The organism is Sulfoacidibacillus ferrooxidans, assembly GCF_022606465.1.
Lineage (GTDB): Bacteria > Bacillota > Bacilli > Alicyclobacillales > SLC66 > Sulfoacidibacillus > Sulfoacidibacillus ferrooxidans.
This window is the reverse complement of record NZ_JALBUF010000013.1, coordinates 1-51,642: the sequence shown is the minus strand read 5'-3', so window position 1 is coordinate 51,642 and position 51,642 is coordinate 1. Positions and strand designations below refer to the sequence as shown.

Annotated in this window: 68 protein-coding genes and 5 pseudogenes; 10 read left to right on the top strand and 63 right to left on the bottom strand. The window is 43.4% G+C overall.

The features are described from left to right. The 14 genes and pseudogenes from MM817_RS13555 to MM817_RS13500 all read right to left on the bottom strand — a co-directional run. Positions 1–262 (bottom strand): annotated as a pseudogene (locus tag MM817_RS13555) (single-stranded-DNA-specific exonuclease RecJ); the annotation flags it as partial. Between the two features lie 388 nt (positions 263–650). Then, positions 651–1,433, bottom strand: a complete 783-nt coding sequence (locus MM817_RS17025; protein WP_272879994.1) for an MFS transporter — start codon at positions 1,431–1,433, stop codon at positions 651–653. Beyond that, entirely contained in the window at positions 1,397–1,900 is a 504-nt protein-coding gene (locus tag MM817_RS17020; protein WP_272879993.1) for an MFS transporter, read from the bottom strand. Before MM817_RS17020 ends, MM817_RS17025 begins: the two co-directional genes overlap by 37 nt. Further along, complete coding sequence (locus MM817_RS13545; protein ID WP_241716096.1) at positions 1,900–2,388, bottom strand: GNAT family N-acetyltransferase; 489 nt, start codon at positions 2,386–2,388, stop codon at positions 1,900–1,902. Before MM817_RS13545 ends, MM817_RS17020 begins: the two co-directional genes overlap by 1 nt. Positions 2,389–2,731: 343 nt before the next feature. Further along, entirely contained in the window at positions 2,732–3,049 is a 318-nt protein-coding gene (locus tag MM817_RS13540) for a VOC family protein (RefSeq protein WP_241716094.1), read from the bottom strand. Positions 3,050–3,250: 201 nt separating this feature from the next. After that, a complete protein-coding gene (locus MM817_RS13535; protein ID WP_241716092.1) occupies positions 3,251–3,652 on the bottom strand; it encodes a type II toxin-antitoxin system VapC family toxin in 402 nt (133 codons plus the stop codon). Continuing rightward, complete coding sequence (locus MM817_RS13530) at positions 3,649–3,882, bottom strand: hypothetical protein (protein ID WP_241716090.1); 234 nt, start codon at positions 3,880–3,882, stop codon at positions 3,649–3,651. Before MM817_RS13530 ends, MM817_RS13535 begins: the two co-directional genes overlap by 4 nt. Before the next feature lie 220 nt (positions 3,883–4,102). Continuing rightward, on the bottom strand, positions 4,103–4,567 hold the full coding sequence (locus tag MM817_RS13525; protein WP_241716088.1) for a phage tail protein: 465 nt from the start codon (positions 4,565–4,567) through the stop codon (positions 4,103–4,105). A gap of 236 nt (positions 4,568–4,803) precedes the next feature. Next, positions 4,804–5,187, bottom strand: a complete 384-nt coding sequence (locus MM817_RS13520) for a hypothetical protein (protein WP_241716086.1) — start codon at positions 5,185–5,187, stop codon at positions 4,804–4,806. 304 nt (positions 5,188–5,491) lie between these two features. Next, positions 5,492–5,962: a GNAT family N-acetyltransferase gene (locus tag MM817_RS13515; RefSeq protein ID WP_241716083.1), complete on the bottom strand. Its 471-nt coding sequence runs from the start codon at positions 5,960–5,962 to the stop codon at positions 5,492–5,494. A 236-nt stretch (positions 5,963–6,198) separates the two neighbouring features. Continuing rightward, positions 6,199–6,609, bottom strand: a complete 411-nt coding sequence (locus MM817_RS13510) for a type II toxin-antitoxin system HicB family antitoxin (protein ID WP_241716081.1) — start codon at positions 6,607–6,609, stop codon at positions 6,199–6,201. Beyond that, the gene (locus MM817_RS17460; RefSeq protein WP_419723400.1) at positions 6,609–6,851 is read right to left on the bottom strand and encodes a type II toxin-antitoxin system HicA family toxin; all 243 of its coding nucleotides are present in this window, start codon (positions 6,849–6,851) and stop codon (positions 6,609–6,611) included. Before MM817_RS17460 ends, MM817_RS13510 begins: the two co-directional genes overlap by 1 nt. 291 nt (positions 6,852–7,142) lie before the next feature. Then, on the bottom strand, positions 7,143–7,472 hold the full coding sequence (gene mazF / locus MM817_RS13505; protein WP_241716079.1) for an endoribonuclease MazF: 330 nt from the start codon (positions 7,470–7,472) through the stop codon (positions 7,143–7,145). Further along, on the bottom strand, positions 7,469–7,699 hold the full coding sequence (locus MM817_RS13500; protein ID WP_241716077.1) for an AbrB/MazE/SpoVT family DNA-binding domain-containing protein: 231 nt from the start codon (positions 7,697–7,699) through the stop codon (positions 7,469–7,471). Before MM817_RS13500 ends, mazF begins: the two co-directional genes overlap by 4 nt. Before the next feature lie 597 nt (positions 7,700–8,296). On the opposite strand from MM817_RS13500, the gene MM817_RS13495 reads away from it, so the two are divergent. Further along, complete coding sequence (locus MM817_RS13495) at positions 8,297–9,109, top strand: methyltransferase domain-containing protein (protein WP_241716075.1); 813 nt, start codon at positions 8,297–8,299, stop codon at positions 9,107–9,109. Between the two features lie 194 nt (positions 9,110–9,303). Here MM817_RS13495 and MM817_RS13490 read toward each other — a convergent pair whose 3' ends face one another. The 6 genes from MM817_RS13490 to MM817_RS13465 form a co-directional block, all read right to left on the bottom strand. Continuing rightward, positions 9,304–9,897: a kinase gene (locus MM817_RS13490; RefSeq protein ID WP_241716073.1), complete on the bottom strand. Its 594-nt coding sequence runs from the start codon at positions 9,895–9,897 to the stop codon at positions 9,304–9,306. Positions 9,898–10,116: 219 nt separating this feature from the next. After that, on the bottom strand, positions 10,117–10,899 hold the full coding sequence (locus MM817_RS13485; RefSeq protein WP_241716071.1) for an alpha/beta hydrolase: 783 nt from the start codon (positions 10,897–10,899) through the stop codon (positions 10,117–10,119). Positions 10,900–11,056: 157 nt separating this feature from the next. Next, positions 11,057–11,503 (bottom strand): GNAT family N-acetyltransferase, encoded by a 447-nt coding sequence (locus MM817_RS13480; protein WP_241716069.1) that lies wholly within the window; start codon positions 11,501–11,503, stop codon positions 11,057–11,059. A gap of 163 nt (positions 11,504–11,666) precedes the next feature. After that, positions 11,667–12,524, bottom strand: a complete 858-nt coding sequence (locus MM817_RS13475; protein ID WP_241716067.1) for a GNAT family N-acetyltransferase — start codon at positions 12,522–12,524, stop codon at positions 11,667–11,669. Positions 12,525–12,717: 193 nt separating this feature from the next. After that, complete coding sequence (locus MM817_RS13470; RefSeq protein ID WP_241716064.1) at positions 12,718–12,966, bottom strand: RpnC/YadD family protein; 249 nt, start codon at positions 12,964–12,966, stop codon at positions 12,718–12,720. Between the two features lie 273 nt (positions 12,967–13,239). Further along, positions 13,240–13,404 (bottom strand): hypothetical protein, encoded by a 165-nt coding sequence (locus tag MM817_RS13465; RefSeq protein ID WP_241716062.1) that lies wholly within the window; start codon positions 13,402–13,404, stop codon positions 13,240–13,242. A gap of 459 nt (positions 13,405–13,863) precedes the next feature. Here MM817_RS13465 and MM817_RS13460 point away from each other — a divergent pair, with 459 nt between their 5' ends. Continuing rightward, positions 13,864–14,046 (top strand): AbrB/MazE/SpoVT family DNA-binding domain-containing protein, encoded by a 183-nt coding sequence (locus tag MM817_RS13460; protein ID WP_241716061.1) that lies wholly within the window; start codon positions 13,864–13,866, stop codon positions 14,044–14,046. A 738-nt stretch (positions 14,047–14,784) separates the two neighbouring features. On the opposite strand, the gene MM817_RS13455 is transcribed toward MM817_RS13460, so the two are convergent. Next, positions 14,785–15,117 (bottom strand): hypothetical protein, encoded by a 333-nt coding sequence (locus MM817_RS13455; protein ID WP_241716059.1) that lies wholly within the window; start codon positions 15,115–15,117, stop codon positions 14,785–14,787. A gap of 252 nt (positions 15,118–15,369) precedes the next feature. After that, positions 15,370–15,537: a hypothetical protein gene (locus MM817_RS13450; RefSeq protein ID WP_241716057.1), complete on the bottom strand. Its 168-nt coding sequence runs from the start codon at positions 15,535–15,537 to the stop codon at positions 15,370–15,372. Positions 15,538–16,042: 505 nt separating this feature from the next. On the opposite strand from MM817_RS13450, the gene MM817_RS13445 reads away from it, so the two are divergent. Further along, a complete protein-coding gene (locus MM817_RS13445) occupies positions 16,043–16,792 on the top strand; it encodes an SDR family NAD(P)-dependent oxidoreductase (RefSeq protein WP_241716055.1) in 750 nt (249 codons plus the stop codon). A 151-nt stretch (positions 16,793–16,943) separates the two neighbouring features. On the opposite strand, the gene MM817_RS13440 is transcribed toward MM817_RS13445, so the two are convergent. Further along, complete coding sequence (locus MM817_RS13440) at positions 16,944–17,282, bottom strand: Rpn family recombination-promoting nuclease/putative transposase (RefSeq protein ID WP_272879992.1); 339 nt, start codon at positions 17,280–17,282, stop codon at positions 16,944–16,946. A gap of 228 nt (positions 17,283–17,510) precedes the next feature. On the opposite strand from MM817_RS13440, the gene MM817_RS13435 reads away from it, so the two are divergent. Next, a complete protein-coding gene (locus MM817_RS13435; protein WP_241716053.1) occupies positions 17,511–18,443 on the top strand; it encodes a hypothetical protein in 933 nt (310 codons plus the stop codon). A 441-nt stretch (positions 18,444–18,884) separates the two neighbouring features. Beyond that, entirely contained in the window at positions 18,885–19,436 is a 552-nt protein-coding gene (locus MM817_RS13430) for a hypothetical protein (protein WP_241716051.1), read from the top strand. Positions 19,437–19,475: 39 nt separating this feature from the next. On the opposite strand, the gene MM817_RS13425 is transcribed toward MM817_RS13430, so the two are convergent. Next, a complete protein-coding gene (locus MM817_RS13425; protein ID WP_241716049.1) occupies positions 19,476–19,766 on the bottom strand; it encodes a hypothetical protein in 291 nt (96 codons plus the stop codon). Positions 19,767–19,878: 112 nt separating this feature from the next. Beyond that, positions 19,879–20,136, bottom strand: a complete 258-nt coding sequence (locus MM817_RS13420) for a hypothetical protein (protein ID WP_241716047.1) — start codon at positions 20,134–20,136, stop codon at positions 19,879–19,881. Positions 20,137–20,231: 95 nt separating this feature from the next. On the opposite strand from MM817_RS13420, the gene MM817_RS13415 reads away from it, so the two are divergent. From MM817_RS13415 to MM817_RS13400, 4 genes are all read left to right on the top strand, one after another. Then, positions 20,232–20,696 carry a hypothetical protein gene (locus MM817_RS13415; protein WP_241716046.1) on the top strand — a complete coding sequence of 155 codons (465 nt, stop codon included), beginning with the start codon at positions 20,232–20,234 and terminating at the stop codon, positions 20,694–20,696. 439 nt (positions 20,697–21,135) lie between these two features. Then, the gene (locus MM817_RS13410; protein ID WP_241716044.1) at positions 21,136–21,393 is read left to right on the top strand and encodes a hypothetical protein; all 258 of its coding nucleotides are present in this window, start codon (positions 21,136–21,138) and stop codon (positions 21,391–21,393) included. A 96-nt stretch (positions 21,394–21,489) separates the two neighbouring features. Continuing rightward, entirely contained in the window at positions 21,490–22,116 is a 627-nt protein-coding gene (locus MM817_RS13405; protein ID WP_241716042.1) for a hypothetical protein, read from the top strand. Between the two features lie 113 nt (positions 22,117–22,229). After that, positions 22,230–22,646, top strand: a complete 417-nt coding sequence (locus MM817_RS13400; RefSeq protein ID WP_241716040.1) for a hypothetical protein — start codon at positions 22,230–22,232, stop codon at positions 22,644–22,646. Between the two features lie 235 nt (positions 22,647–22,881). Here the strand turns inward: MM817_RS13400 and MM817_RS17455 are convergent, their stop codons facing one another. The 38 genes and pseudogenes from MM817_RS17455 to MM817_RS13230 form a co-directional block, all read right to left on the bottom strand. Continuing rightward, positions 22,882–23,058, bottom strand: coding sequence for a transposase (locus MM817_RS17455; RefSeq protein ID WP_419723402.1), 177 nt, complete (start codon positions 23,056–23,058; stop codon positions 22,882–22,884). Between the two features lie 124 nt (positions 23,059–23,182). After that, on the bottom strand, positions 23,183–23,620 hold the full coding sequence (locus MM817_RS13395; RefSeq protein ID WP_241716038.1) for an IS110 family transposase: 438 nt from the start codon (positions 23,618–23,620) through the stop codon (positions 23,183–23,185). 248 nt (positions 23,621–23,868) lie between these two features. After that, on the bottom strand, positions 23,869–24,792 hold the full coding sequence (locus MM817_RS13390) for a phosphotransferase enzyme family protein (protein WP_241716036.1): 924 nt from the start codon (positions 24,790–24,792) through the stop codon (positions 23,869–23,871). Between the two features lie 123 nt (positions 24,793–24,915). Further along, on the bottom strand, positions 24,916–25,434 hold the full coding sequence (locus MM817_RS13385) for a GNAT family N-acetyltransferase (protein WP_272879991.1): 519 nt from the start codon (positions 25,432–25,434) through the stop codon (positions 24,916–24,918). 149 nt (positions 25,435–25,583) lie between these two features. Next, entirely contained in the window at positions 25,584–25,793 is a 210-nt protein-coding gene (locus MM817_RS13380; protein ID WP_241716032.1) for a hypothetical protein, read from the bottom strand. A 15-nt stretch (positions 25,794–25,808) separates the two neighbouring features. Beyond that, positions 25,809–26,165 (bottom strand): annotated as a pseudogene (locus MM817_RS13375) (class I SAM-dependent methyltransferase); the annotation flags it as partial. A gap of 12 nt (positions 26,166–26,177) precedes the next feature. Beyond that, on the bottom strand, positions 26,178–26,315 hold the full coding sequence (locus tag MM817_RS13370; RefSeq protein WP_241716030.1) for a hypothetical protein: 138 nt from the start codon (positions 26,313–26,315) through the stop codon (positions 26,178–26,180). Between the two features lie 209 nt (positions 26,316–26,524). Beyond that, a pseudogene (locus MM817_RS13365) lies at positions 26,525–27,399 on the bottom strand (DMT family transporter). A 287-nt stretch (positions 27,400–27,686) separates the two neighbouring features. Continuing rightward, on the bottom strand, positions 27,687–28,226 hold the full coding sequence (locus MM817_RS13360) for a cysteine hydrolase family protein (RefSeq protein WP_336605177.1): 540 nt from the start codon (positions 28,224–28,226) through the stop codon (positions 27,687–27,689). Between the two features lie 208 nt (positions 28,227–28,434). Continuing rightward, on the bottom strand, positions 28,435–28,782 hold the full coding sequence (locus MM817_RS13355) for a VOC family protein (RefSeq protein ID WP_272879997.1): 348 nt from the start codon (positions 28,780–28,782) through the stop codon (positions 28,435–28,437). Then, positions 28,782–29,252: a GNAT family N-acetyltransferase gene (locus MM817_RS13350; RefSeq protein ID WP_241716026.1), complete on the bottom strand. Its 471-nt coding sequence runs from the start codon at positions 29,250–29,252 to the stop codon at positions 28,782–28,784. The genes MM817_RS13355 and MM817_RS13350 overlap by 1 nt, the downstream gene beginning before the upstream one ends. 475 nt (positions 29,253–29,727) lie before the next feature. Continuing rightward, positions 29,728–29,934 carry a hypothetical protein gene (locus tag MM817_RS13345; RefSeq protein WP_241716025.1) on the bottom strand — a complete coding sequence of 69 codons (207 nt, stop codon included), beginning with the start codon at positions 29,932–29,934 and terminating at the stop codon, positions 29,728–29,730. A 518-nt stretch (positions 29,935–30,452) separates the two neighbouring features. Next, on the bottom strand, positions 30,453–30,974 hold the full coding sequence (locus MM817_RS13340) for a Uma2 family endonuclease (protein ID WP_241716023.1): 522 nt from the start codon (positions 30,972–30,974) through the stop codon (positions 30,453–30,455). Between the two features lie 485 nt (positions 30,975–31,459). After that, positions 31,460–32,446: an MFS transporter gene (locus MM817_RS13335; RefSeq protein WP_241716021.1), complete on the bottom strand. Its 987-nt coding sequence runs from the start codon at positions 32,444–32,446 to the stop codon at positions 31,460–31,462. A 219-nt stretch (positions 32,447–32,665) separates the two neighbouring features. Continuing rightward, the gene (locus MM817_RS17450; protein ID WP_419723401.1) at positions 32,666–32,836 is read right to left on the bottom strand and encodes an N-acetyltransferase; all 171 of its coding nucleotides are present in this window, start codon (positions 32,834–32,836) and stop codon (positions 32,666–32,668) included. A gap of 11 nt (positions 32,837–32,847) precedes the next feature. Further along, positions 32,848–33,102 carry a hypothetical protein gene (locus MM817_RS13330; protein WP_241716019.1) on the bottom strand — a complete coding sequence of 85 codons (255 nt, stop codon included), beginning with the start codon at positions 33,100–33,102 and terminating at the stop codon, positions 32,848–32,850. A gap of 174 nt (positions 33,103–33,276) precedes the next feature. After that, a complete protein-coding gene (locus tag MM817_RS13325) occupies positions 33,277–33,918 on the bottom strand; it encodes a cation efflux transmembrane domain-containing protein (RefSeq protein ID WP_241716017.1) in 642 nt (213 codons plus the stop codon). After that, positions 33,890–34,261 (bottom strand): ArsR/SmtB family transcription factor, encoded by a 372-nt coding sequence (locus tag MM817_RS13320; protein WP_241716015.1) that lies wholly within the window; start codon positions 34,259–34,261, stop codon positions 33,890–33,892. The genes MM817_RS13325 and MM817_RS13320 overlap by 29 nt, the downstream gene beginning before the upstream one ends. A 222-nt stretch (positions 34,262–34,483) precedes the next feature. After that, complete coding sequence (locus MM817_RS13315) at positions 34,484–35,077, bottom strand: hypothetical protein (RefSeq protein WP_241716013.1); 594 nt, start codon at positions 35,075–35,077, stop codon at positions 34,484–34,486. Between the two features lie 265 nt (positions 35,078–35,342). Continuing rightward, complete coding sequence (locus tag MM817_RS13310) at positions 35,343–36,122, bottom strand: hypothetical protein (RefSeq protein ID WP_241716011.1); 780 nt, start codon at positions 36,120–36,122, stop codon at positions 35,343–35,345. 719 nt (positions 36,123–36,841) lie between these two features. Further along, positions 36,842–37,225: pseudogene (locus MM817_RS13305) on the bottom strand (IS110 family transposase); the annotation flags it as partial. A gap of 172 nt (positions 37,226–37,397) precedes the next feature. After that, on the bottom strand, positions 37,398–37,775 hold the full coding sequence (locus MM817_RS13300; protein WP_241716009.1) for a hypothetical protein: 378 nt from the start codon (positions 37,773–37,775) through the stop codon (positions 37,398–37,400). A 120-nt stretch (positions 37,776–37,895) separates the two neighbouring features. Continuing rightward, positions 37,896–38,663, bottom strand: a complete 768-nt coding sequence (locus MM817_RS13295; RefSeq protein WP_241716008.1) for a GNAT family N-acetyltransferase — start codon at positions 38,661–38,663, stop codon at positions 37,896–37,898. A 152-nt stretch (positions 38,664–38,815) separates the two neighbouring features. Continuing rightward, entirely contained in the window at positions 38,816–39,280 is a 465-nt protein-coding gene (locus MM817_RS13290) for an NUDIX hydrolase (RefSeq protein WP_241716006.1), read from the bottom strand. 160 nt (positions 39,281–39,440) lie between these two features. Further along, positions 39,441–39,902, bottom strand: a complete 462-nt coding sequence (locus tag MM817_RS13285; protein WP_241716004.1) for a GNAT family N-acetyltransferase — start codon at positions 39,900–39,902, stop codon at positions 39,441–39,443. A gap of 327 nt (positions 39,903–40,229) precedes the next feature. Further along, entirely contained in the window at positions 40,230–41,066 is an 837-nt protein-coding gene (locus tag MM817_RS13280) for an alpha/beta hydrolase (protein ID WP_241716002.1), read from the bottom strand. Positions 41,067–41,318: 252 nt separating this feature from the next. Continuing rightward, on the bottom strand, positions 41,319–41,804 hold the full coding sequence (locus MM817_RS13275) for a DinB family protein (protein WP_241716000.1): 486 nt from the start codon (positions 41,802–41,804) through the stop codon (positions 41,319–41,321). A gap of 385 nt (positions 41,805–42,189) precedes the next feature. Continuing rightward, positions 42,190–42,912, bottom strand: coding sequence for a hypothetical protein (locus MM817_RS13270; RefSeq protein ID WP_241715998.1), 723 nt, complete (start codon positions 42,910–42,912; stop codon positions 42,190–42,192). Between the two features lie 312 nt (positions 42,913–43,224). Next, entirely contained in the window at positions 43,225–43,572 is a 348-nt protein-coding gene (locus MM817_RS13265; RefSeq protein ID WP_241715995.1) for an SDR family NAD(P)-dependent oxidoreductase, read from the bottom strand. A gap of 469 nt (positions 43,573–44,041) precedes the next feature. Then, positions 44,042–44,497, bottom strand: coding sequence for a VOC family protein (locus MM817_RS13260; RefSeq protein WP_241715993.1), 456 nt, complete (start codon positions 44,495–44,497; stop codon positions 44,042–44,044). Positions 44,498–44,523: 26 nt separating this feature from the next. Continuing rightward, positions 44,524–44,721: a GNAT family N-acetyltransferase gene (locus MM817_RS13255; RefSeq protein ID WP_241715991.1), complete on the bottom strand. Its 198-nt coding sequence runs from the start codon at positions 44,719–44,721 to the stop codon at positions 44,524–44,526. Between the two features lie 203 nt (positions 44,722–44,924). Then, positions 44,925–45,137, bottom strand: coding sequence for a GNAT family N-acetyltransferase (locus tag MM817_RS17445; RefSeq protein ID WP_419723399.1), 213 nt, complete (start codon positions 45,135–45,137; stop codon positions 44,925–44,927). Between the two features lie 155 nt (positions 45,138–45,292). Next, positions 45,293–45,475, bottom strand: coding sequence for a hypothetical protein (locus MM817_RS17690; protein ID WP_473828220.1), 183 nt, complete (start codon positions 45,473–45,475; stop codon positions 45,293–45,295). Positions 45,476–45,630: 155 nt separating this feature from the next. Next, positions 45,631–47,811 (bottom strand): S53 family peptidase, encoded by a 2,181-nt coding sequence (locus MM817_RS13250; protein ID WP_241715989.1) that lies wholly within the window; start codon positions 47,809–47,811, stop codon positions 45,631–45,633. A 392-nt stretch (positions 47,812–48,203) separates the two neighbouring features. Next, positions 48,204–48,911, bottom strand: coding sequence for a nucleotidyltransferase domain-containing protein (locus MM817_RS13245; RefSeq protein WP_241715987.1), 708 nt, complete (start codon positions 48,909–48,911; stop codon positions 48,204–48,206). After that, the gene (locus MM817_RS13240) at positions 48,892–49,224 is read right to left on the bottom strand and encodes a hypothetical protein (protein WP_241715985.1); all 333 of its coding nucleotides are present in this window, start codon (positions 49,222–49,224) and stop codon (positions 48,892–48,894) included. Before MM817_RS13240 ends, MM817_RS13245 begins: the two co-directional genes overlap by 20 nt. Before the next feature lie 157 nt (positions 49,225–49,381). Further along, a complete protein-coding gene (locus MM817_RS13235; RefSeq protein ID WP_241715983.1) occupies positions 49,382–49,864 on the bottom strand; it encodes a GNAT family N-acetyltransferase in 483 nt (160 codons plus the stop codon). A gap of 119 nt (positions 49,865–49,983) precedes the next feature. Beyond that, the gene (locus tag MM817_RS13230; protein ID WP_241715980.1) at positions 49,984–50,733 is read right to left on the bottom strand and encodes a DNA alkylation repair protein; all 750 of its coding nucleotides are present in this window, start codon (positions 50,731–50,733) and stop codon (positions 49,984–49,986) included. 644 nt (positions 50,734–51,377) lie between these two features. Here MM817_RS13230 and MM817_RS13225 point away from each other — a divergent pair. Continuing rightward, a pseudogene (locus tag MM817_RS13225) lies at positions 51,378–51,515 on the top strand (MarR family transcriptional regulator); the annotation flags it as partial. Positions 51,516–51,642: the final 127 nt, after the last annotated feature.

Sequence of the window (51,642 nt, the reverse complement as noted above, 5' to 3'; positions counted from 1 at the left end):
CATCGACGTCGTAGTCACCAAAGATCATCACGGTTTCCTTGCGCACAATCGCATCCTGTATACGCGCTACTGCCTTGTGCATGTCGTGCATGAGAAAGGGGTCATGAAGTTGTGCACGTGATGGAGATAGAAACTCTTGTGTCGATGCTACGTCATAGCCACGCGCTGCTACAATGCGTGCAACGAGTGGGTGGAGTTGATAAGTCTGTGCGATGTGTTGAGCAAGTTCGATAGCTGCTTGCCTACCTATCCAACGTTTCATGAAAAGATCCCTCACTAAGTCTGTGTCTACTCAAGAATACACGAAAACAACGCTATCTGTTTTGTATTCTGATAGAGTTTACAGAAGTCATCTATGAAGATGAAGGATGGGTAGTCTGGGGTTTTATGTTCAAAGTGAATTGCAGAATAGACGTGCAGATTTTCGCAAGAAGTTTCTCTATAGACGCTTGGTCATAGACGCATCCTTTTACAAAAAAGGAACGAGGAGTTTGTCTTTTTTCTTGCACCTATTACGGCATAGCATGCACACACAAGATACAGACTCAGTTAGGTTCTTATGCGCTATTCATGCAATAAATATGTATAAATAGCGCATAAGAACAGGAGGGTCTTCTTGCACATTCGCCCCCTTAGGCGACAGAAGAGGGTCACACAGAATCAGACGCTGAACTATCCGAAGTACCGTTTTTATAATTCCTGATCCGTGGTGTCATGTAGGTTGCACATCCGACGACTACGGTTGCGCCTCCGGACGCCAACGTTAAACCCACCGTTCCAATATGCGTTGCCAGTAAGCCACTTAGCCAACTACCAGTAGGTTGTCCAAGCCCCGTGATGGGTCGAATTGTGCTGGATACTTTCGCTTGCATACGAAGGGGAACGATCTGTTGAATAATGGTCTTATAAAGTGGCTCGTATGGCGTATACACAAGACCATTTACCAACATGATGGCTAGTACCATCCAATACTGATGAGCAAACGCCAACACGACCGTAAGTATCCCCCATAGAACGATCACAGTCGCCATGGATGGTCCCATAGCCCATTTCCATGACTTCCTCGAAAACATAATTCCTCCAAGGAAAGAACCGACCGCAAATGCCGACCAAAGGAACCCGTACGCTTTTGCTCCCCCAAAGTGATTCTGAGCCATGAACGGCAACACGATGGAATACACGCCAAAGAAGAAATTGAAGAAGAAAGTCAGTCCCGCCAGTTGTAAAAGCAACTGACCATCTCTCAGCATTTTCACTCCATCTAGCAAATTCTTCGCGAGTTGCGCGAACGGAGTGCCGGGCGTATGTAGCGATGATGGGATGAGCGACATAAAAAGTGCGCAGATTACAAAACTCATCGCGTCAAGTATCAGAACAGGTCCGTAGCCAAGCCAAGCTACGGACAGCCCTGCAATTGCTGGTCCGACGACCAAGTAATGTGGAGATAGACATCATCGAAGAAATTAGCGGCTGTTCGTTCTTCAACCGGTAGCAGTTCGGCAATCAACTGGGAGCGTCCTGTGGAGGTCAGGGGCGAGACAACAGAACTGCATGCCAACAACACAAAACTCATCCAAATCCAGTGAGCGCCCACATGACTCATCCCAGCAATCCCGCCGTAAATCAATGCAAGCAATACATTTCCCACAACCATCAATCTGGGGCGTGAAAAGCGATCGCCTAAAACCCCCGCAAATGGATTTACAATAGCCGCTGGAACTCCCTTACAGAGAGAAATCAAGCCGACTGCGTCAAGAGAATGAGTAGTATCCAGTACCATCCACAAAACTGCGGCGGCTCCAAGTTCGCTACCAAAACCAGAAATGACAGAGCCCAACCACAAGTTTCGAAAGTGTTTGCGTCGAAGAAAAATTGAAATGCCCTCGTGTTCGACGCGCATCAGATCGCTCTCCAGTACCTGAGTGAGAAAAAGTCTTCATTTTTGTTAGATGCATATGCCTTTCTTGCTTTCGCAAATTTGAATCCTCTTGACTCATAAAACGGTATTCCTTTCAGATTCCCCTTGGCTACCGACACCCACTGATCTCGGACACCCAACCGCCTCAACTCGTCTGTAATTGCATTCAACAGCAATGTACCAATCCCCTGATATTTGCGTGATGGCTCAACGTATAGCACGAATAACTCACCGACTGATTCACTGATGATTCCTCCGCTACCAGCTCCAACTACTGTGTCTCCATCAACGGCAACCCACCATTCCCCACCGCGAACTTCATTCGAAACTCGTTCGGCATTATAAAATTCATCAACTATTCGTTGTATGTATTCGGAAGGGCGGAGTTCGGTGTACGTATCCCAATACCCACGAGTACATACACCACAAATCCCCTTCACGTGCTCGATGTCCGCATGCCGAACTTGCATAATGGCCCCCTTTACAAACATGTTGACTGGAAGAGTTACCTGTAATCATCTAGGTCACTTTCCGAATGTTCAATCCCCGTGATATACCACAAGAACCCAAAACACTTTTTTGTTGTATCAACAGCTTATCCACTTACCTTAAAGGCACTTCACGGAACTCGTCAACTAAGTCAGTCATCATAAGCCATCTATTTGAGTTCAGATACTATATAATGATGCAGTTGATATCCGTGTCCATGACGGCGTGTGTACCGCCTAGCCAATAGGAAATAACCTCGCGTTTAATTTTCAACCCAGAAACATGGTGTGCTCGTCGACGAAGCAGATTGGATTTCCAAACGGGTCATTGGCATAAAAACACCGTCTTCCCAAGGCTGAGTTTTGATACCTCCATCGACGGGGCACACCCCGTCTCCTTTATACGGTCATACACGTCTTCAAGATTACTTACGGCAAAATAAACGTGGTCTGGATTAGGTGGCAGGGTAAAGGAATCACCATCAGCTTTCGGGTCGAAGCATGCTAAAATCGTGCCGCCACAGTCAACATAGTGCCTCCCTGAAGAAACCCTCGCACCAGGTATACCAAAAATCGAAGCATAGAAATTAGAGGCTTGCTCGATATCCGAAACCGGCAAAATCACTCGGTATAACCGAACCATTTAGTCCCCTCCCGTGAAAATACTTCTTCAGGATAATGCCCGAGAGCGTCGGAACACGCGCCTCAAGCAACTGTATATTTATACATATAGTGCTACCATGGTGTAATTTTTTCAGCACCGATCTGTCAATGTAATCTTTAATAAATCGGAGGAATTGAATCAGTGAAGTGGAGTCAAAGAGGTCACTAAAAATGTGTATTTTTACAACCGAACAACCAAGACGTCCCGTTCATTCTTAATAAACTGCATGTCAGCATCCCGCGACACGAGTCCTAATTGTGCATCCATCGCAGTTGCTATAATTAAAGCATCAGGAGTTTTTAATTTTCTACCTTTATCACGCTGTTCGCGCCTCAAATCCCCTGCAGTTCTGGCTATTGTGGAGGTCACATCTATGCAGCGGCGCTCATTAAAAAGTCGCAAGCCATGTAGCTTCGGTTCTGACGGCATGCCACTAAGAACCTCACACTCGGTGATTACCGAGAAAAATAACGGCATCTTGTCGTTCACAGCCTGCTGAACAAATTCCATGACAATTGGCTCGTTAGCCAGAATGGCGATGGCGATATTCGTGTCGAGTAAATACCCGCGAATGGCGTTCAATTCCAGTCACTCTCACGCATCTGGCGTACAGTCTCCTCTAGTTGCTTAGCCTCTTCTGGAGTAAGAATTCCAGCCGACTCGAGAATGTCATCAACAGCGTACTCATCCTCTGACTCAACGGTTTCATTGTACAAGTTTACTGTGATTTTTCGACTGTCGAGATTAAGTTTGGAGAAAATCGTCCTCAACTGATTCACCGTTTCGTGATCAAGCTTTTTCGAAATGGACATGCCGTCCGCCTCCTTCATGAATGGGTATACTAACATTATAACTGAATTAAGCGACGGAGACTTCACTAATCAATTGATAAGCGGATGCGTCTTATGGAACTATCCTGCTCCGAAAGATAAGCAAACATCAAGATGCTTAACTGCGTAAATATAGAAAAATCGACAGGCAGCTGGAGTGACTACCAAATAGCTGGATTTCACCAACGCGTTCTTACTTGTTTTAATATTCGCCTTTAATTACAAAAAATGATCCACGAATTGTTCCAGCTAGTTTAGACTTCTGCCTAGCAAACTTAAATTTTCCTTCCAACTCTTTTGGTACCTCCATTCCCTCGGAAAGCTTTAAGCCAACAGCCCGTTTTTTAGAGTCATCTACCGTATACAAGACGTTGACCTCAAGACCATCCTCATAAAAAACATAAGTCCATTGGATATTTTCCACTTGAAAACGCGACGTTTCTAAAGGTCTAGCCGCAAACTGTATATCCCGTTCTTCTTTCAAAATTCGGTTCACATAATCAAGTGTTTCTTGGCTCTCACTAGCTGGAATAACCGTAAACTCATGCTTGTATTTGTTCATAAAATAACGGGCCTCGTTGGCACGTAAACCAGCAAGCGCTTCTACTATAGGTGAAGACTCTAAACCAACCGTAGATACATTTTTAAAATCAACGATATAGGACATTGACACAACTCCTCTTACCTTGGACTTCACTCGTATTGGTTGGAACGGCATAGCAATCATCTATTTTTAGTTACCATATCCCATCTCTCACGTTCATTATAGTCCTACTTCCTACGCTCTTCGGCCCATTACCTGAAGATCCGTTAGTCATAGAGCACTCGATAGTTATGCAATTGCGTCGGTAATCGTATCTTCGATTTAAGCGTCCGTTTCGCCCAACAAATCCAACAGACGCATTATTGGTTTCTCCAATCCTCGTCTCGACACAAAGGAACGCCTGTTTCTTTGGAGTAGATGACGTAAACTATTCCTTCTTCCCACTTGAAATATCCGAATCCATATGGCTCTCTCATGAATCGCTGAAGATGTGGTGGAACCTCGGCATCCCATAAACCACCTTTAATATCCACGGGGAAATTGTCTGTGTTTTCATTTGATGTGTGAAGGTATACGGCATTCTGTCCTGCATCATATTCATGGACCTGCACCCAGGTTTGATGAGGACGTTTCCAACCCTTGAGTTGCTTTTGAAAGTTCTCGAACGTCAGAAAGAGTGCTTTTAAGTGTTGGTCAAGTGCCCGTGCGTTTCTGTTTCCAAAGCCATGCCAATCTACATGCATATGCCACATATCATACCAATGGTCATTTTCTAACTCCAATTTGTAAGTAGGTACTTTTGTCAGCAGCTTCCTGTAGTACCTCCGCATTCCACGAAGTTTCTTCAGAATTAGTCCTCCCACCGTTGGTATATTGAGCATTTATGCAATGGCACTGATGTCAGTAAGCTGCCCGCTACTGACATAACCCAGAAAATACCTTAGTGTATATTTATGTACTGACCAATAAAATTCTTCTTGGAGATAGACCCCTGTTTAGGCAGTCGGATGACTTACAATCACAGTAGCGCTCATTCGCATCTTTGGACTAATCTAGACGCTTTACCATCTTGATGCTGGTTGGAATGTACCCCATTTTTGCATATAACTGATAAGCACGTTTGTTGTGCCCGAAAACATGTAAACCGATTGAACTGACATTCATCGAGGCAAGATCAGTTTCAAGAGCCATAAGTGCATGTGTCCCATATCCCTTGCCTTGAAATTCACTATATATCTGAATGATGTAAATAAACGCTGATTTCTCGCCATTCGTTTCTTTGACTGCATACCAAATCGCACCTATGACACCTGCTTCTTCGTGATGCAATGAGCACAGAAAATGCCCATTAGTGTAAATTCCATTAGGCAATAGTTCATTAGTTTCTTTAGCCGCTCGTTCAATCGATTCGGATTGTAACCATCTACCTTCATTTACATTTTCTTCGACATACTCTCTGATTGCCTCTTCGAAGAACTTTTCATATTGTTTTTCGGTCATTTGAACCAGACTTATCATTTATGTTCCTCCAACCAGTAATTACTGAAAATACCAAAAATAGCATTGTGTCGATATTGCGCTAATCTGCCCTTATGCGACATACCTGTGTCGTTGACAAGCGTGTATATTCATGCAAAAGGTGACTTGTTGTTTTGAATTATCGTCTCCTCCAGTAACCAATGGGACAGTCTACTTCAACTGTCCCTTAGAATCTTATCAACGAAAGCAGAGCTTTGCGAAACATTTCGACAATATTAGCCAGTGACGGTTGCAGCCATCTCGTCGTGGGCAGGACCTTGCATTTCTGTTGTACCCACTGAGCGCGCAAGTTGATAAAGCATGTACTGATTTAGACTTACGCCCTCCAATTTGGCTCTTGCGGCCAATTCGCGCTGAAGAGATTTTGGTAACCGCAAAAGGAACTTGCTCGGTTCAACATCATTTAGATTAACAGGTTCAGGAATTTCAATGCCATCCTGCAGAGCGCCATCGATCCAACAGCGTTTAGCGTCTTGAATCCTGTTCATCAGTTCAGCTAACGACTCAGCTTGTGTAATGCATCCAGGTAATTCCGTGATCTTTGCAACGTAGCCCCCAGAATGTGGATCAGGAATCACGGTTATAGCGTAGGGCAGTGCCATGTAGTAATCCAGATCCTTGTTCATTAAATCCACCCCTTTTGGCTGAGGATTTCAATAACTTGTTTCACGTAAACCTCTTTAACGTGGTTGCCATGACGAGGAACAACAATCTGATCTGTACCAAGGACATATCGATAATGACTTGTACCCTTGCCAGACTGTCTTCTCTCAAAGCCCGTGTTACGTAGCACTTTGTCGAGATCTTCGAACCGTACGGATCTCGGATGATTGCGTATGCTCTCCAATAATTTTCCCCACGGGCTCACGCTTTCACCTCGCGCCGAGCGATATCATATACGATATAATATCATGTTAAACTCGGAATTACCATCCTATGTTCTTTCTGTCGCATTCCGGCCCGATTGCGCAAGATTCCGAAAGTGTATGCCACCGTTTAATCATACAACAGGTGGGCGCTAATGACTCCTGAATTTGCGCGCCCGTATGCGCAAGTAGATTTGATGGTAATTTAAGCATAACGCACTCTGGTTTTACAGATTCTCACTTATAGAACGGTTCATCGTGACAGGTCATACGGCATGATTTTTATCCCACAATTAGATAAGCAGAATAAGCTTCTGTCTCACGCTCGACAGTACAGTTTCTGGAGCCGAACCAATATACGACGCTTCCCTCGCAAGCCAATCCACGCTCCGAACGTGATCGGCCAATACCACACCCGAGACAAGACCTTCTTCTGGCAAATTAACTTCAAACGGATATCCCTTTACTCGACTTGTGATTGGACACACAAGTGCCAGTCCGGCCGCCTCGTTGTAAGTTTTAGGAGATAGTACGAGGGCTGGGCGACGACCGGCTTGTTCGTGTCCTGCCTGGGAATAGAACTGAAGCCAGATGAAATCCCCACGATCCGGAGTATAGGTCATAGTAATTCCCGCCCCACCGTTCCAAAATCCGTCTCATCATGCCGATTGTCTCTCGTGATCTGTGTGACCAGATCCTCCAACGTGGATTCTTGCTTTTTGATGATGATCTCCCCATCTCGAAAGATCAATTCCACAACTTCTCCGTCAGAGAGGCTCATTTCCTCAGCAGCCATTACCGGAATTCTAATTCCCAAGCTGTTTCCCCACTTCGATACACGCGCCTGCATAGAAATCTCCCCTTTTCACGTTTACGCAAGGATATACATAATATATCCTTGCGTAAACTGTTTGACCACTGCGGAAGCGGTGGATCTCGCCCTAACCGTGGTTGGAGCTAAGGATTGTAGGAGTGCAGCCCTAGATTGATCACCTGCATCTTTGAACTAATGCGCCCGTTAGCCTAATATCGGAAGTGATTCAATATGTATTTTTGACTACATATGTTATTCATTTGAACAAGGTATTCTTTATGAATCCCTCTAGGAATTATCATTGTTTTCCACTCTGAGTTCCGCGACTGTTTGGCAACATACACAATCCGTTGACTCTTTACTCTGATTTCTATACACTAAAAGGCAACTAAAGGAGAGGAGTGATGTATGCTAATGAGGATGCCACATCGGTTCCCTGTGCTGTTATTTGGACCCGCAGTAATTCAGAATGGGATACGTATGCCCTTTTTCGGTCATCTCGTTAGCGTGCTTGCTCCTGACGGTGAGTAAATTCTCCGTGCAAGCGTTCTACCATAGAGCCGTTAAGGGTTGTTACCTTTAACGGCTCTTTAATTAACACAGAAACACTTGCAATTAAAGGGGATAATCTTGATGAAACAATATATTGACACAAATAGAGCCCGTTGGAACGAACTGGTCAGTATTCACAGCCAATCGGATTTCTATGGTGTGAAAGACTTTCTAATGGGTCGATCGACGCTGAAATCTATAGAACGGCAGGAACTGCCAAATGTCCAGGGCAAGCGATTGCTGCATCTACAATGTCATTTCGGTCTTGATTCTTTATCGTGGGCTCGGCGGGGGGCGAAGGTAACTGGCGTTGATCTTTCAGATAAAGCCATAGAGCTTGCAAAGGAACTTAACACCCAAGCTGGAATGGATGCTCAATTTGTCTGTTCTGATATTTTTTCGTTGCCAACGGTTCTGGACGATGAGTTTGACATTGTGTTCACTTCGTATGGGGTCCTTTGTTGGCTTGAAAACCTTAACGAGTGGGCAAAAATTATATACCGATACTTGAAGCCTGGTGGAACATTCTACATCGTCGAAGAACATCCCTTAACCAATGTATTTGATGTTGCTGAGGATGGCGAACTTAAACAAAGATACAGCTATTTTTCAGATGGCAACCCGCTTTATTGGGAAAGCAAACGTTCCTATACTGGAGATATTCAAGAAGTAAAAAATGCAGGGAGTTATCAATGGGATCACACGTTAGCTGACATTTTTGCGTCCATACTCTCATCTGGCTTGAATGTAGATCAGTTTCATGAGTTTCCGTACTGTATGTATAACAAGTATCCAGGGCTCATGGAAAAGCAGGAAGAGTATTGGTGGCTCAAACAAAACCATCAAATCCCTTTGCTTTTCTCACTAAAAGCCGTTAAACCTCTGTCACGATAGTCCACTGGAGGGTGCTCATTGAGCACCCTCCAGTGTTAAATTTTCTAACCATCTGCCCACTCACTATTTACAAAATAGTTTAGCTCGCTTTAGGATAATCCGGCCAAGATGTTCAATAAGTAGCGGTACTTATTAAATGAATATTCATGCAATTAAGGTTCGATCATGCCTTATTCGGGTCTCGCTCAAATGTATCAAGAACTAATAATCATGTCCGCAGTGGACAACGGACTTACTGTCTCTAAATAGTGGTCCTCCGCTTTCCAATACCTTGTTTTAAACTTCTCAATTTGTTCCCTGGTGCGTGCCGATTCACGTTGGAAACGTGTTTCTCTTTTACAATCCAGATACACAACGAAATCAAAGAACTGCCGCCACTCTTCACGTTGAAGAAATACACCTTCCATGATCACGATGCAATCGCTTGGTATTACAACCATTCTCATGGTTATTTCGTCACGTTCAGAGTCGTAAAACGGGAGATCTATTTCTAATGCGTCTCGTAATTTGCCAAACAAATTCTGCCTCAAATACCCGACATCCCATTGAAAATTGTAATACTCCTGCCACTGGGAAAATCCCGTGTCATATCGCTTCTTGCGTTCCACAATATGATCGTCAATATGGAAGACGCAAACATCTTGCCCCGTCTCGATTATACCTTGCTGCAATAAACTCACAACAGTGGTTTTGCCAGCTCGACTCAACCCATCGACACCGATGATGAGCCGTTCACCGCAATACCGCTCCAGAATGACGCTAACTAACTTGTCATAATTCCCTGTCACAGCTCCACCCCATATGCGGAAACTCAATTAATTTGAAAGAACCGTTATTGCAGACTACGCCCCGATAGCCCCATAACGATGACTTGTCTACACTGAATGTTTACGCAATTCCCGATGCAGCCGCCATCTTTCTTTCCCCCGTTACCTGAGGAAGGGAGCCTACTGCTGCTATTGTATTCACCCGCAGTTAAAGATAGAAAATCACCAATTCAGTGAGCATTAACCAAGTATGTCCGAAAACAAGAATGAAAAAATTTCAGGAACCCTTTTTCTAAAGTCTTCGTAATTATGTTTTGCATCAGAAACGACTTGGAATTTTGTGCGAGGAATTTTGTTTCTCAAGATTTCATATACGGCTTCGTTTGAATTTACAAAGGCAGTACTAATACTGTCTTCTTCGCCTGCTTCTTTTGTTCCGCAATCCAGATAAAATTGTTCGATTGAGGACATATCAGATTGACGAAGCAAGTTCTCAATTTCTTCCTGGTTCCGATAAAAAGCAGAAGACACGCCAGCAACCCTTGTGAAAATATGGGGATAACGGCAGGCAGCAAAAGTAGAAATGAGTCCCCCTAACGAGACTCCACCCATGTAGGTCTTATTTGGGGAAGTGCGGTATTTATGATCCACAATAGGCTTCAATTCATGTACGATAAAGTCAACGTACACTTCACCCTTTCCTCCTAATGCGCTGTCATCACCTAGAACCGCTTTACTGAATGCACCATTTACCCAAGGACAGTATTCGTTCACTCTCTCTTCACGAGACACATTTGCATCAATACCTACCACAATAAGTTTCAAGCCAATTTGCTCCAGATAAGATTCTAATCCTAAACTGACCCCACCGATGGCTACTTTGTCACGAAAAACGTTTTTTCCATCATGCATGTATAGCACTGGATAGTTCTCTTTGCTTGTGTAATAATTTTGTGGCAGATAAACTCGGATAGTTCTCTCTATGTTGAATGGAGTGATGAGAATTGAAAACTCATCTAGCATTGAGACACCTCCCCGTACGTTCATTGACTCAAATAAAGCTATTATACCAGTGCATTTGGTAAAATTGACGGAATTTCCTTCTTAAACTCTTCTGCTCCGAAAGCTTAATAAAGCTTAGGGTTTCACCCATGAATTTTTATGCAAGCGCACGAAGGTATTAAAGTCTCTTCTCCAAAATGATTTTCGGTTCTCCCTTTTCGTCGGTGTACGTCCCAACAACATCAAAACCATGTCTCAAATTTAAAATGAGCATGCTTCGCCATTTGTTTTTCGTTTGTGTGCGTACCACATCGTATCCTTGACTTTCACACCATACATGTTGTCTTCTCATGAGTTCTGATGCTATCCCTTGACCTCGGTATTCTGAATTTACACCACCTAACCAACTGTAAAACCGAGTTCTACGGTCTTGATAACCGATTTTATACCCGACGACGTGTTCGTTGTCTAAGGCAATAAGCACAAGAAAAATGGGCCTGACATACAGTTCTTCCTTTATGGAATCAGGACTTTTTAACTTGAAGATGGTACTATGCAATGAACACATACTCTGATACCAATCAGATTCCACTTCCAAATTCGTAAAAGCCTTGTATTCCATCATATCCTCCTCATGAAGCGCCATTTCAACTGGCTATTCTGGTTTTACCGGTTAAACCGCTATTGCGCAAGATCCCGAAAGCGTACGCAACCGTATAATCATACAACAGGTGGGCCTAATGGCTCCTGAATTTGCGTCCTCTTATGTTCAATAGCAAATATTGCATTTAACCAAATACAGGATCAGCGATTCCGTATAGTTGGTCACGTTTTCCGCCAAGGTCTTGTGCATTAAGAATCATGATTGGAGATACCATTTTTTCTTTAAAACCATACGTTAAAAGGTCTTTCATAAATCCTTCTTGTTGGCTTGGAACGTCAATACGCACTAAACCTGACCAACCCGACACCAAGTTTTTTATAAGCATTAGTGCGATATTATGTGAGTCTGCCACTATTGGACCGACCACGAGTACATTGTTGCGATGAACTGCAAAACCGAATCCTATAATGGTATTTTGCGAATTCCTTACCACATAACCACAATCCATATTTGAAAAGAGAACAGGATACAATCGATCTCGATTCGCACCAATAACGGTCTCATCTAATTCAATGAGTTGACCGAGGTCTCCTTCGTCAACATGGTCTACCTGAAAAGACTCGTTAACTCTGATATCCTCAACCGACTCACTGACTTCAAAACGATGTATATTCCCAATTGCTTGGAATCCAAGCGACTCATATAGAGGAAAGCCTTGTGCTGTTGCAACTAACATAACTGGTGCCCCAACCCGTTCGGCTTCAATTAAGCAATGTTTCACGATGCTTTTACCAAGACCCATTCTTTGGAAATCCGAATGAACAATAACGACACCCAAGGAAGCCAGAGCAGAATCGTAGATGTAAATCCCCGCACTTGTAACTAAGTTCCCTTCAAACCGATAACCAAACATCTTACCAGCAGGAGAAATAAATAAGTTCGTCTGTCCTGTCGTAAAGTTCCATCCAACACTTTGAGCTAAATTCTGAAAAGCAGGACCGTCATCCTTAGTTATCATGTCGATTGCAAAATCTTGATACATCGCTCTGACTTCTTTCTATAGCAGAAATTTCAGTATATTATCACATGTTAAAGTATGGGAATTTATGCTCTTTCGATCATCAATATTTTTAAATGTACCACATTATTCAGTCGGAAGGTACACCTTTTCCCATGAGCATTTTCATGTAAAAACACCGCCTATCCAGGGGTACAAGGTGTTCATCTTGCTTTATCTATTCGTTCTTCATCTGCTCAACCACTTCGACGGAAAGACCTGTGACTTTCGATATTTTCTCCACTGAATCGCCGAGTTTTAGCAACATACGTGCGATATCCCTTTTTTCCTCTTCATGACCTTGTTCAAGTCCTTTCTCACGGCCTTCTTTAATTCCCTTATCTTCAGCCTCTTGGATGATCTCTCTTAAAATATTCGTCATTTTCAACGCCTCTTTCAATCGTTTTTCTTGTTCCTCCGTCATCATTCGACCACTAATCCCAAGCATCACAATGGTTGTCAAACTCTGTTCATAGGAATCAGGAATCAGGAATCAGGAATCAGGAATCAGGAATCGCTTGGATGAGTCGAAAGTACGTTCGAACGCGTCCTCTTTCGTCATTCGCTCATACCGCATATGCAGAGCAAAGGCTAATCGCATCCGATCTTGGTCGGTCCAATCGTCATGTCAAATGTGTTGTTCGATCTCATCCAACATATGATCACCATCGAAGTGGCTTAAAAATACATTTTCTACCTGTTACTGAATCGTGCCCGCATCCACCTGTTCTGGTGCATCCTTCACTCCAGAAGTGTACAAAACAATAGTACGAATAGGTACAGTATAGGTCTCATGAAGTAAGCTATCGCAGAGCAAAAAGTGATGCACATTTGGTTTTTGAATGGATTGAAATTCAAGGTGCAAGATGCCCCATCATCCACTTCAAATACCACGTCTGCAAAACTTTGTTTCATGTCAATTTTGGCACATTCGGTTGAGAGTGCTTGCACCACATGCACGCCTTCGATTTTCAAGGCAGATAACGCATCGTAAGGGAGGACGCGTGAAAGATTCTTTAGTACCAGATCTTGTGTATGTCTTGGCTTGTGCATGATGTCTTATTCCAAGGGTTTCACCCTTCTTTCAGTATAAGCAGCAAAAGCCCCCTTGAGAAGAAGGCTCTGACTGGTTACGATACTTCTACCACGTAATCCAGCACCTCCTCAGACCGCACAAAACCTTTGTGCGCGTCAAAAGTGATTCCCTTGGAGTAATCTTGCGCGAAATTGGATCATGGTTTCAAGTGATGGACATGCATGTTTGAAGAAGATATACTTACAGTATTAAATTCTAATTTTCCGACAACTACAAGAAGTGATGAGCATGAGAGAGACTATACGCTTTAAGAAGAACAGCCAGGTGACGATACCAAAAGCTATGGCTGATGAGCTTGGACTTCAGGAAGATGATCTTCTTGAAGTTCACCTTGAGGATGGAAAGATCGTACTGATTCCGACGGTGGCCATTCCCAAAGATCAGGCCTGGTACTGGAGCGAGGAATGGTAGTCTGAGGAGAGAGAAGTTGACGAGCAGATAGCACGGGACGGGATCACAAAACCATTGAGGGCAGATGAGGCATTGTCAGTTTTGGATCGCCTGATGAAGCACAATGAACAGTGAGTTTCAGCTAAGCTACACAGATATATTTTTTAAAAATTTATAAAATATTGATCGAGAAGCCCAGTTTGTGATTCGCGAAGCAGTGAAGCTGCTGGTGACCGATCCAAGGCATCCGTCACTTAGAACCAAGAGTGTTCAGGGGACACGGGGAGTTTTTGAGGTCAGCGCTAACCTAGACCTTAGGATCACTTCGCAATATGAAAGCAATGGTGTTTTCTATCTCCGCAACTGCGGGCTTCATGATCGTACGTTAAAAAATCCATAGCTTTATCATGTTTTTCCCTTCTCTACAAGTCTCTCAAAAAGGACTGAAACGCAATGAATGATATGATCATCCAATGCGTTCGGGGGGGTTTCTCTATCTATAGCTTTCTTGACAGTCTATCAAATTCCGAGACTAATAGGAGTTTGACAAATTTCAGGGTGTTCCCTCTCGCGCCTGCCTCCGTAGCCCTTGAGCTCTCCAGCCAGTCCTTTTGTTCACGTAAGGATATTGAAATAGAGTTCGTTTTTAGATTTTTTGACGTTGTGTTTCAGCATCCTTTGACCTAAATTTGACAAGTTAAGGTCTTAACGGACGATTTCCTTCGTTTCGTGAGCAGACCCCTAATACCACATTGGCAACTATATGTTTGGCTGAACATACGTGTATTCTCCATTAGGCCACTGTGTTACTGTAACAAAATTAGCTTCATTTGGTGGATAATATCTACCTGAAATATGATAATTAATACTCCAATCTTTGATTCCAAAAAAATTTAAATATCTTTCTGAACCAAGTAGCCGCACTCCTACAATTGAAATAGCTGTTGACGGTAAGTGGTTTTCTTTACCAACATGGATCTGTGCATGAATTGCCACATTATGATATTGAATCGTCCAAAATGTAAAAAATAGTGCTAAAAGTAGAATGAATAATAAACCTGAACCGATAACTTTATTTTTTGTTTTAATCATAATTTTTCATCCTTTTGTTTGCATATCATCTCGAAATTTCATTGTTATCGATGTTTTAAGGTTTTCAGTTTTACATCTTTTTCGTTTGACCCCAAGTCCCTTGCTCCCTATCGGGTAAACATCCAAAAAATGATGTAAAATTCGCTATAAATCGTTTCAAATACTGATAGTAACCGCTTTGTGACACGCTTAAAACGTTGCGCATCTTCTCCATAAGAAACTTGGAGCGATTTTCTTTGATAAAGTGGCACTTTATCTCCGGTTGAATGCGTTGATGCACATGGCCTTTTTTAAAATTGCATCCTCCTCTCGCAAGTCACGGTTTTCTTGCTCCAGTTCACGGAGTGCTTGTGCATCAGGTTTTAAATGGCGAATTCCAACAAATGAAGAGACAAAATCCTCCTTATACTGTTGAACCAATCCGTGTATCGTCTTCGGCTAAATGCCTAAATCAAGTGTGCCTTGGGATCCGACTTGCCTTGCTGTGTCACCATTTGGACCGCATTTAACCTAAAATCTCGATCAAAGGGTTTTCGCACGATCATCACCTCGAATAATTTTATTTTACATTCTCAGTTCGTCCTGTCCACTTTTATAGCCTAACATCAATCTTAATTCAGACTGCAAGAAGAACGTCCAATGATTACCGGGGTAATCACAGATTATCGTCCGAGTTATGGGTCGTAGCATTTTGGGAGTTACATGCCGCCTGAGTTGCCGCTGCATCCCGACACCCATCGTTAGACAGTGGAAATGCGGGTAATCATTCGTGCTACTTACAACCTTGCGCATTGGCCTCAACTGCACCACCTGTAGGTAGTATGAATGCCGTATCCAATCACTCGCATAATATCCATCTCGATGATACTTCAGTTGTTACGTTATACTGTATTTGTATCAAGTAAAATACGAAAAGGGGATCACGATGAAAGCACTCATCACTGGCGCAAATAAAGGAATTGGTTTTGAAATCGCTCGCAATATTGGAAAGCGTGGTTATGACATTCTCGTCGGGGCGCGTGATGTAGCCCGTGGGCAAGCATCGGCCGAAAAACTTGTAGCAGAAGGCATATCAGCGACGTTCATCAAGATCGATTTGAACGAGTTGGATAGCTTGCACACAGCGGCTAACATGATTGATTCGCTCGATATTTTGGTCAATAATGCTGGAATTCCTGATCGTGTGAAGCCTCAACGCGCTGCGCTCGACATGACAAAGAACACATTTGACTATACAACCGAGGATTTACGTACGACGATGGAGACGAATTTTTTCGGCACACACGAACTCACGAAAAATCTGTTGCCATCTCTGACAGACGCTGCGAAAATCGTCAACATCACCATTCCTATTTCGCCTACCGACTTTTGGCACCCACTCGCTTACATCACGAGCAAAGCAGCACTTAACGTGATGACACTAACTTTTGCCTACGAGTTTGAAAAAATAGGAAGTCACCGCCAGATTTTCGGTATCATGCCTGGCGCTGTCGCGACCGACTTGAACGGCATGCAAGCTGGTGCACATGGCGGATTCGTCAAATCTTCCGAAGCCGCTGGCAAGATGAGTACCGACATTATCTTATCTGACAAGAATCAAAACGGCCAAATGATTCAGTATGATGGAAAGATCGTCACAGATTATGAAGTCCAACTGAGAATAAAGCAACATTAAGTGTTGTCAGTGATACGACTTAGGATAGCACCTTTCGTTACGTAGCGAGCATCTCAAGGCGTGGTGCGGTATGTCTCAGTTTTTACGATCTATTACTCTCAACGTTTCCGACATCAAATGCGTAGCTATGCATCTCCAAAAAGTGAACTTCTCATGCATCCGATAACAATTCATGCGTTTGATCCTCAACTACATGATAGCTCGTATGATACCTGTCCATCGAAGGGAATTGCACAAAGTCAATTAGGTGAATCGTGATCACTCGATGTAACTCTTGATAGGAAGCTCCTACTACCATTTGCCGACGATACAACTCCTCCCAGTCATACAAGGTGCGTTTGCGTTTCGCCATACCGTAGTCATGCGCCACTTGCATTTCCATGTTGATGCGCTCCTTTTGATCAGTTTCTACGAACACATCCATGCGAGAGAGCTTATCTTCTTGGTATTCAGGAGACTGCTCTGTGTTGCCAAATTGCACAGTTGTCAACGATTTGTTTCGATTAATGGATCAGTATTTTGATGTAACCATTTTGCGCATGGCGTCGTCAAAGGAAAGAGAGGAGTGTGATTGTACATCCAAAGGGATAAGGCACTCCATAACGTGATGAAATCATACTATACTGTTTTGATCAGATGATCAGGACGCGATATTCTAAGACAAAGGGTGGTTTGTCTGCAAAAACAATTACTTGGAATCGGTGTGGCTGCTCTGGCTATGACGTGCCTAGTAGTGACGGGATGTGGGGTCAGTAACCATCTCACGGGGACATCGGCAAGCGATAGCCCTTCCGCTACCGTGCAGCCGAGTGACCGGACAACGACGCCTTCTACGTCACCTAGTTCTTCCTCCACGATAACACCGTCTGCATCGAATTCAACAAGGCCGGCGCCTACATCGCATCTGAGCTCAACAGGCACGAAAGACTCAACGGTGTCGGTTGATGAAATGAGGGCATCGTCTAATGAACGGTTTTCTTCAATTATAACGAGAGCGATGGCGCATGTAACGAAGACAAAGTTTGCTCTAATGGCTCCCACTCTTCCTGATTATTCACCTAAATCTAGGGTGCCATTATCTATGGGAGCTGTTGTTCAAAGTAGTGCCGACAGTTATTCGGTCAATTTACAGTGGGCGCACAGCCAATTACCAATCAATAGTCCATCGCTATCCATGCCACCTAATACAGGTGACGCAGGAATCATTGGATCATTTGGAGCCACTCAATATCCATCGGCTAAAACGGCACTGGCTCATCTAAATATCCAGCAAATGAATCCACATCTATCGCCGCCAACAAATAGTAAAAATACTACAGTTGATCTTGGACACGGCATTCAGGGACTCTCCTATTCGTCCTTTCCTGGTATGGTCATATGGCATCAAGGGGATTGGACATTGGAGATGAGGGGCTTGGCACTCCCCCCCATTCAGAAAGCGAAGGAAATCGTCACGTATCTTCATACGCACAACTTGCCTCCTACAAACGGAGTGTTCATTGTCGTCATGGCAGCGGATGGTGACCATACATCAGCACAATGGGTGTTTGGCAAGGTGGTGTATTCATGCTCTGATTATCATTCTGCGCTTCAAGCAGCAAAAATGGCGGTATCGATGCGGGTGTATCCACCTGAATCTCCCCATGGCTAAAGGGGTTCTAAAAGCCTATACCGCCGCACTCTCGTCGGCTCTTGCGCAGGCACAAGGTTTACCTTTGTTACAGCATCCGACGCATCATGCATGGGCAAGTTTTTTTCGGACGATCCACTCCTCCTCCGCCATCCGTAGACGCCGAAGATTGATCTTCCGTAGAGTTTCTAAAATGAACCCACCAAAGTAAAGAACTCCAAGTACGTTTTTGCCCTTGTAGAGAGATCCTTACTGCCATCCAGCACTTGCAGCGTCCTGAACGGCGGTCAATAACGGGGATTTGATTCCTCGTTCTGCTGATGATAAACCCTGAGAGGAGATTACAGCTCTTTTTTGTGACCAATCCTGACCACTTTTTCTGATCAATTGAGTAGGACGTTTAGTGCCCGTTCAGTAGTCCCTCAATATACAGCAGTACATCAAAGAGTTGGAGGCGTAAAGATGAGAATCACATTGCAAATTTTTGGGCTATCCCTATGTGCAGTTACATTTCTTTCATTAGGGACGGGGTGTGGAACTACTGTTTCCAGTTTGGATTTAACTAATACAACTGTCTCGCAGAAAACGCAGGCCGTAATCAAAACTAAAAAGTGGACTGAACCTGATTTTACCGTCGTGAGCATTTGGAATAGTCCACCTCAAATCGGATTTATCACGGACTTTAACAAAGCGCAGCCTATGAATCAATTCTTTAGCCTCAATGACTTTCGAGATGTGCATTTTTGGGACCACGGTTACCGATTTTCGTTTACACTTCTGAGTGCCAATATTCTACACCTGTCTACACCAACGGTACCAGGAGAACAGTATGAACCCACGATTAAGCTGAATAGATTAATGCCAATTCCTGGTCCACACAACCCCTGGGTGACCAGCGTAGAGTTTCAGGAAGTCCACGATACGGTGCACGTAACCTGTTTTTTGGCGCAATCTGGAACCCGCTACAGCCTGGGAACGACGCCCGTTGCCTTCTTTTTTCAATTCACTAAGTAACTCAAAAGAATCGAGAAGGAACTCTCACTCTTTTAGATGCTAGGAGTTACATGTATATACCGATCCAACAAACTGAATCGTGTTCATGTTAGCATCCCATTCATCAATGGTGCTAACTTGCGAACCAGCATCTGAACATGTTCCGTCAAAAGCCATATACCCAGCGATATTACTCCCAGTAACCGGTCCCATGAAATCCGCTACATCCACCGCGACAAATAATGGAACCCCGAAAGAGTTAGCATCCCATATGGTAAAATCGGACTGATTGATATATAATGCACCCGTTAATTGGGAAACTAGTCCAGTGATCCATCCCTCAATCAGCATGAGCTTGCCCTGCGCTACTCAGTCGATAAGTGCTTTCAAGATCGAGAACAACATAAGCTGGAACGAATCCATATGTCTTAGCCGCATTTTGAATCGTCGAGGTAGCCACCCCTCAGGCAGCAGTCTCCATTGCAGACTTCCACTCCGCATTTGTCGCGGATGCCGATGGGCCAGATACTGTCCACACGCTGAGCCACCCAAAATTTACTTTGGCATAAGCATTTTCGATCATTTGGTCCACAGTCGTATCCTGTCCAGCAGCCTGCAGCGCATAGGTATACGGAGAAATTGATTGTCCTTCTCCCGCCGTGGCAGCAATTTTGAGCGCGGCATCGTCATAGGAAAGAGAGGCTTGTGATTGTACAACCAAAGATATAAGGCACTCAATAATGTGTCAAATTTCTACTGTGCTGTTTTATCTGATGATCAAGACACCGCGATATTCTAAGACAAAGGGTGGTTTGTGTGCAAAAACGAATACTGGGAATTGGTGTGGTTGCGTTAGCTTTGACATGTATAGCCATGACAGGGTGTAAGACCTATTTCCCTAAACCGAGATCGAATATTTACTCAAAGGATACATCTATAGTCCATGTATTTAGTTCTCATTCGAAAATCCATAATTATAACAAAGAACAAGATTCTATCAAGCAAGGTAAATCATCTAGCGTGATACTGGAACAAATACAACCCGAAACAAATGGAGTGGTTTTTGTCACCACAAGAGAATTAAATTATTCTTTAATGATGAAAAATGAACAATTAAAACATAACCTTTTTATTGCAAATTTATTTGACGTATATCACGGATTATTTCCGCTCAATAAAAATATTACAGTAGGAAGTCCTTGGGTAAAATCTGTTAGACTCGCAGAAAAAACGATCAATTACAAATTACTTGTTTACTCACAAGGTCAGCTACACATGTAATTACTGGTTGGGGAGGATTTATGTTTAGTTTTACTTTCAGATAAAATAGTATACTACTGATTCGTTTTTAAAGGTCTAAAGGAGGATCACGGGCTCAATCTGAATTTGTATGAAAAAACAGTTTCTCGATTGACGATTAAGTCTCTAGTGTTTAATTGAACATTCAGCCCTCACTTCTTGTGCAATCTCTTCATCGACTACGCCATGATTCATCTACACCTTGCGAATGAGTCGGTCAAAACGCAAAAGGATATTTTCCATGACTTTGGCATCTCCAGCTTTTGCGCGTGTGAACACATCTTTGATCCGCACATTCATGCATTCCACCACATTGAACATTAAATTAAAAATGAACTTCATATAATACGACACACTTCACAATTCAAGAAAGGTAAACTAGTTTTAGTTACAAACAATAAATTTTAAAGGAACATTGGAAATGAAAAAAATCACGCAACTTGCTTCTGTACTTGTTCTATCCTTCACTGCCGCATCTATGCCCAATCCTGCTTTTGCCACAAGTCAAAAAAGTATGCCGATCAATAACCCGTCTCCACAATTCAACGCTCCCCCATCGCACTTCAACCCGCTTACGGCCACTGATACACAACGTGCTCAATATGGATTTCCTGCCCGTCAGAATGTTGCCAGCGCCGTTGCAAGATGGAAAATAGCTGTTGAGGGAGTCATTGGATAAAACCGACATTTATTTCAACAGATATAAGTTCTTCATCTCATGGTTCTCGATATAATTATTCGAGCGGAGCGATTGATTATTCTGGTGGAAACAAAGGTGAACAAGTGGTTGGATGGTGGACTTTTCCTTATGCAAGTGGCAATCCAAGTTTTCATCCTGCATAATCGAGTTCATGGGTTGGGGTGGAGGGAAATCGTTCTGATGCCACTCATTCATGGTGGTACAGAACCAAACGATATAACCTCAACTAATTACAATCTTTGTTATCAAATTCTTAATACATGCGTCAATATGCATTATGAATCATCTGTTGGTGGTCTACATGCAGTCCCTGGTGATAATATGTATGTCGATATTTGGTTCACTGTGGATTCCTCAACAGGACAGGGAACAGCACATTTCTATTACCATGACCTCAAAAATGGAAACGCGATATCATTTAATGTCTCTGGTATCACAAGCTACTCCGGATACAATTCAACTTCCGAATGGATCGTAGAACGACCAACAGTTATTAATTCCACAACGGAAAACATGGCAGACTATGGTTCTGTGACATTCACAGGAGAAGATGGAACATCAAGTGGAACTTCGTATCCAACAACCCAGAACGTCGGCTATGCTTACACAATTCAGCCTAGCGACAATCACATCCTTTCTGAAGTTACTACTCCAATGAACTCGACGGGGAATGTGACTGTGCACTGGGTACAGTACAATTAACCGCTTATGAGAGACAGTACGGTGTCTCTCAATCACCCTCGTTCTATTTTTACAATAAGCGTATTTTCAATTCCCGTAATCTTTATACCCTGTGAAACAAGGTGGACGAGTACATGATCATCAAAGCAAAGAGAAAACTGCTTAATGTAGGTATTATTGTTACCATACTGATCGCAACAAGCATTTTCATTCATAGTTTACAACCACCAGGATACGCATCTCAATCGCTTCCACCCAATCCAAAATTAGTGATTATTAACAGCGTGTACGCAGATTCGAGTGTACAGCCACGCCTCTATAATGCCCACCAATCAGGGCAAATTAAGAATTTGATGTACCTCTTCAACAAAGAGTATGGGGTCATACCGGAGGGTGCAATTTATAGTGGGCTTCCACTCCCACCAATTAACTATTACGTAAGTCTTCGCTATCAGAATGCATCTGAGGATCAACTCATAATCGTCAATCTCCCTGGCCATTCCATGGAAAACGTTAAAACCGGGATTATTTATAATATATCTTCATTTTAGAATAAAAGTACAAGCGGAACCATTATCAATTTCCTTGGCGAACTATTCAATAAAAGATAAAAAACCGATTCATCACTGGACCTAATATAAAGTGGCGGACACAAAAAGAAGGACTGATAGACTACTATCGAAAGGGTGTCTTGAACAAAATGGGAGCAAAACAAACCATGTCCTGAATTTGTGGATTCTGCCCTTCTTGCCGTTTTCTAATCGCCCCCTTGATAGTCAGTTTATATCAGTACCTCCACGCTGCCTCTCCCAGAACGCGGCGCAAATGGGCATTCCCACATTTCGTGATACCCCCTTGCTTTCTCGATGACCCACTCGAATATTCTCTAGGCACAAGTCCTGCATACGCCATCAGTTGGTCCGGATTTCGAAACCGACGAAACTCTCCAACCTCTGCCACCAGCCACGTCGCGATTACTTATGCAACGCCCCTCAGTGTTTGCAATGCCCGAATGACGGGTTCCTGCTAACTTTCTGTCGCCTCCAGATGAATCGCTGCCTCTAGACAACTGAGTCGACCATCGATTTCATCGAGGTGGTGCAAGTACTCTTGAAATACAACTTGTTCTGGCCGATCTTCCCATTTCAGCCCGTCGAGCCAACGTCTGTGCATGGACCCCCCACGGAAGTAGACGTGACTTTGGTCGACGATCATGTCGCACAAGAAACTTCGACAAACGATGTCTTGCCCGTAGTCGATCTTCGATCCCATCCTCTCGCGCCCACACCAAGTCTCGCAGAGATGCATTGTCTTCGCTAGGAACAAACACCGGCACTAGCTCTCCAGCTCGAAACAACTGCGCCAATCTCAAGGCGTCCAGCCGATCTGTTTTCACGCGATCACCCTGACGAACTGGAATTAGTGAGGGAGCAACCACCATACACGGCAATTCATGGCCCGCAATAGCCGGTATAACCCGTATCCCGTTGGGCCTACTTCGTAAGCGGACCTCCTCTTCAGTCAACTATGCTTCCATGTTCCTCACGGATTCTACTGTGTGGGGAAACATGCCCACAAACTTCGGCTGACCGCGTCCATCATCTGCCACGGCTACAGCAATGCTCTCTTTCGACACGTCTAAACCTACGTATTTTGTGCTATCCTTCATACGATCGAAACCTTTCGTATGGTAGCTCTGCATTGGCTACCATTCTCAGTATGGCCAACGCAACCTACGATTTTACGAAACGGGACCGTTGTCGTTCATTATGACTAGGTCAGGAAGATTTCGGATTCAATGTAGCCTAAGTATCGTCGAATATAATCTGCTGATTTCAAACGCAGCTCTTTAATATCCTGACGCTTTGGGATTTTTCCTGCCATATAAAATATCCGAAGTGCTGTACCAAAGCGAACTTCCTCATCAACAAAACCAACTCCATATCCTTCTTCGAATTTTTTCCACGCCACCTCTGGATTCGCTGTTCGTCGAAGATGCAGGCGGGCAACACCGATATCAATTGACCTGTGTCCGAATCCGCACTCATCAAAATCCAGATAGTAAAAGCCTGACGGAGTTGATAAGAGATTTCCGAAATGTAAATCTGCATGAATGAATTTTTTCTCAAACTTGACATATTTCCAGTGTTCAGTCAGGTTTCTAGCAATCATAATGCATCGCTCTTTGTCTTCGCTCGTAAGGACATTACAATCCAAAAGACACTGTAGACCGTCTTGCACGATGTAATTCAAATTGTACTCGGGTCTGTCCCAACCTCCCCAATCCTTTGTCTCTTTTTTCATAATTTTATCTGAATTTACATGTAGTGCACACACTAAGCGCCCCAGTTCGTGATAATCATCTTCTGTTGGGTTTAGAATCAAATCTGATTCAATGAATTCTGATACAGTATAAATGTCTCCGTGATCATCATCTGAAACAGATACGAGATCTCCGAAGCGATTTTTAATCAATCGAGGCACTTTAATAAACTCTGAAAGCCTGTCTATCCATGCAACCTCTGCACGAACTTGGTTCAACGTAAACCTCCCCGGTCTGTACCTACGAATTGCGTATTTGCTAGTTTCAGTTTTTGCCACGTACGTGTTGTTCTCTCCAGAGTGCAGAACCACAAAATTGGTGTCAGAATTCCATTGGTATGATTCAGTGAGAAACTTTCGTTTTGACTCTTCCATTCTGCAGCCACATTTCAATTATTTTTGTCACTCCTGTCTGATTGCACAAGATTCCGAAAGCGTATGCCACCGTATCATCATACAACAGGTGGGCCCCTCAGGGAACTTGCATTTTTGCGCCCGTTAGTTCAATTTTGCTAATCTTAAAACCATTAAGTCCTCATCGAAATAATGTCCATCAAACTTCAAAGCATGTGGTTCTACACCGTAAACTGCAAATCCCAGCGAGGCATATAACCGTTTAGCTGATTCGTTATTAGACACTACCGTTAGATGAATCTGTTCCAACCCATCGCATTCTTTAGTCGCCCTCTCAATGAGGGCTAACAGTAGGGTTTTACCTAAACCACGTCCTCGAAATTGAGGCTCTATGTACATACCGTAGATATTTCCTTTATGTGTCGTCTTAAGCCTGTTTTCACGTGCAAAATTGACAATGCCAACTAATATGTTGCTGTCGTCAAAACATCCCAACGTAAATTGGTCTTTTGTATGCTGTATCCTCTCTGCAAAATTCTCCAAAGGTCTAGTGGCTTCTTGCTCATATGTTGATCCAAATGAACCAGGATCATTTTTCAATGAACGCAACCTAACCTCCCTATATACTTGGGCGTCAAAAGTGTCCAACAGTCTAATATACATACGGCACTTCCAATCCATTATCAGATGTGTTTTCAAATAACCTTCCAAATTTAATTAAACGACCCTTAAGCGCCACGAGCGTCCGCAGAGATATAGGTATAATTATCCATATCGACAGACGTTTCTTCAGCTAATGCGCCACTCTTGAGTTATGCAGTCGGGCGACGGGCAATAAAAACTAACTCCCTTCCTGGACGGTCAGGTGCATCTCTTACCTCTTCCAAAGTCAGTCCGACATCTTTAAGAGAATTAGAAATTTCCTCATAACTACTGAAACGCAACGTCGAGTCTGATGTGATAATGGCACCATCACTTTCGAACACATAAGTCCATCGGAAGGAAACCAATGAATCTTGCACGTTAGTAACATCAACTCAGCTCTCAACAATGCCATAGCTGGGTACATCAACCCGTTCAAAAGTACTGTCCTTATTCCAGTTTGTCCATGCCTGTGATTCGGGTTTCCGTGTTTCAAATATCAATCGTCCGCCTGGACGTAATGCACCCCGAACGGCTACCAGGGTCTCTTTCCACTCCTCATCGGTCAGGAAAACCTGGGCGACGTTAGCAGTCATGGTTGCAATGTCAACCGTCAATGGCGGGAGGTCTAGTACAGTACTGTGAATCCATTCAACACGTTCAGATCCAGGTTTTATTCGAGCCACCTTGAGTGAAGCTTGAGCTGGCTCCAGTCCAATAACTTCGATACCTTTGGCGGCAAGCCGACATGCAAAGGTTCCTGTTCAGCAACCAATATCAAGCACTGAACGGGCACCAAATTCATTTACCACGGACTCGTATGCGTCGAGGTCAGAACGGTCAGGGTCAAATGGATCATAAATTGCAGCCAGTCGTGGATTCTCGAAGATTTCATCCGCCATTCGCTTACCCCCAATTCAATCAAATATGAAAATTACATACATTGAGTCGCTATGGCACTATCCTGCCCTGATGTGCAGTAACGTTCACTATTTAGACCTGAATATTCATGCAATTATTGCTACAATGCCTTCTTCGAGATCAGCACCCTTTAATTCAACAACTTAGTGCAAACAAGGAGCGACAGGGTTTCTGTCGCTCTCTATATACATCATTGAGAATCGCGTAGAACCATAAAAACGCTGATGACAATCAGTGCGGCCCCTAACCAAAACGACGTTCCAACTATTTCTCCAAGAATTAACCAACCGAGAAATGTACCAGCTAAAGGTTGAAAGAAAAAGAACAATCCTCCAGATGACGCATCAACCATTTGTAATCCCTTATTCCACAAAAAAATGCACCTGCTGTAGAAAAAATCCCTAAATATAAAACCCCACTCCATATGCTCGGGTGTAGCCATATTCTTGATGGTGTATGGATCAATTGTGGAACAGCCACAGGGGATATCAGTATCGTCGCGATTGAAATGGCATACATGATGACCGTTAATTGTGAATAGTCTTGCGGAATGCGCTTTACTATAACGGACATGAATGCCCATGACAATGCAGCAATCACCAAGATCACTCCACCACGTACGTATGAAGGGCTTAACCCACCAATTCCTACAATCATTAGAACGCCGATTGTGGCAAGCCCAACGGATAAAGCTCTACGAACAGTTATCTTTTCACCTACTAGCATTCGAGCGAATACTACCATAAAGGCGGGTGTTGCTGATGTAATCATAGCTCCCATCTGTGCTGTCGAAAGTTTAGTTCCAAGGAACTGCGTCCAGATGGATAACGCATACCCCACAATTCCAACAGCGATAACGAGAGGTACGTGACTCCATCCAATTTTCCAAGATTGCTTAGTAACAATTATGCAAACTGCGAGTGTAATCAGTGCAACAACGTACCTCATCCAGACAAGCTCCATGGGCTGAACAGTTGCAAGTATAATCTTGCTTACCACATACATGCCACCCCATATACTTGCGGCTAATGCCATGTATAAGGCGCCTAAATAGCGTGTATTCATCCATATCCCTCCGTCATATTTGAACATTCATTGTCCACGGGCGAAGGGAAAATACGTCCCGATCCCTTCACTCAATGGCGTGGGAATGAGGGGACGTCGTTCTCAAATAATGCATCAAACACCATGTGTTGAGCCTCCTAACACAATTCTGTTTTAACGAACACGGAAACATTGTCTTCTCAGTATATCGCGAACTTTATGATTATTCACATTGAATTACACTCTAAGTTCAACAAGAAAAATAACCTGTCGTTGCATTTTCATACAACAAGCCGGCATCACGGTTCTTATATCACCGGCTCAATACTTCCCATAAGTGTAGCTGTATCCATAACAGTGGCAAATTCGTGATTAAGGCTAACTAAATTGATTTCATGAATTTCTTCAGGTGAATAATACTTTCCTTTATCTAACGTACGCCCAAAAGTTGCCGTAGCATCTGAAATGAGGTATGGCTTAAATCCAAGGTTTGCTGCCATGCGGGTCGTTGTAGAAATGCAGTGATCCGTCGTTAGCCCTACAATAATGATTATTTGATACCCATTCTTTCTCAAACAGTCTTCCAAATCTGTGCCGATGAATGCACTGTTTACACTTTTTTGGAACAGAGGTTCATAAGGTAAGGGCTTGACACCATCTTTAATTTCACTTCCGATATGGTCTCTACGAAGAGGACTGGTAGAAATCATAGATAAGTGCTGAACATGAAAGACAGGGCGATTCATTTCTCGCCAGTGGCGAAGAATCCTTTCAATATTTCCTTCCGCTTGTAAGTTGTTGCGTTCTCCCCACACCGGGTCATCGAATCCTTTTTGAACGTCAATAATTAAGAGTACCGCATACTTTCAATTGCACTCATCATCGAAACCTCCGCCACTAAAATTATTTTTCGGTGTCCTATTTTACTATAAATGCTATTGGACTCTCCGGCCCGAGAGTCCCACAACGACGCGGATGGCAGTATCGAATATTCATGCATTTGTTGGTGTACCGCGTTCTTGAGTGAATGCACCCGCTAGCCACAGAACAGTTGCGTTATTCTGGGCGTTGCATGAATCCCCACGCATTTCCGAATGGGTCGGTGAGTTGGCATACCCATACTTTATCTACCCCGAAAATCGGACCACGAAATAGACGACACCCATGCGATTCAAAGTGTGAAATCGTCTTGTGAAGGTCTGCGACTCTCCAATACGTAACTTGTCCAGCTACGCCGGATTTCGTTTTATCATCCATTGGGTGAACTCCCACTGTTGTACCCGCCAAATCAAAAGCACAGTAATTTTCGTCGTCGAAATAAGGCTCTGTGCCCAACAATTTCATGTACCAGGCTTTGGCTTCTTGGACATCGGGTACAAAGAAAAGCACTTCACAAACTCCCATTACACCGTCCACGTAGCCACCTCATTCTGGTTTTCTGACCGTTCGCTGTGCAACAAACGGCAGTGAAACCGCTCTATACCAGGATATTTCTCGCCAAGAGACTGTATTTCGAATCCATATCTACGATAAAATTCAACGGCATCATGATCCGTCTCCGCAGTTAATTCAGTGAAATTTTTCAATCTGAGGAGTTCATCGATCATATTTCGACCGATCCCTGAGTTGCGCCGGTTGTCAGCAACCGCAATGTGGAGGATTTCCGCAGAGGCTCCCTTGCCCTTGAATCCGACAATACCTACCGCGGAGCCACCGTCATCAATAAAAACACATAGCTCCGCGTCATCTTGCCGATACACATTCTCCAAAATGTTGTGAAGCTTTTTTTCCGTTGCGGATCCGACCGCATATGACAACAATTGGATGACTTTCTCGATGGATATGAGGTGATCCCTGTACTTAACCAGCTTCACAGCTGACACCCCTTTCCTCAGCAAATCCTCTTCTGTCGCAAAACGGCCCTTGTGTCGTTCTTCTACCCGATTGTGAAACAAGACCTGCGAGCTACATGCTGCATGTGTATGCAGAAGTGGCACCAAGACGCTCTAGGGTGTACGCACTGAACAGTCATATATCACTATTGCTTGAGGAAAAATTCATGACATTCCACAACGAAGCAAGGAATTTAGAACCTGTTATAGAAGTCCCCTCTACTTCCAATCGAAATAACGAGAATGACATGTTTTTCTTCTTCAATGGAAAATACGACTCGAAAGTCGCCTACCCTAGCCTGAGAATGTCTTCGGTTCCTTTCAAACGCTTGACTTGCCGGTTAGAAAATGGATCTTCAGCTAATTGTAACAGGGCATTACGAATTCGCTGTTTTGTCTGTGCGGTTTGTTTATCGATGAATTTTCGAGCGTCTTTGCTGAAGATGAGACTATACATTCAGTTATCACCGAAAATTTCATCGAAGGAAACAAAGTCTCCCTGGCGCATATCCTGGCGAATACGCTTGTATTCCACAATCGCCGTATCGGACACGGGTTCATCATCATCGTCAATTAATTTGTCAATCAGGTCGGCTAAAGCTGGCAATTTGTTCTCGGGGAGGAGATCGATTACACGATGAAGCTGCTCACGGGATAATGCCATTAGACTACACCGCCTTTCATACGAACGGAGTAGTTATATCGCGTATTTCCCAAATTATACACCAAAAATTAATCACGCGTTTTTCATTCTGCTCTTCAGGATTACTGATTCAATAGCGACATAACCCAAAAAATGCCTTGCTATGTATTTATGCATGGACGGGAGCAAATCCTTCTTGGAGATCAGCACCCGTTGTTATGAACTCAAGTTACACAACGTTCATTCCATCATTCCTGCCACTTGCCTTTTGGCTCAAGCGTGTCATGGTGTTTCGCTTGTTTGTCGTGACGCGATTTATATGGATGGGGTTCTGGAATTCACCATGCACTCTGTAACCTGGCTCCGGCCCGGATTCACTCTATCTGGCACGGCTACGTTGTCCCGTGAGCTATCGCAAAGCCGCATTACTGCTGCCAAACGTCACGGTAGGTTCGCGCCCGCAGTCCTGGACGGGTGGATTTTCACCACATGATGACCGACGACGCACATTTTTGCATAGCCTCCGGCCAATAAAAAGTTCAATTAAAAATATCCCCCAGTGAAATTTGAAGTCCTTCCTTAATTCCGACGGGAACAAATTCATCCTCTCCAGCAGCATAGGTTTCTGCAGGGCCAAATATATTTTGATCAATACTGAACACTTCCACAGTTCGCATGACTGGATCAACAATCCAGTACTCACGCACGCCGGAACGTTGATACAGATGTAGTTTTGCTTTACGGTCTTTCCCTGCAGTTGAAGGGCTTAACACCTCTACAACCAGATCAGGTGCTCCGACACACCCATCATGTGTTATCTTGTTGGCGTTGCAAATCACAGTCACATCCGGTTGAACATACGCATCTTTGGTGTCACCTGTCGGCCAAACATCGAAAGGAGAGACGTAGGTTCTGCATTGCCCTTTGAAGGCTGAAAAAAACAAACTCCCTATGGCAGTGGTAGCCCGCTGATGCCCCTCGGAAGGCGAAGGGGACATATCATATACTACACCCTCGATCATCTCGTAACGTTCGAGGTCTTCCGGATTCACAGCCGCCATTGAGGACTCCCCCATCATTGAGTTTTATCTTCTTCAATTTCATTTAAATAGTACAATCACGCTGGCGCAGCTCTCTGCTAAACGAACCAGAGCCTTGTTCTAATAGTACCTTGTAGGAATTAGGCTTTCAATTACCTCAAGGACGGTATTGCGCTATTCTGCTTCAAGTGCGCAATATCATTCAAATTTGAATTTTTACGCCCGTTTCCCGAGCAAGTGATTATCTGACTTACTCGATGTTTTATCGAATAATTAGCTGCTTTTTCAACACTAAAAGGGACGATACAATGCCCAGAATGGATAGCGCAGATAGCACAAACCATGTGATATGACCGCCCCAGATGCTTAGCAAGCTGCCAATGATTAGGTAGCCGATTGCACCCATGCCTTGTGTTACTGTAGACGTTATCGCATAAACTCGACCAACAACAACCTCAGAAACTCTGCTTACTCTATATGTTAGGTAGATGACCAAAAGAAGCCCTTCACCAAAGCCCTTCACCAAAGCCCAGAATCGCAGAACACCCATAAACCATCGGGTCCCAATTAGTCGTAGAAAGAAGGATTGCACCCACAAACATTAAACTTTGTGCGGACAGTGCCATGACCACACCTAAACGTTCTGGTACTCTCGATCCAAGCAGAGTTCCTAGTAAAGAACCGACAGCGTATATACTCACTGAGACGCCGACTTGTTCTGATCCTCCATGCAACGTCTTTAGTACAAAGAATGTCAAAGTAGGAATCAACGCAGCGAACACAAAACGGTTGCTACCCCACAATAACGTGATCGCTTTTAATACAGAATCATTTACAACTGTTTTGAGACCTACACGCATTTCAGTGAAAAAATCTCTTGTTTGACGGGAACTTTGCGCACTCACTTTCTCGTTGTCACGTAAGTTGATGATTGCTATAGCCGAAAAAATAAAGGATAGTGCATCTAAGCCTATGACATAAGACGGACCAATCTTTGACGTCAATATACCAGCTAGGGACGGTCCGAGAACATATGCTGCACTTTCAATAGCTTCAAAATAACCGTTGGCACGTCCAAGTTCTTCTGGTACGACGATGCGTGGAATCATCCCGGTGTAGGCTGCACCGAAAAACACAGCCAAAGTCCCACTTATGATTGCTACAAGTACAATGACGGGCATTATCGGTATATGCACCAATGATGCAATAGGAATGAAAGCCATCACAACAGCTCTGCCAAAGTCCGAGATGATCATCACTCTACTGCGATTCCAACGGTCTACCCAAACACCCGCAGGTAAACCTACGATGAGCAGAGGAGCAACTTCTAATGCTCCAACCAATCCCATGAGAAAGCCCGACCCAGTCACAGTTAAAATGAGGATGGGCAGTGCCACGGCAGCAATCGAATCGCCAAAGTACGAAACTCCTTGCCCACTTAATAGGGTTAAGAACCGTTTATTTGAGAATATAGAGTTCTTAAATCGGCTCATCACGTGCCCCTTCAAATAAATTTTGTTTTCTTTGTAGTGTTTGATCACTTAAGGAGTTCATCTATTTTCAACAACACCCATACAATTATACCAAAAATTAAAATTATCCCTTTACTAAACTCTGCTACCTGCTCGAGAACGACGGAGAAGTCTATCTGAATCATGATACATCAGCTGGCAGCACACCGCTTCTGGCATATTCACCACCTTAGCGCTAAATCAAACGGCTTTCCGTTCGAAATGAGCAACATAAACACCACTGCTTATCTCGGTTGTATCGGTTTCAGTGAACCCGTATTGTTCATACAGCTTTACCGCTGGTGTGTTTTTCTGACCTGTTGACACGATAAACCGTGTCGCATCGTTCTCCGTAGCCAGTAGGTGTTCCAGTAATGCTCTACCTACAACACCCTGACGAAATGCTTTTGGATGAACGACAAGCGGCAGATGTCTATTTCATCAGCTTGCTTAGTGTACGAGATGGCACCAAACAGCCCAGCTTCTTGGAAGTATCCATAAAACGCTTCAGTACAGCTTTGAAGGCTCTGAATGGTATCTTTCAAAGGAGGGATGTCATAAAAACCAATCAAATCAGCCTCAACTTTGTATGCGAGACGTTGAACATTTAACAATGCGTTGACTTCATCTAAGTCCAACAAATTCAACCTACGTATCACAGTGAACCTTCGACTTTAATGACGCTTGATATGTCGCTAACCTGTCCGATAGCGTAGGAACACAGAAAATTCTGCAATATATATTTATGCATCGACGTAAACAAATCCTTTTTCAAGATCAGCCTCCAATAGCGACAGAAGATATTGAGCACTTTAATGACAACAACCACAAGCGTCCTCAACACCACGGGCTTCCTGTATCGCCTCTATACCTTCTTTTACAATAAAATACACGAGCGCAAGTCCTGCCAATGCATTTAGCCACCACCAGCCTAAACATGCGGTTAGAACGAGTCCTACAATTAGTGTCCAAGCCATGTAAGCGCAAACGATACTACAGGAACCGTCGGCTCTAAGTGCCTTGCTACCAATTTGCGTGCCAATTTTCTTTTTCGCACGAGAAAGATAAGGCATGATGATGCCGGAAGCAACTGCAAGCGCCAATCCAAGCATGCTGGTTTCTGAACCTGAACGTGTCCAGAGATCGTATCCAGCCATCACGACAATGTATATAGCCAATGCAAGTAAAGAGACTCCAACAACCCAAGAGGCACGTTTCTCAGCTTGCTCAACCCGCTCAATACTCGCACCATTTGACTCGACATAAAGACGCCACAGCAGGATTCCTCCTGCTACTAATTCAATAATACTATCGGCACCAAATGCAGTGAGAGCTAGTGAGTGAGCCACGATACCTGCTCCAATTGCTACTGCTGCTTCTACGATCATCCAAAAAATACTGACGATTTCAATATTGATGCCCTTTTTAACCTGCATAGCTTGCACCGACAACATTTCCACCCCCTTGCCATTGTTGAATCGAATTCAAAATCGTGAATGCTGCGGGTAACAATCTATAATAGACAAGTTTCCCATCTTTACGATATGAGGCAAGCCCCGAACGTTTAAGCCACCTTAAGTGGTGAGATGCATTCTGAACAGTTGTGTCAAGCAGTGCTGCAACCTCACAAACACATAATTCATCATTCGCAAGGGCAAATGCTACTTTTAATCGTGTTGAGTCTGCCAGTGCCTTAAAAACCACTGACAGCAAGTCGGTCTGTGGAATAACAGAACGGAGTCGTTCCACTTTCGACATGTCCACACATTCGATCTGGCACATATCTCGTTTTGGCATCTTAAGTCACCTTCATTCAAATGATTATTTGAATATAATATGCCATGGAGTAAGACACGAAGCAAGGGATTCGTGCCTAATTTGGTATAAAATTGATGCTGAATTACTGCACCCTAGCTCAACATTCCGGCCCGATACCTGAATAGTAAAACGAATTTAGTTGTGTATTTTCATGCAGAAACCAAGAGCGTTTCCTTCTAGGACATGTGCGGACCCTTTAGTTTAAGAACGATTCGAACAGGTGCATGTCAGAGTCTTACACCTAATCAACATTAAAATATCAACACCGAGTTCATGGAGTATTTCAATTGCACTGCGCACAGGAAGTCGGGGTAAACCAAATTCTTCTGATAGTACCTGTTCTATGTCTTCCACGGTACGCAACTTTCTTTTGACTAAGCCGCCGTCAGCCGACCGAATACCGAAGGAGTTGTTCACCAACGAAACACTCCGGGATTTACCTAACTGCCATAATTGACAATGCAGAAACGTCATAAAACTCGCCCCTGGCTTATTTGCCCCTTCAATGAGTGGCTGGAAATCATCCAGTTCACTGCTGCTGTTAGCGTTAAACTCCCACGGTTCTCCGCTCGGTTCACCGTTCACGCACCTACTATAAACATATCTACCATGTTCCCTGGGCAATGCACGAATCAAAATCTTGTCAGCACCAAAGCTAGATGCATGATTCACATCTGTTTCGAAACGCACAGGCGAGAAAAATGGAGCGGCTGCACCGCAATCGACATACACTTGCTCATTCCCCAGTTCCAATAATCGGACAAGAATACCCACATGTTCTCCGTCAAGCATCACTAAGTTACAATCGTATTCTAATACTTGCAGAAGACGATATAGATTCATATTTTGGGTATAGCATGTGCCTTCGAATCCGTACTTCCGATAATTGTAAACGAAAATCTCTACAGGAGGAACGAAATATCCGTTTTGTTTCCAGTCACGATTACGCTAATCAATAGCGGACTACATTTGAATCTTTCTTCAGCCACAGGAGGATGTATTACAACGTCTTCCTGCGGCTATCTGCCTCTATCTAATTATACCGTGTCTAACAACCACTCTACTTTGCAACTATGACTACTTTTTTTATGATTACTTTGTTACTCATACTAAGAATGGAAAAATTAGTTTTACCAAATGTAAGTGTATTAGGAAGGACCATTTCTTGTTCGAAATACCCATTGCTTTGAACAGGAAAAATACGTTGTATTTCATTGGTTGATTCACCAATCACAAGTTTTACCGAATCAATTCCTCGCGGAACCCACCCATCCATCTTTATCATCGTACCGATTAAAGGAGGAGTTGCCCAGATGTTTAATACGGGTACCTTTTGGGGAGGAATCTGTGTGTTTTGCATAGGGGAAATGTATACTCCGCTCTCCAAAACGGGTTGATTTCTGACTGCTGAATAATCAAAAACCAAAAATTGATACTGTCCATCTGGAATCCTTTTTGGTATCAAAATAGATGCGACAAAGGTGCCAGCGTCACTCACTTGTGCTTCAAAATTCAACCCACTGTTAAGAACCCCATCTCTATACAGAGTGATTGTTACTTTATCCGTCCCCTTTATGATTGTAGGCAATTGTCCGCTTATTTTTATCGTGCTTCCAGGGGAGACGGCATTCGGCGCTTGTATATACGATGATCGCGTGCTTATATTTTTAGTCTTTCGTGATGTTGACGTATGCGAATGATGGGTATTAGATTCCGCTGAGATGGGATTGGATGAATTTAGTTTTGAAGGTGCACTACTATCAGATGTCGAACACCCTGAAAGCATGCCCATAACACTCAATGTCACAGTTGCTGTAATCAAATGCTTTTTTAGTTTCATATGGATACGAGCCTCCCAATATAAATGAATGTTTTCTCCTATGACTTACTCATTCTGTTTATTTAATATCAGAAAGTTTGATCATTTAATTAGGGTCTAATTTCGACTTAAGTACCCCTTTTTTATCCAACTGACATGCTAGAATTATTTTTTGGGGAGTTGAAGTTTTTACCTAATGTTAACATAATAATAGAGTAATTGGATGTGAGGTAAAATGGTCAGCCGTAAAATCATTAGATACTTGAGTCACAAAAATGAGATAGAGCCATGCCGAAAATTGTGTTCGAGTTGAGTCCGTATAATGATGTCACCCAGTGCGTCCACTGAATGTACCCCATTATACGGACTCAACTGCTTGCTCCCTCGTTGTGAACATTTCCAGATAAATAAGTTCACGCTTGAGTGCGCTATGAAACGATTCGATGCAAGACTACTCACTCTTGCATCGAGTCTCTCAACAGGGTCATTAAAAGCGAGTCTATCCATTTAGAGACGTTCAAAACGTGCAAAAGAGTGCATACAGACATTTGGTAGTACATCGAGATTTGGTAAACCCAGCTATGAATTCATTCGTCGATTGGATATAAGACGCCTGTACAATTCCAATCAATGTATCTCAAAAAGCGAACAAGAAGGCTAGCTACATTCAATGTGCAATCCGTCAGACTGTTTTGATATTCTTTGTTCGAGGTGCCCACCATATTGACTTAATACCAAAGTGAAATAACACGTGCGTCCTTGCGGTCGTTCTTGGTAGGGCTATTGTCTTCAAGTTCTTTCGTTTTCTTTACATGCAGTGGGTTCACCAGTACGACCTGGACGCCCTCATGACGCAGGAACTGAGCAAGGTTCATCCAGTAATGACCCGTCGGCTCTACCCCAAAGATGACATGATCGAAACTGTGGTCCGACATGAGCGAACGCATCCATGTCAGCAACTTCTCAAAACCATGCCTACTGTTGTCAAAGGTTAACGGCTTGCCAAGTTCAATGCCTCGAACATCACTTGCGCGAGCCACGTGAATTTTCTTGGCGATGTCTGTACCGACGACCAACGTTGAATCTGTAATGCGGTGAATCTTGCTATTCTGCGTTATACTCATGGTGTTGATCTACCTCCTGATTAGTGGTGTGTTTGGACAACCCAACACGATCAGGAGTTTTTTATTGCATCAAACTCGAATTTGCTTCATAACAGGAATGCTGCCCTTATGTCCCATAAGCATCCGCCGACTTGCCCTGTATAATCATGCGACCTAGGTTGCTTATTGCTGATCAACTCAAGCCCCCACTAGAAAGTGGCTCAAAGTATTTCACAAGCCATTCCTCAATCTTTTGTATGGCGTTTGGAATCCAGTTGTTTTCATCAAAACCGTAACTTTCACCATAATGCCAGTGATCTGGCCCATAAAAGACAATTGCTTCGAATTCCTCTGACCTAATCCAAAGCCCTAGATCATGGTCATTATCTTTGTGTACAATCATCATTTCCAAGAATTCATAGTAAGATTTTTCCATACAGATCCTAGCAAAGGTCTCTTCCTTATTTAAAAGCGAAAGATTTAATTTAACTAACAAATCACTTACTGCATGCAATAAATCCTTCTGTGGAGTTGTCAGCATATCATAGCCATCGAACCTAGGAAAAAACATGGTTTCATCCTCCTGCGTAACTACCCAATAGTTCCGTAAAGTCGACATAAAAGAAATGCATATTCATACAACACACACGAAAACAGCATTACTCATACATCACTCAGATTAGTGCAGTAACTACTGCGATTGACAACCGGAAGCGAGAGCAATACAAACAAATCCGTACTTTTCAAGAATAGGTCTGCTCATTGGACTAGCATCTACAGTCAAAAATACATGACCTTTTTCTAATGCCTTTTGCGCTCGTGTTCTAAGAAGTGCCGTATAATAGCCCTTTTTCCGGAATGATGGTAGCGTGGAACCTCCCCATAAGCTAACGAATTGAGTATTTGGCTCAATGTACATCCATGCTCCACTGATGAGTTGATTACTTTCGTAAACTCCGTAAAGGGACAGTGATTCTGTGTCTCTCTTCTTGTCATGAATTAACTTCTCCCGCAACTCAGTAAACGACATATTCCAAACGCTTTCTTCTAAATCAATAATTTCCTGTATCCCTTTTTGATCTATAATTTCACATACTGTTATATGGGTCTCATCTTGAATTAGAGGATGAGTTGCATCTAATTCAACCACCATGACCGCTTCAGGATCATCAACCGAAAACCCTTCCTCTTTAAGTAGATCTATTAAGTCATGAGGCTGATCGTAGTCATAAACCTTCCATTCAAACTTTTGATGGCGATGTGAAAAGTACGCTAGTTCCTTTCGAATTACTTGCAAAGCATTACTCGAATTTACACTGGACCACATAATGTATCCCTTATCTCCCGTTTGTGATACGTATCTAACAACGTACTCTGTTTCTTCCCGTAAATAACCATGCAATTTAGCTTGATAACGAAGCTGCTGATGATAAACCATCCTCATTTTTTCATGCGCCATAACTACACATCCCGCTAATAGATTACGTGGGAAACGGCAACTTCCCTTGTCACGCTTATCTGCCTCGCTAACAACAGAACTTAGAAAATTCTTAAATAGATATTAATGCATGAACGGGAGCACATTCTTCTTCGAGATCAGCCCCCATTTGTTTAAGAATTACCTTCGACATCTTGAATGAATTGTGCAAGTATAGGCATGTCAGGTGGACTTATGTTTTTCGGGAGATCACACAAGTCAAAAAAATTAAGCTCCAACCCTTCACTACCGTCTGCCTGAATATTACCAGTAAAATCTGAAGTTACGAAGACGGCCGTCGCATTATAAACTTGGTGTCCATTTGGATATTCATAAAAAGTATTCTCCCCTGAATGAAGTCCTAAAAGTGTCAATTTACCTGCAGTTAACCCAGTTTCCTCAAAAACTTCACGTCGAGCAGTATCCTCAAAACTTTCTTCTAGCTCCATAGCCCCTCCTGGTAATCCCCAATATCCATTTTCACTTCTTCGCTGTAAAAGCACTCTACCTTCTTCATCGCAAATGATGACTACAGAGCCTGCAGCTATTATTGGTCTTGACCCCACGACTTTTCTAAGCTCCATTATGTACTCAGCCATAAATTCACTCCCATTGACCATCTTTCCATGTATTAGTCCAGCAGTTACTTGATATTCCTGCTAGTTTTCGACGGAACAGTAACTACACTGCCACCGTATATCCATCCATCATGACGAGCGCCCCTGTGTCCCGGAACTCGATCCTCGTTACACTAGGCGACTATTCGTTAACTGGATTCAGTGATAACCAGTGAGTAGCATTATCAGGCACATGAACCGTAGAGAATCCTATCGTCCGATAGAACTGATCAGCCACTGGATTATCTGTTCTAAGGGTAAGGGTTGCATAAAACCGTTTTGCCTCCAAAATAACGTTTGAAACTAACTGGCTGCCTACACCGTATTTCCGAAATTCGGGGTGCACGTATAGCCTGCGTACCCTTCCCATGTAGCTGATTTGTGAATATGGGTCTTGATTCAGTCCGCAAATTTCAACGATTTGATCCATTAAATGGGCGACGAACAGAGCCTCCCCGTCACGGTCAAACCGATTTTCTCCACTTACATAATCATCGTAGAGTCGCCTAACAAAACGAAACCCTTCCTTTTCGCTTTCAAGCACCAAGTCATGTATATCATCGACGTTTATATCCTTAACCTCTGTAACAAGAAAGTCTGCCAAATTTACACCTTCCCTCTCATTCCATATACTTCCATTATTCAACTCTTCTGCCCGATTGCACAAGATTCCGAAAGCGTACGCCACCGTATCATCATACAACAGGCGAGCGCTAATGGCTCTTGAATTTGCGCCACCGAATCCAGGTTACACGCGCCATTAAGTATTTGGGGATCATTGTGGGCATAATTCGTAATGGAAGATTAGCAGAAGTCCACACTGAGACTACGACGCTCCCCCACTTCATCAAATTCCCTTCATTTGAATGGGTCAAAAGTTGGACCAGAGAAACTGGCGGACGGTTTGATTGAACTCATCGGGTTGCTCACGTCATGGCAGGTGAAAGGCTCGATTGATGAGCCGGACGGACACATGGGGCCATTGGGATTGTAGTTGAAAGGCCTGCTCGATCGGCTCGAAGTCTTGGCGCCCGTACAGCACAAGCGTACCGAAGGTTGGAGAGCACAGAGCCATAGACGACGTCCATTCGACCGTCTGGACTGATGCGTTCACCAGTTGATGAACCGTGAAATTCGTAGGGTCTTCACTTGCTGCATACTCAGACACAAAACGCGCCGCGGCGTCCGCGTCGTAAAACCACCCACGTGCACGATACACCATCGCCTGCGTATGAAGGTCCCATGCACGCTTTGTATCGCCCTGCGCCATGGCCTCTCGACGCGCGTGACCCAGTGTAGTGAATTCTCTCCGCTCGTTCTCGGTCAGGGGTCGTATGAGATTGGCCGATGCCACACCCGCAGCCTCGTCGCTTAATGGTCCCATCCCAATCAGGGCGAGATGGGACACGCAGTCAGGATGGCGAATTGCATACAACAGGGCCAACGTGGCTCCCCAAGAATGGCCGACTAAACGCAGTCGGGGGGCTCCGAGAAGCTCTCGCACGTGATCGAGGTCACGCACCAGCGCGTCGACGTTCAGTGTCTGGGCCGAGAGGTCATGGACGGACTGACCCGTTCCGCGCTGGTCATAGAGCACACAACAATAGTCCGTGACAAATTCGGCCGCCACAGGCCTAAGATACGCATGGCTATCGCCGGGGCCTCCACTGACAAACACGACAGGCTCCCCTAAACCAGCCGTGAAGTACGCCAAACGGCCGCCATCAAATTCTTCGATATGGCTTGTCCATTGAATCTCCTCGGCCATGCCTCGTGTTCACCTCGCTTACCAATAATCCCCCAGAGCGACTCCTTGCTGCGCACTCCCCTCAGTTGATATCAACGCAAAAAGAGCTAAGCATTCTTTTCGATTAAGCTCCTCGGCAAAACATGGCTCAGTCGTCCTCTGTAAGCATCTTTATGTACCGTTCTGCAGCACGTTTCTCGTTTACCCCAGTGCAGATAACACCGAATGTACAATAACAGCCGGGCAGCATACACGAATATCATGCACAAAGAATCACCACGTGTCACCGAGAGAAGGTAGCCAAGCACCAAGTATCTGGCGTAGGAACACGATTTGTCCCAAATGATAACTGTTGTGTCCAATTAGCATACCAATCACTTCTGCACGAGACCTTCCCTGACGCGCAGCCACAGTTTTATCCAAATCATCTATAAAACCCTTGGCTGCATGTAAGCCTTCAAGAAACGTATTTACAGCGCTGATCCATTCACTTTCTCTCGCTGGGATAGCGGTGTCCATCCATGAATCGGATGCGTGTTCAGGAGTTTTTGGAGTGTCATTACTGAGCAACGCTAAAGAAAACTCTTGCCAATAAATCATATGATTGATAATTTGCCAGATGGAATGTGGAACTCCACTCGGGTGTTCCACAACCAACTTACAGTCCAAGTCCTCAAAAACGTTAGCAGGATTGAGATGCGATCCTCGTCCGTGCAATCCATTCAACAACGTTTGTTGAAGATGTTGTCCACTTTCCAATGTGTTCTCCTCCGCTTGCTTCATCTTTGCGATACTATGGTATCTCTCAGATATGCTATCGGACACTTTTACCCTTATGCGACACTACCGCTATCCATTGCCCAAGCATACTCAAGCAATAATGGCCGTGTTCATAGGTTCGAAGCGATCATCTGATCATAGATATTTTTGAATATACCACAGTATTCAAGCAGAATCATCATCATCTTGTGGAAGCTCCTTTGAGGGTGCGCAGGGATTTGGTAGATTATTTCCTTCGATATGGCAGTACTATCAGTCCAATACCCTTGATTTAGATGTAGCAGATTCACTGCCGTCATAATCGGTGTTGCAATTTAAATGATAGAAATAGTTCCTCCGACAATTTACAGAGGAACCATTTCTGTCACTGGTTTTTAAATGGGTAGTTCTGTTGTAAGCCAGTAATGTAATTTGGTCCATATGCCCCTACACACGGGTAACACCCGCTCATTTGACTTGTTATATGTGAGTATTTCTGAGAATCAATGTGTGGATTTAGTAATTTCCCAGTTATTAAATTAAGGGCATAAAATGGTCCACCTTGTCCCGGTACGCCCATGACTACAAATGCACCGGTAAAATTCTTTATGATCATTTTTTTACTATCTAAAGAAAAAACGACCGGTAACCGACTTTTGTATGAACTTGAGATATAAATTTGCTTGGAACTTGTATTTCTGTAAACATGAAAGACAAATTCATTGTTTTTTAATAAACCACTCCAACTGTCTATTATCATGTAATCATTAGCATTGAACGTTTTATTACTTCCTTGTATTTTAGCTCCATTTGGCACACTGTCAGGGGTCCCTTGAAGAGTATTTCTTTTTACGTTTGTACCGCTAAATGGCGGTGGCCCCCCTTGATGCAGATCATAATTTGCGATTTGCTGTGCTGTCATATCAGCAAATTTCAAATTTGATATTGTTCCAGTCTGATTGCTCGCTTGTTTAGATGTGTGTATAGCTGTCTTATTCGTCGTTCTGGCAGTTGAATTATTGTTTAATCGTGTTGTTCCACAACCAGTTAGTACAGTTGCGAGGGATAGAAATACTACACCAAGCATGGCAATACCACGTAGCCTCATTTTTAATCCTCCAAATATTTCATGTGTATATATAATTCTACAAAAGCCATCCTCTTGAACTCTTCCGAATGGTCCGCTTACTGAATATCAATTCAACATCTCAGGACCACTCCCTGACAGACGCTGAGGTTGCCATAACCGGATAGATCCCAATCTCTAAGTTCAATGCCTCGAACATCATTTACGCAAGGCACATGAAATTCTTAGCTATGTATGCTCCAACAACCAAAGTTGAATCTGTAATACGGCAAATCTTGCTGTTCTGCGCTATACTCATGATGTAGATTGACCTCGTATGCCAAATTTCTAGGCTCAGGTGATTTGTCTTGCCCTGGAATGTGTTGCATTATTAACAAGAATTGATGGAGAACCTAATTTCTCATGAACTTCATCGAGCAGTTTTCCCTGCGCATCCGGTTGCGATAAATCCAATTCCATCGATTCGCATCGGACACCAAGGCTTCGGATCTCCTTCATCAAATGCTGTGACCAATCCGAATCATCCTCAATAAAATAATTCATCATGCGGTCATACTTTGACCAATGAGTGAAAAAAATATCTGCTCCTTCTCTGGCTAATTCTCGACATATTGCAGTACCAATTCCGTTTACTCGGCTAGCGCCAGTAACAATCGCAATTTTATTTGTCAATCGTTTCACAAAAGCATCCCCTCTCTGTGGAAACGCTAAACAAGGACTACGGGAGATGTAGTTTACCAAAACAAAAAAGACGAATACCGACATAAGCATTCGCTTGGCGTTTGGCGGTTATAGCACATGAAACCAGCGCATCCTATCATGGTATGAGTGAATATGGACATAATTAATCCCATCAACCAAAGGAATGAACTACACCCATGCAGTTACTCAGCCATTAAAGGATATCTCCCATGAAGGTCCATGCCCCTTCCGTACATCTCCACCCCTATATGATATCTTCGTAGTTAAATTTTATAAATACCTAAACTGGATTATCTGTCACTTTCCTGCTCTGATGTGTAATAAGGATAAATTTTACAAGTTAGACTATTTATGTAGCGGCAGCAGCTGGATTTCTTTAGTCCTAGCACCTGTTTGCCTATAAAGCTAGAGGACTCATGCTTGTTTCAAAACATAAGTTCTCTTGAAGTCATAATGAACGATATTCACTTAAGTATATCAGTCGGGCAGGTTCCATCGGTCCATCAGGAAGGTTACATATGAATTCTAAGTTATTACCGTCTGGGTCATTAAAGTACACTGAGGCATTTCGAGAATGAGGTCGAGCATATGGCTCAATGGGTGGCATTTTACCATGTTGCGCTACCGAAATCCCTCGTTCTTTTAACCATGCTTCTGCCTTTTCGATATCATCAAAATCGACTTCAAACGCTAAGTGTCTGCCGTTCGGTGGATAACTACCTGGTTCACGTTGCGATGTCATCTCATGCTTCCACAATCCGAGTTGACTCCTTTGTGGAATAATCCAAAGGAATGCTACTTCATCATCTTCCTCTTTAAGTTGTAACCCGAGCTTCTGATAAAATTCAACGGATGCACTGATGTTTGATACAGGTAAATGTACTTCATACAAACCTTTTATCATCAGAATCAACTCCCTCTTCTAACAATTTATAGAAAGAGAACCACAAGGACATCATTTAAATCAGTTTTACTGAGGAACCTTTCACGCACCATCTCCATGTCATGTGGCTTATCCCGTCCTTCATAATAGGCGAGAACACGGGGGTCATTGAGCCACTTGTGAAGTATGGGACCATCTTCATCCGTGAGAGGACGGATTTCTAAATCACCTCGTGACAGTTCCACAGCAGCTACCTCTCATTGCAATTGGGATTTCTATGTAGTGGTCACGTGGAATTAACCTGACTGATTACGCAAGATTCCGAAATAATTCCCCATGATATATCATACAACAGATGAGTGATCAGTGATCTTTAATTTGCACACCGGTTACATGAATAACTAATCACAAATTAAAAGTACCCCCAACAGGCTACCCTCACTCCTTATCACCGCTTATCGATTTTCCAATAAATCATGTTTTCCACTTGAGATGTCTGTTTCATACCGACTCTTTCTAGCACACATACAGACGGTGTGTTCGTGACAAGGCACTCTGCAGTAACGCATGTAACGTTGGATTGGTGGAAAGCCCATTCAATGAAAGCCTGAGCCATCTCTGTAGCATAATCCTTGCCTCTGATACTTTGGAATAATGTCATACCCAATTTCCATATTCCCGAGTTCATCAGGTGAGGATTTGAAACCCATCGTTCCAATCAAAATAGCAATGGAAAGACTGTTTTCTCAAATTGTAAAAGATTATGACCAACGAATGCTCAACTTCAGCCAATTGTATAGTATCGAATCTTCTCTTTTACAGATGGCGGTCTATCATGGTGAAAGCTGTATAAATAGGGTTGTTTGCCATTAACGATTCTTCGAATGGGGTATTTAGGTAGTTGCCGATGTTGCGTATTATATGACAGGTTTCTTGAATGTCACTATCCATGTTCTCTTTGACTTCTTTCGATTCAATGTGAGCCCTTGTATTTTGCAAGCGAAAGTGGTCATATTTAGATTAGCATTTAAACAACATCATTGAAAGCTGTGTTAAAAAGCATTTGATAACCCCCCTTTTCCATCAGATAGGCTATACTTATAACTCATCTGATGGAAAGGTTACATGCCATACGAAGCACGGATTTTTAAGAATTAGTTGAGCAAAAATTTATCTGTGTTTGGTTGTCCGAGTCCTGTGACAGGGTTGTCTGTCCCATTGACTGAGTAGGCCCCGTTATTCCCAAAGGCTACTTTGCTGTACACTCCAGGAATCGAGGAAGCAGCATAGAGAATCGGGTTGATATTCCCGAGACCCTTGTTATATGCGAGAGATAGGTCTGCCACCCATCCAGAGAACAAAGGCGCTCCGGCACTCGTACCTCCTGACAGGCTAGGACTGCCGTCAAAATAGCTAAAATAACCAGGTGTTACGACTGATGCAGGTAGGGAGAGGTCAGGTACCATCCGGCCAGTTAACCCTGGATTTAGAGCCTTCTGATAAGCAGGAGCAGGCTCTACGCTGCTAATACCACCAGCACCCATCATATTTTGCTGACTGAGAAAATCGAGTAGCGTCGTTTTCGGAATTTCTTGACCAAGGTTTCCTCCCCAAAGTGCTGCTTGTGACAAAGTTCCATTCGGCGTAACACTGTCTTCAGTTCCACCGATAGCAGTGACATAAGAACTGGAGGCTGGGAAACTGGTCTGAGCACTATAAGCAAGGGATTGTGGAGCGCCGTAGTTGATATCTTGTGCACCACTATATCCTCCGTCATCACCTGCGGATGCAACGATAGTGATCCCTTCTGCATTAGCCTGTTGAGCCAGCAAGTCCCAAGAAGCCTCGTAGCCGGGATCGTAATAGGAATTAAGATCCAAGTCACCCTCACCATAACTAATACTAAACACGCTCACATCATCGTCTGCAATGACTGCATTCAATGCTTCGTTAAAGTCACCTGCAGAGTAAATGTGGATGTTTGCTCCTGGTGCAGAGGTCTCCATCATTTGTAAATCAAGACTCATCTCACCTTCAATACCCCCATAACTACTATCCACTTCAGAATCTGGTCCGATGTAGTCTACCTTAAAATTCTCCGGAGTGAGACCAAATTGACTAGCGAATTGGGCCTCATCGCTTTCTGGTATGCTGAAACTACTAGAATTAAGGATTCCCTGATCCCCGATGCCACCTGCAGTGAAAACGCCGATACTTGGGCGTTTCCCTTGTGATACATAAGACTGCTCAGTTGCCACGGTCTTTTGCGCATTAAATACAGTGTTTACCGAATTTGAAGCTGGGTTCCACGGAGCCACGATATCGCCACTGCCCCCGCCAAAGAGGCTCGCCACAGAAGTAGTCGCAGTCGCTGGTCCTACAAACGACGCAGTCGGCAATTGTACCGTTGCCGTATAAGTTCCATCGGTAACCGTGAGTGCCATACTTACGTTTTGTTGTTGGCTGAACGTAAAATCAGTTACCATTTGACCTGAAGCGGGATTATTGTATTGCATAATGAATGACCCTGCACCGACATACGGCCCGCTCAATCCTGTCGCAAATAGAAAATTGGTATCGGGTTTGCCATGTAAAGTAGCTGTTACCAAGTAGCGTACAGCCTCTCCAGGTGCGCGTGACCCATTGGTAATTCGTTGTACGGTAACATGAAAGGGACCACTCGTTGCTGATGCTGTTGCGCCTGGTGGTGTGGGGCCCATTTTGGAAGGAGATGCATATTGCATGCAGAGCTTTGATGTCACGACTTGCGGACGGGGGATCGACCTTACCATGCCGGTAATACCAACTGCTGTTTGAAGCCAAGTCGGTATGGTAATGGCACTGTTTGGGGAAATGAATCTCCCGTTTTTGCCGTTGGAGTAAGTGGTGAGTTGGGTGTCAAATAATGAGTTGATATGTCCTACCGTACCGGTTACATTGAGTATTTGTCCTGAGATATCGGTTTTGAAGCCCGCTGCAGTTAGATTTTGTTGAATTTGCGCCAGCGTATTTTGGTCGGGTCCAAATTGTGTTTGCAACTGTGATTTCGTAAGAAACTGGTGGTACTGTGCATTCCCCTTTTGACTGACTGCTTGAACAAAAGAGGCCAATCCTGAAGTGTTTTTAGAAGGTAAAACGATGCCAAAGGTGTACGTCTGGGAGGGATTTACTGCCCCTAGGTTACTGCTTGAATTCAAAACATTCATCGGAACAGTTACATCAGCGTGTGGCAGCAGCAACGTCTGAGCATACACGTTGGCCTGAGGTGTGATTCCGAATGCCAACAAAGACGCAGTGGCTGTTAGAGCGAGTGCTCCCAAATACTTTTTCTTCAAAGGTCATTCACCCATTTCTCGTAAATTGGTTGGATAACAATGTTTGATTAATAATGAACAAACCGATTGATTGGAGAGGATGCAGTTGAATTCTCACCAATTGAACCATGGGTAGAAAGAATAGAAAGAGAGCATTGACTTAATACATAGATCATTAGGACAAATTGTTTATTTCTGATTCGCTTCCTTGTATAAGGGAACCACCACCAACCACATTAAATTTTTAAGATTCAAAAAAATATTACCATAGTCGTCTGAATAAAGGTGTCGAACTGTGTCAATCGACATTCAATATTTAACCCGAGAATAAGACTTGGGCAAACAAAACCCGTGTCCATCTCTATGCCTAACATCATACGTATGGATGACTGCCAAGATTTTGCAATGCTTTATCAGTTCTTGCCGATTGAAAAGCCATGGAACAGTCTCCCACCGAAAGGCTCTAATACTTTATCCGTGAGTTTCACTACTTCACTTTTGTTCCCAGCTCGATAAAAGGCCGTAAATGCATTTACGAACTCATTCGCAAACACTTCGTCATATTGCTTGAGTGCTCGCACAATCCACTTTGAAGTCCCAATCCACTGTCCATGTGTTCTTAAAAAGAACTCATGTATGGCATCAGCTAACGTGTTTGCAATAAACAAATCTTCGTCTTCCTTCGACGAGCCAACAAAATCATCAAGTGCATCGGAAAGCATGTATCGCTTCATCGCAATAGTGTCTAGTGACCATCGGTCAGGACCGTTTTCAAGAAGTTGTTTCGCTTCACATTTGATTGCATCGATGATACCCAAGTCCTTTAAGACAAGGCCCTCGCTTACCATTCTTGGGAGAGAAGGACGTGCACGTATACAATCACTTTCGAAAAAGTCACTGTAAGACTGCAGATTATGGACAAACACTTCAATTGCCCATCCATGTTCGAATAACGATTCTCGATATGCGGAACTGATACTATCGTCGAAAACAACAATGTCGAGGTCAGAAGTATTGGTTGCTTCTCCTCTCACAACGCTCCCAGCCAATAATGCCGCTTGGCAACTCGGAAAACAGAATTCAATAAACTGGTTTGCAGCCTCAATCGCATTCAACCTCATTCGCTTTCACCGCTTCCCAAAATTGTGACCCTGTTGTAGGACTAACATCGACCAAATATTTAGTACGAAATTGCTTAAAAGTGAGAATATTTATAAACTGCCGGTGTGAGGCACGTTTCTCAGCTTGCTGAACCCGCTCAATATTTGCACCATTTGACTCGACATAAAGACGCCACAGCAGGATTCCTCCTGCTACTAATTCGATAATACTATCAGCACCAAATGCAGTGAGAGCTAGTGAGTGAGCAACGATACCTAATCCAATTGCTACTACTGCTTCTACGAATATGTCATGGAGAAAGACACGAAGCAAGGGATTCATGGCCAAATTGGTATAAAAACTGGTGCTGGATTACTGCACCATAGCTCATCATTCCTGCCGCTAACGCAGCAAGTACAGTTAATTGGCTGCTCCACGTTCACGCATTCCTGGAATCGAGTGCTTCTAGTGCATCTGCCCCCGTAATAGACTAAAAGAATTGCACATCTATTAGTAAATTCAAAGCAAGCCGAACCATGTCACGGCACTGTATTCCGTTTTCATAAATCGGATCATCGTAATGGATCGTAAAGAAATCCCTGTCTACACCAACAATGCGAAAACCACATTTTTGATACAAAGCCAACTGACCAACACTAGAGTTCCCCGTTCCTATTTCAATCGTTTTATATCCCATAAAATTAGCAGTTTCAATTGCATGAAGAACCAGTTGTTTCCCTATCCCATGACCCTGTTTTTCTTCCACAACCGCAACATTGACTAGTTCGACTGTTTGCGGACGTGTATCAATGAGGACATACACTCCAATAATTTCACCGTTTAAATCAGCGATGAAATTATAACCTCGATGAATGTAACTCTCTATAGCTTTTTCAGAAGGGTCAGCAAGCAAAAGTAGTGACAGCGGAACCTGTTCTTCAGAAAGTAGAGGTCGAATGTTAAGACAATTCATCATTAAATCGCTCCAATTTGTTTCCCCATATGACTGCCCCCATAACACAGCACAACCGTACCTATCCAACACTGTTTATTTGTGTGTCAGCTAAACTAACTCATTCTTCAGGATTTTTCTCAAATAGATGAAGAGCCAGACTTCCTTTTATTAATGTTTTTTATCGCTCTATTGACAGCTTTTTTCACGTATGGTCGCTCGTCCGACGAGAGAATATCAAATACATGTTGGGATTCATCTGCAAACTTTACACCTTCTGCGGCTGAGAAAATCATTGCAATATTCCAGCGAACTTGCTCATCCTCATCATTCACCCATGAGTCTAATCGTTTTAACACTTGCGCAGGATAATATTTTATAAGTGCACTGCCAATCGCAAATGGACCCAAGTTATCTCTTACATATCGTGAACGATCAGACAGAAGATGCTCAACTATATTTAAAAATGGCTCAATAAAATCAGGATCCCGACTCTTCCCCGCATACATCATGGCAAGGACAACCGCCCGTCGTATGTTTTCAGATACGTCCTTTGACCACTCCTCCATCACGGGGAAGTAGTCATGAAAGTGCTTTTCTAATATCAAACCACAAGCACTTGCTACCCATTCTCGAACTTCCCAATTATCACTGTCTGCCAATCGATACAATACACGATTGACTTCAGATGATTGGCTTAGATAAAAATCAGTTAAGCAAATCGCTCCCACTTCTTGTGCGGTTATGTTTTCATGACTGCATAATTGTAGTATTAGCGGGTACAGCGTATTTGAGTTCGTCTTTCGCAGTAAATGAATTGCATGATTTTTAATTTTCGCGGGTGCTGTTCCTGCATGTGCGGTTGACTGTGAATCTAACGCCTTAACCACACCTTCAACTAAACCTTGTTCAATTGCTTCTGAAAATAATTGTTTCCAATTATTTATGATAACCTCACCGCCTATCCATCGTCATGTAAAGTTTTCCAATAACATAGTGGAGTAGCTATGACCTACTCCATCTGCGACATAATCCATACCGTATGCTATCATAATATTGAGTTAATGAACAAAAACGACTAGTCCTCTTGCACAAAGGTAGCAGCGAACGTAGACTGTTATAGATGTTCCCCTCTATTTCCAAACGAAATCATAGACCTAGTATAAAGTCGACAATTTTCTTTTCCCTAGCCTCTTATCAGTCATTGATAGTTAACGAATAATAGGATCTGCTTCAAACTTTAAACATCTAATGAACCCCAATGGTTCTGACTATATCGCCAGAACCATTGGGGTCGTTGAAACATCAAATCATCTTACCCGCAAGGCTAGACGTCATTTCCCGCCTCCTGCTGGGCCAATTCCAAGAAAAACGATTTACGAACTACGGATATTACAACTTACGATGACGGTTGCAAAAAACAATAACGAATGACCCACAGCAACTTTAACTGTTCAAAAAGTCAAGCAGCGCCTTGTTAAACTTTTCTCCTTCAATTGTCAGATGACTGTCTAGTATCTAGACAGTCAATCCGCGCACGTATCGACCGTTGCTGGAGAAACTTCACATAACCTATCCACAATATCTTGTTTTCCTACTGCTTTGGTCACACAGTCCGAGAACTGTAAAATCTATCGGAGAGCAATTGTTTCTTGACTCGGGAACACTTACCCTGGACCTAGTATAAAGTAGTGGACACAAAAAGGAGGACTGATAAACTATGATTGAAAGGTTGTGTCGGGAAATTGGGAACGAAACAAACTAGGTATACTGAAGAATGTAAGTCCATGATTGTTGAC

What these genes read in the sequence shown, in the direction of transcription:
- MM817_RS13485 (WP_241716071.1), bottom strand. Translation starts at nt 10,899, where the DNA reads ATGCTAGATGAGTTTTCAATTCTCATCACTCCATTCAACATAGAGAGA.
- MM817_RS13525 (WP_241716088.1), bottom strand. Translation starts at nt 4,567, where the DNA reads ATGTCCTATATCGTTGATTTTAAAAATGTATCTACGGTTGGTTTAGAG.
- MM817_RS13390 (WP_241716036.1), bottom strand. Translation starts at nt 24,792, where the DNA reads ATGGAAGAGTCAAAACGAAAGTTTCTCACTGAATCATACCAATGGAAT.
- MM817_RS13290 (WP_241716006.1), bottom strand. Translation starts at nt 39,280, where the DNA reads ATGGCTGAGTACATAATGGAGCTTAGAAAAGTCGTGGGGTCAAGACCA.
- MM817_RS13385 (WP_272879991.1), bottom strand. Translation starts at nt 25,434, where the DNA reads ATGTATATTAGACTGTTGGACACTTTTGACGCCCAAGTATATAGGGAG.
- MM817_RS13270 (WP_241715998.1), bottom strand. Translation starts at nt 42,912, where the DNA reads ATGAGGCTACGTGGTATTGCCATGCTTGGTGTAGTATTTCTATCCCTC.
- mazF (WP_241716079.1), bottom strand. Translation starts at nt 7,472, where the DNA reads ATGACCTATACTCCGGATCGTGGGGATTTCATCTGGCTTCAGTTCTAT.
- MM817_RS13300 (WP_241716009.1), bottom strand. Translation starts at nt 37,775, where the DNA reads ATGTTTTTTCCTAGGTTCGATGGCTATGATATGCTGACAACTCCACAG.
- MM817_RS13345 (WP_241716025.1), bottom strand. Translation starts at nt 29,934, where the DNA reads ATGGCATTATCCCGTGAGCAGCTTCATCGTGTAATCGATCTCCTCCCC.
- MM817_RS13520 (WP_241716086.1), bottom strand. Translation starts at nt 5,187, where the DNA reads ATGCATGTAGATTGGCATGGCTTTGGAAACAGAAACGCACGGGCACTT.
- MM817_RS13545 (WP_241716096.1), bottom strand. Translation starts at nt 2,388, where the DNA reads ATGCAAGTTCGGCATGCGGACATCGAGCACGTGAAGGGGATTTGTGGT.
- MM817_RS13435 (WP_241716053.1), top strand. Translation starts at nt 17,511, where the DNA reads ATGACGTGCCTAGTAGTGACGGGATGTGGGGTCAGTAACCATCTCACG.
- MM817_RS13280 (WP_241716002.1), bottom strand. Translation starts at nt 41,066, where the DNA reads ATGGCCGAGGAGATTCAATGGACAAGCCATATCGAAGAATTTGATGGC.
- MM817_RS13425 (WP_241716049.1), bottom strand. Translation starts at nt 19,766, where the DNA reads ATGCTGATTGAGGGATGGATCACTGGACTAGTTTCCCAATTAACGGGT.
- MM817_RS13455 (WP_241716059.1), bottom strand. Translation starts at nt 15,117, where the DNA reads ATGATTAAAACAAAAAATAAAGTTATCGGTTCAGGTTTATTATTCATT.
- MM817_RS13540 (WP_241716094.1), bottom strand. Translation starts at nt 3,049, where the DNA reads ATGGTTCGGTTATACCGAGTGATTTTGCCGGTTTCGGATATCGAGCAA.
- MM817_RS13495 (WP_241716075.1), top strand. Translation starts at nt 8,297, where the DNA reads ATGAAACAATATATTGACACAAATAGAGCCCGTTGGAACGAACTGGTC.
- MM817_RS13410 (WP_241716044.1), top strand. Translation starts at nt 21,136, where the DNA reads ATGAAAAAAATCACGCAACTTGCTTCTGTACTTGTTCTATCCTTCACT.
- MM817_RS13370 (WP_241716030.1), bottom strand. Translation starts at nt 26,315, where the DNA reads ATGGCGGATGAAATCTTCGAGAATCCACGACTGGCTGCAATTTATGAT.
- MM817_RS13475 (WP_241716067.1), bottom strand. Translation starts at nt 12,524, where the DNA reads ATGTATCAAGATTTTGCAATCGACATGATAACTAAGGATGACGGTCCT.
- MM817_RS13430 (WP_241716051.1), top strand. Translation starts at nt 18,885, where the DNA reads ATGAGAATCACATTGCAAATTTTTGGGCTATCCCTATGTGCAGTTACA.
- MM817_RS13480 (WP_241716069.1), bottom strand. Translation starts at nt 11,503, where the DNA reads ATGATGGAATACAAGGCTTTTACGAATTTGGAAGTGGAATCTGATTGG.
- MM817_RS13445 (WP_241716055.1), top strand. Translation starts at nt 16,043, where the DNA reads ATGAAAGCACTCATCACTGGCGCAAATAAAGGAATTGGTTTTGAAATC.
- MM817_RS13470 (WP_241716064.1), bottom strand. Translation starts at nt 12,966, where the DNA reads ATGATGACGGAGGAACAAGAAAAACGATTGAAAGAGGCGTTGAAAATG.
- MM817_RS13320 (WP_241716015.1), bottom strand. Translation starts at nt 34,261, where the DNA reads ATGCCAAAACGAGATATGTGCCAGATCGAATGTGTGGACATGTCGAAA.
- MM817_RS13530 (WP_241716090.1), bottom strand. Translation starts at nt 3,882, where the DNA reads ATGTCCATTTCGAAAAAGCTTGATCACGAAACGGTGAATCAGTTGAGG.
- MM817_RS13500 (WP_241716077.1), bottom strand. Translation starts at nt 7,699, where the DNA reads ATGCAGGCGCGTGTATCGAAGTGGGGAAACAGCTTGGGAATTAGAATT.
- MM817_RS13515 (WP_241716083.1), bottom strand. Translation starts at nt 5,962, where the DNA reads ATGATAAGTCTGGTTCAAATGACCGAAAAACAATATGAAAAGTTCTTC.
- MM817_RS13310 (WP_241716011.1), bottom strand. Translation starts at nt 36,122, where the DNA reads ATGAAACTAAAAAAGCATTTGATTACAGCAACTGTGACATTGAGTGTT.
- MM817_RS13260 (WP_241715993.1), bottom strand. Translation starts at nt 44,497, where the DNA reads ATGATAAAAGGTTTGTATGAAGTACATTTACCTGTATCAAACATCAGT.
- MM817_RS17445 (WP_419723399.1), bottom strand. Translation starts at nt 45,137, where the DNA reads ATGACATTATTCCAAAGTATCAGAGGCAAGGATTATGCTACAGAGATG.
- MM817_RS13400 (WP_241716040.1), top strand. Translation starts at nt 22,230, where the DNA reads ATGATCATCAAAGCAAAGAGAAAACTGCTTAATGTAGGTATTATTGTT.
- MM817_RS13245 (WP_241715987.1), bottom strand. Translation starts at nt 48,911, where the DNA reads ATGAGGTTGAATGCGATTGAGGCTGCAAACCAGTTTATTGAATTCTGT.
- MM817_RS13295 (WP_241716008.1), bottom strand. Translation starts at nt 38,663, where the DNA reads ATGGCGCATGAAAAAATGAGGATGGTTTATCATCAGCAGCTTCGTTAT.
- MM817_RS13335 (WP_241716021.1), bottom strand. Translation starts at nt 32,446, where the DNA reads ATGAGCCGATTTAAGAACTCTATATTCTCAAATAAACGGTTCTTAACC.
- MM817_RS13340 (WP_241716023.1), bottom strand. Translation starts at nt 30,974, where the DNA reads ATGGCGGCTGTGAATCCGGAAGACCTCGAACGTTACGAGATGATCGAG.
- MM817_RS13460 (WP_241716061.1), top strand. Translation starts at nt 13,864, where the DNA reads ATGAGAGAGACTATACGCTTTAAGAAGAACAGCCAGGTGACGATACCA.
- MM817_RS13510 (WP_241716081.1), bottom strand. Translation starts at nt 6,609, where the DNA reads ATGAACAAGGATCTGGATTACTACATGGCACTGCCCTACGCTATAACC.
- MM817_RS17020 (WP_272879993.1), bottom strand. Translation starts at nt 1,900, where the DNA reads ATGCGCGTCGAACACGAGGGCATTTCAATTTTTCTTCGACGCAAACAC.
- MM817_RS13355 (WP_272879997.1), bottom strand. Translation starts at nt 28,782, where the DNA reads ATGGGAGTTTGTGAAGTGCTTTTCTTTGTACCCGATGTCCAAGAAGCC.
- MM817_RS13235 (WP_241715983.1), bottom strand. Translation starts at nt 49,864, where the DNA reads ATGAATTGTCTTAACATTCGACCTCTACTTTCTGAAGAACAGGTTCCG.
- MM817_RS13325 (WP_241716017.1), bottom strand. Translation starts at nt 33,918, where the DNA reads ATGTTGTCGGTGCAAGCTATGCAGGTTAAAAAGGGCATCAATATTGAA.